At 63.9% G+C, this 54,814-nt stretch carries 54 protein-coding genes, 4 tRNA genes and 1 pseudogene (1 of these 59 cut by a window edge); 34 read left to right on the top strand and 25 right to left on the bottom strand.

From position 1 onward, the window contains the following. The first annotated feature begins 91 nt into the window (after positions 1–91). From AAHK20_RS21985 to icmH, 8 genes are all read left to right on the top strand, one after another. The gene (locus AAHK20_RS21985; protein ID WP_449183623.1) at positions 92–709 is read left to right on the top strand and encodes a DUF3304 domain-containing protein; all 618 of its coding nucleotides are present in this window, start codon (positions 92–94) and stop codon (positions 707–709) included. Further along, a complete protein-coding gene (locus tag AAHK20_RS21990; protein ID WP_449183624.1) occupies positions 706–1,332 on the top strand; it encodes a DUF3304 domain-containing protein in 627 nt (208 codons plus the stop codon). Before AAHK20_RS21985 ends, AAHK20_RS21990 begins: the two co-directional genes overlap by 4 nt. Next, positions 1,329–3,563, top strand: coding sequence for a T6SS phospholipase effector Tle1-like catalytic domain-containing protein (locus AAHK20_RS21995; RefSeq protein WP_449183625.1), 2,235 nt, complete (start codon positions 1,329–1,331; stop codon positions 3,561–3,563). Before AAHK20_RS21990 ends, AAHK20_RS21995 begins: the two co-directional genes overlap by 4 nt. Before the next feature lie 82 nt (positions 3,564–3,645). Next, positions 3,646–4,515 carry a DUF4123 domain-containing protein gene (locus tag AAHK20_RS22000; RefSeq protein ID WP_449183626.1) on the top strand — a complete coding sequence of 290 codons (870 nt, stop codon included), beginning with the start codon at positions 3,646–3,648 and terminating at the stop codon, positions 4,513–4,515. A 26-nt stretch (positions 4,516–4,541) separates the two neighbouring features. Next, on the top strand, positions 4,542–4,823 hold the full coding sequence (locus AAHK20_RS22005) for a PAAR domain-containing protein (protein ID WP_449183627.1): 282 nt from the start codon (positions 4,542–4,544) through the stop codon (positions 4,821–4,823). Positions 4,824–4,827: 4 nt separating this feature from the next. Then, the gene (gene tssL / locus AAHK20_RS22010; protein WP_449183628.1) at positions 4,828–6,147 is read left to right on the top strand and encodes a type VI secretion system protein TssL, long form; all 1,320 of its coding nucleotides are present in this window, start codon (positions 4,828–4,830) and stop codon (positions 6,145–6,147) included. Positions 6,148–6,172: 25 nt separating this feature from the next. Continuing rightward, the gene (tssM, locus tag AAHK20_RS22015; protein WP_449183629.1) at positions 6,173–10,261 is read left to right on the top strand and encodes a type VI secretion system membrane subunit TssM; all 4,089 of its coding nucleotides are present in this window, start codon (positions 6,173–6,175) and stop codon (positions 10,259–10,261) included. A 15-nt stretch (positions 10,262–10,276) separates the two neighbouring features. After that, the gene (icmH, locus tag AAHK20_RS22020; RefSeq protein WP_449183630.1) at positions 10,277–11,494 is read left to right on the top strand and encodes a type IVB secretion system protein IcmH/DotU; all 1,218 of its coding nucleotides are present in this window, start codon (positions 10,277–10,279) and stop codon (positions 11,492–11,494) included. A gap of 274 nt (positions 11,495–11,768) precedes the next feature. Here icmH and AAHK20_RS22025 read toward each other — a convergent pair whose 3' ends face one another. The 4 genes from AAHK20_RS22025 to AAHK20_RS22040 form a co-directional block, all read right to left on the bottom strand. Further along, complete coding sequence (locus AAHK20_RS22025; protein WP_449183631.1) at positions 11,769–12,017, bottom strand: hypothetical protein; 249 nt, start codon at positions 12,015–12,017, stop codon at positions 11,769–11,771. Between the two features lie 88 nt (positions 12,018–12,105). Further along, entirely contained in the window at positions 12,106–12,417 is a 312-nt protein-coding gene (locus tag AAHK20_RS22030) for an Arm DNA-binding domain-containing protein (RefSeq protein WP_449183632.1), read from the bottom strand. A 143-nt stretch (positions 12,418–12,560) separates the two neighbouring features. Further along, positions 12,561–12,645, bottom strand: a tRNA-Leu gene (locus AAHK20_RS22035). Positions 12,646–12,805: 160 nt separating this feature from the next. Further along, a tRNA-Leu gene (locus tag AAHK20_RS22040) sits at positions 12,806–12,890 on the bottom strand. Positions 12,891–13,029: 139 nt separating this feature from the next. Here AAHK20_RS22040 and rnr point away from each other — a divergent pair. The 4 genes from rnr to AAHK20_RS22060 all read left to right on the top strand — a co-directional run bounded on the left by rnr (position 13,030) and on the right by AAHK20_RS22060 (position 17,523). After that, the gene (gene rnr, locus AAHK20_RS22045) at positions 13,030–15,570 is read left to right on the top strand and encodes a ribonuclease R (RefSeq protein ID WP_449183633.1); all 2,541 of its coding nucleotides are present in this window, start codon (positions 13,030–13,032) and stop codon (positions 15,568–15,570) included. Between the two features lie 180 nt (positions 15,571–15,750). Next, the gene (rlmB, locus tag AAHK20_RS22050; RefSeq protein WP_449183634.1) at positions 15,751–16,509 is read left to right on the top strand and encodes a 23S rRNA (guanosine(2251)-2'-O)-methyltransferase RlmB; all 759 of its coding nucleotides are present in this window, start codon (positions 15,751–15,753) and stop codon (positions 16,507–16,509) included. Positions 16,510–16,572: 63 nt separating this feature from the next. After that, positions 16,573–17,268, top strand: a complete 696-nt coding sequence (rpiA, locus tag AAHK20_RS22055; protein WP_449183635.1) for a ribose-5-phosphate isomerase RpiA — start codon at positions 16,573–16,575, stop codon at positions 17,266–17,268. Positions 17,269–17,286: 18 nt separating this feature from the next. Further along, a complete protein-coding gene (locus tag AAHK20_RS22060) occupies positions 17,287–17,523 on the top strand; it encodes a hypothetical protein (protein WP_449183636.1) in 237 nt (78 codons plus the stop codon). Positions 17,524–17,571: 48 nt separating this feature from the next. Here the strand turns inward: AAHK20_RS22060 and AAHK20_RS22065 are convergent, their stop codons facing one another. Then, positions 17,572–18,306 carry a Crp/Fnr family transcriptional regulator gene (locus tag AAHK20_RS22065; RefSeq protein ID WP_449183637.1) on the bottom strand — a complete coding sequence of 245 codons (735 nt, stop codon included), beginning with the start codon at positions 18,304–18,306 and terminating at the stop codon, positions 17,572–17,574. A gap of 1,001 nt (positions 18,307–19,307) precedes the next feature. Between AAHK20_RS22065 and AAHK20_RS22070 the strand changes: the two genes are divergently transcribed. The 4 genes from AAHK20_RS22070 to lepB all read left to right on the top strand — a co-directional run bounded on the left by AAHK20_RS22070 (position 19,308) and on the right by lepB (position 23,081). Beyond that, positions 19,308–19,841 carry a GNAT family N-acetyltransferase gene (locus AAHK20_RS22070; RefSeq protein WP_449183638.1) on the top strand — a complete coding sequence of 178 codons (534 nt, stop codon included), beginning with the start codon at positions 19,308–19,310 and terminating at the stop codon, positions 19,839–19,841. Between the two features lie 370 nt (positions 19,842–20,211). After that, positions 20,212–20,928: a FadR/GntR family transcriptional regulator gene (locus AAHK20_RS22075; RefSeq protein WP_449183825.1), complete on the top strand. Its 717-nt coding sequence runs from the start codon at positions 20,212–20,214 to the stop codon at positions 20,926–20,928. 318 nt (positions 20,929–21,246) lie between these two features. Continuing rightward, positions 21,247–22,236, top strand: coding sequence for a Gfo/Idh/MocA family protein (locus tag AAHK20_RS22080; protein WP_449183639.1), 990 nt, complete (start codon positions 21,247–21,249; stop codon positions 22,234–22,236). 146 nt (positions 22,237–22,382) lie between these two features. After that, entirely contained in the window at positions 22,383–23,081 is a 699-nt protein-coding gene (gene lepB / locus AAHK20_RS22085; RefSeq protein ID WP_449183826.1) for a signal peptidase I, read from the top strand. Between the two features lie 19 nt (positions 23,082–23,100). On the opposite strand, the gene AAHK20_RS22090 is transcribed toward lepB, so the two are convergent. From AAHK20_RS22090 to AAHK20_RS22120, 7 genes are all read right to left on the bottom strand, one after another. Next, on the bottom strand, positions 23,101–23,760 hold the full coding sequence (locus AAHK20_RS22090) for an amino acid ABC transporter permease (protein ID WP_449183640.1): 660 nt from the start codon (positions 23,758–23,760) through the stop codon (positions 23,101–23,103). A 147-nt stretch (positions 23,761–23,907) separates the two neighbouring features. Next, positions 23,908–24,705: a transporter substrate-binding domain-containing protein gene (locus AAHK20_RS22095; protein WP_449183641.1), complete on the bottom strand. Its 798-nt coding sequence runs from the start codon at positions 24,703–24,705 to the stop codon at positions 23,908–23,910. A gap of 94 nt (positions 24,706–24,799) precedes the next feature. After that, positions 24,800–25,837, bottom strand: a complete 1,038-nt coding sequence (locus tag AAHK20_RS22100; RefSeq protein ID WP_449183642.1) for a quinone-dependent dihydroorotate dehydrogenase — start codon at positions 25,835–25,837, stop codon at positions 24,800–24,802. Positions 25,838–25,997: 160 nt separating this feature from the next. Further along, on the bottom strand, positions 25,998–26,828 hold the full coding sequence (locus AAHK20_RS22105; RefSeq protein ID WP_449183643.1) for an arginyltransferase: 831 nt from the start codon (positions 26,826–26,828) through the stop codon (positions 25,998–26,000). Positions 26,829–27,416: 588 nt separating this feature from the next. Then, positions 27,417–28,166, bottom strand: coding sequence for a leucyl/phenylalanyl-tRNA--protein transferase (gene aat, locus AAHK20_RS22110; RefSeq protein WP_449183644.1), 750 nt, complete (start codon positions 28,164–28,166; stop codon positions 27,417–27,419). A 25-nt stretch (positions 28,167–28,191) separates the two neighbouring features. Next, complete coding sequence (locus AAHK20_RS22115; RefSeq protein WP_449183645.1) at positions 28,192–28,737, bottom strand: NUDIX hydrolase; 546 nt, start codon at positions 28,735–28,737, stop codon at positions 28,192–28,194. 206 nt (positions 28,738–28,943) lie between these two features. Then, a tRNA-Met gene (locus tag AAHK20_RS22120) sits at positions 28,944–29,020 on the bottom strand. A 310-nt stretch (positions 29,021–29,330) separates the two neighbouring features. Between AAHK20_RS22120 and AAHK20_RS22125 the strand changes: the two genes are divergently transcribed. Beyond that, entirely contained in the window at positions 29,331–29,828 is a 498-nt protein-coding gene (locus AAHK20_RS22125) for a heme-degrading domain-containing protein (RefSeq protein ID WP_449183646.1), read from the top strand. Between the two features lie 4 nt (positions 29,829–29,832). Beyond that, complete coding sequence (locus AAHK20_RS22130; RefSeq protein ID WP_449183647.1) at positions 29,833–30,165, top strand: DMT family transporter; 333 nt, start codon at positions 29,833–29,835, stop codon at positions 30,163–30,165. A 48-nt stretch (positions 30,166–30,213) separates the two neighbouring features. Here AAHK20_RS22130 and AAHK20_RS22135 read toward each other — a convergent pair whose 3' ends face one another. Both AAHK20_RS22135 and AAHK20_RS22140 read right to left on the bottom strand, forming a co-directional pair. Further along, on the bottom strand, positions 30,214–30,414 hold the full coding sequence (locus tag AAHK20_RS22135) for a hypothetical protein (protein ID WP_449183648.1): 201 nt from the start codon (positions 30,412–30,414) through the stop codon (positions 30,214–30,216). A 131-nt stretch (positions 30,415–30,545) separates the two neighbouring features. Continuing rightward, positions 30,546–31,532, bottom strand: a complete 987-nt coding sequence (locus AAHK20_RS22140; RefSeq protein ID WP_449183649.1) for an NAD-dependent epimerase/dehydratase family protein — start codon at positions 31,530–31,532, stop codon at positions 30,546–30,548. A 139-nt stretch (positions 31,533–31,671) separates the two neighbouring features. Here AAHK20_RS22140 and AAHK20_RS22145 point away from each other — a divergent pair, with 139 nt between their 5' ends. Further along, positions 31,672–32,358 (top strand): TetR/AcrR family transcriptional regulator, encoded by a 687-nt coding sequence (locus AAHK20_RS22145; protein ID WP_449183650.1) that lies wholly within the window; start codon positions 31,672–31,674, stop codon positions 32,356–32,358. A 58-nt stretch (positions 32,359–32,416) separates the two neighbouring features. Continuing rightward, complete coding sequence (locus AAHK20_RS22150) at positions 32,417–33,553, top strand: enoyl-CoA hydratase/isomerase family protein (protein WP_449183651.1); 1,137 nt, start codon at positions 32,417–32,419, stop codon at positions 33,551–33,553. 7 nt (positions 33,554–33,560) lie between these two features. Here AAHK20_RS22150 and AAHK20_RS22155 read toward each other — a convergent pair whose 3' ends face one another. Continuing rightward, positions 33,561–33,986, bottom strand: coding sequence for a hypothetical protein (locus AAHK20_RS22155; protein ID WP_449183652.1), 426 nt, complete (start codon positions 33,984–33,986; stop codon positions 33,561–33,563). 271 nt (positions 33,987–34,257) lie between these two features. Here AAHK20_RS22155 and ssuD point away from each other — a divergent pair, with 271 nt between their 5' ends. The 6 genes from ssuD to AAHK20_RS22185 all read left to right on the top strand — a co-directional run bounded on the left by ssuD (position 34,258) and on the right by AAHK20_RS22185 (position 38,208). Further along, a complete protein-coding gene (gene ssuD / locus AAHK20_RS22160) occupies positions 34,258–35,415 on the top strand; it encodes an FMNH2-dependent alkanesulfonate monooxygenase (protein WP_449183653.1) in 1,158 nt (385 codons plus the stop codon). Positions 35,416–35,453: 38 nt separating this feature from the next. Further along, positions 35,454–36,332, top strand: a complete 879-nt coding sequence (ssuC, locus tag AAHK20_RS22165) for an aliphatic sulfonate ABC transporter permease SsuC (RefSeq protein ID WP_449183654.1) — start codon at positions 35,454–35,456, stop codon at positions 36,330–36,332. Next, entirely contained in the window at positions 36,329–37,357 is a 1,029-nt protein-coding gene (locus AAHK20_RS22170; protein ID WP_449183655.1) for an ATP-binding cassette domain-containing protein, read from the top strand. Before ssuC ends, AAHK20_RS22170 begins: the two co-directional genes overlap by 4 nt. Before the next feature lie 55 nt (positions 37,358–37,412). Continuing rightward, positions 37,413–37,628: a TOBE domain-containing protein gene (locus AAHK20_RS22175; protein WP_063496361.1), complete on the top strand. Its 216-nt coding sequence runs from the start codon at positions 37,413–37,415 to the stop codon at positions 37,626–37,628. A gap of 117 nt (positions 37,629–37,745) precedes the next feature. After that, positions 37,746–37,943 (top strand): hypothetical protein, encoded by a 198-nt coding sequence (locus AAHK20_RS22180; protein WP_449183656.1) that lies wholly within the window; start codon positions 37,746–37,748, stop codon positions 37,941–37,943. A gap of 22 nt (positions 37,944–37,965) precedes the next feature. Then, positions 37,966–38,208: a DUF6566 family protein gene (locus AAHK20_RS22185; protein ID WP_449183657.1), complete on the top strand. Its 243-nt coding sequence runs from the start codon at positions 37,966–37,968 to the stop codon at positions 38,206–38,208. A 116-nt stretch (positions 38,209–38,324) separates the two neighbouring features. On the opposite strand, the gene AAHK20_RS22190 is transcribed toward AAHK20_RS22185, so the two are convergent. Then, entirely contained in the window at positions 38,325–39,560 is a 1,236-nt protein-coding gene (locus AAHK20_RS22190; RefSeq protein WP_449183658.1) for an MFS transporter, read from the bottom strand. Positions 39,561–39,571: 11 nt separating this feature from the next. Further along, on the bottom strand, positions 39,572–40,612 hold the full coding sequence (locus AAHK20_RS22195; RefSeq protein WP_449183659.1) for a PRC-barrel domain containing protein: 1,041 nt from the start codon (positions 40,610–40,612) through the stop codon (positions 39,572–39,574). 260 nt (positions 40,613–40,872) lie between these two features. Between AAHK20_RS22195 and AAHK20_RS22200 the strand changes: the two genes are divergently transcribed. Beyond that, entirely contained in the window at positions 40,873–41,052 is a 180-nt protein-coding gene (locus AAHK20_RS22200; protein ID WP_449183660.1) for a CsbD family protein, read from the top strand. A gap of 322 nt (positions 41,053–41,374) precedes the next feature. On the opposite strand, the gene AAHK20_RS22205 is transcribed toward AAHK20_RS22200, so the two are convergent. From AAHK20_RS22205 to AAHK20_RS22215, 3 genes are all read right to left on the bottom strand, one after another. Next, positions 41,375–41,450, bottom strand: a tRNA-His gene (locus AAHK20_RS22205). A 92-nt stretch (positions 41,451–41,542) separates the two neighbouring features. After that, entirely contained in the window at positions 41,543–42,544 is a 1,002-nt protein-coding gene (gene dusA, locus AAHK20_RS22210; RefSeq protein ID WP_449183661.1) for a tRNA dihydrouridine(20/20a) synthase DusA, read from the bottom strand. 95 nt (positions 42,545–42,639) lie between these two features. Next, entirely contained in the window at positions 42,640–44,085 is a 1,446-nt protein-coding gene (locus AAHK20_RS22215) for a DHA2 family efflux MFS transporter permease subunit (protein WP_449183662.1), read from the bottom strand. A gap of 390 nt (positions 44,086–44,475) precedes the next feature. Between AAHK20_RS22215 and AAHK20_RS22220 the strand changes: the two genes are divergently transcribed. Next, entirely contained in the window at positions 44,476–44,898 is a 423-nt protein-coding gene (locus AAHK20_RS22220; protein ID WP_449183663.1) for a hypothetical protein, read from the top strand. 40 nt (positions 44,899–44,938) lie between these two features. On the opposite strand, the gene AAHK20_RS22225 is transcribed toward AAHK20_RS22220, so the two are convergent. Then, entirely contained in the window at positions 44,939–45,778 is an 840-nt protein-coding gene (locus AAHK20_RS22225; protein WP_449183664.1) for an ABC transporter permease, read from the bottom strand. 36 nt (positions 45,779–45,814) lie between these two features. Beyond that, positions 45,815–46,729 (bottom strand): nodulation factor ABC transporter ATP-binding protein NodI, encoded by a 915-nt coding sequence (gene nodI / locus AAHK20_RS22230; protein ID WP_449183665.1) that lies wholly within the window; start codon positions 46,727–46,729, stop codon positions 45,815–45,817. A 289-nt stretch (positions 46,730–47,018) separates the two neighbouring features. Between nodI and AAHK20_RS22235 the strand changes: the two genes are divergently transcribed. Next, the gene (locus AAHK20_RS22235; protein WP_449183666.1) at positions 47,019–47,507 is read left to right on the top strand and encodes a universal stress protein; all 489 of its coding nucleotides are present in this window, start codon (positions 47,019–47,021) and stop codon (positions 47,505–47,507) included. A gap of 109 nt (positions 47,508–47,616) precedes the next feature. Here AAHK20_RS22235 and AAHK20_RS22240 read toward each other — a convergent pair whose 3' ends face one another. The 3 genes and pseudogenes from AAHK20_RS22240 to lexA form a co-directional block, all read right to left on the bottom strand. After that, positions 47,617–48,264 carry a DUF2939 domain-containing protein gene (locus tag AAHK20_RS22240; RefSeq protein WP_449183667.1) on the bottom strand — a complete coding sequence of 216 codons (648 nt, stop codon included), beginning with the start codon at positions 48,262–48,264 and terminating at the stop codon, positions 47,617–47,619. Between the two features lie 109 nt (positions 48,265–48,373). Further along, a pseudogene (locus tag AAHK20_RS22245) lies at positions 48,374–48,574 on the bottom strand (hypothetical protein); the annotation flags it as partial. Between the two features lie 217 nt (positions 48,575–48,791). Next, positions 48,792–49,442: a transcriptional repressor LexA gene (gene lexA, locus AAHK20_RS22250; RefSeq protein ID WP_449183668.1), complete on the bottom strand. Its 651-nt coding sequence runs from the start codon at positions 49,440–49,442 to the stop codon at positions 48,792–48,794. Between the two features lie 277 nt (positions 49,443–49,719). Here lexA and AAHK20_RS22255 point away from each other — a divergent pair, with 277 nt between their 5' ends. The 5 genes from AAHK20_RS22255 to AAHK20_RS22275 form a co-directional block, all read left to right on the top strand. Continuing rightward, complete coding sequence (locus AAHK20_RS22255; RefSeq protein WP_449183669.1) at positions 49,720–50,775, top strand: sulfate ABC transporter substrate-binding protein; 1,056 nt, start codon at positions 49,720–49,722, stop codon at positions 50,773–50,775. A gap of 145 nt (positions 50,776–50,920) precedes the next feature. Continuing rightward, positions 50,921–51,829, top strand: a complete 909-nt coding sequence (gene cysT / locus AAHK20_RS22260; protein ID WP_449183670.1) for a sulfate ABC transporter permease subunit CysT — start codon at positions 50,921–50,923, stop codon at positions 51,827–51,829. Beyond that, entirely contained in the window at positions 51,826–52,725 is a 900-nt protein-coding gene (gene cysW / locus AAHK20_RS22265) for a sulfate ABC transporter permease subunit CysW (RefSeq protein ID WP_449183671.1), read from the top strand. The genes cysT and cysW overlap by 4 nt, the downstream gene beginning before the upstream one ends. A 15-nt stretch (positions 52,726–52,740) precedes the next feature. Then, complete coding sequence (locus tag AAHK20_RS22270) at positions 52,741–53,808, top strand: sulfate/molybdate ABC transporter ATP-binding protein (protein ID WP_449183672.1); 1,068 nt, start codon at positions 52,741–52,743, stop codon at positions 53,806–53,808. Between the two features lie 84 nt (positions 53,809–53,892). After that, on the top strand, positions 53,893–54,814 hold the 5' portion of the coding sequence (locus tag AAHK20_RS22275; RefSeq protein WP_449183673.1) for a CysB family HTH-type transcriptional regulator. It continues 5 nt past the right edge of the window; only the first 922 of its 927 coding nucleotides appear in the window; its start codon is at positions 53,893–53,895; its stop codon lies off the right edge, out of view.

Raw genomic sequence — 54,814 nt, forward strand, 5'->3', positions numbered from 1 at the left:
CACCCGATAACGATCCCTACATCGTGCAGGGTGTGCGCGATGACGAATGGAACCGACTGTTTCCCAACGGAGTGGCACAAGGAATCAAGCAATGAGTCCCGCTTCACGATACCTGCGCCGATGCGTTACTGCGGGCCTGCTGTCGGCCATCGCGCTGTCGCTTTCAGCGTGCGCCGAATCTCCGCCACCCGCGATCACGCATGTCGTGGTGCAACCTCAGGTTGAACTCATGAGCGGCGGAAGCAAATCGCTGAACTACACCCCCTGGTACATCCATACGTGGGAGCTGGCTGGTCCGGCCGGCACGCACATTGGAGGCGGAGGTCCGAACGTTATGCCAGCGCACGACGATGGCAGTCCTTCTGGTGGTGCGAAGGAAACCTGCTGCACCAGCATTCCACAAAACTGGCAACCGGACCTGCGCTTGACGGTGCGCTGGCTAGTGGACAAGAAACAGGATGGCAAGACACCGGGCTATTGGTACAAGGCCGAGAACGTGCAGATCGCAAAGTACAACGGCTATCAGGTCGGCAGCATATGGGCCATCTTCCTGCCGGGCGATCGTGTCCGGTTGATGGTTGCCGACGGCAACAGCTCTGGGGGAAACGATCTCAACCACCGTCCACCCGATAACGATCCCTACATCGTGCAGGGTGTGCGCGATGACGAATGGAACCGGTTGTATCGCGACGGAGGGGATGCGCAATGAATCTCCCTTCACGATACCTGCGCCGATGCGTTACTGCGGGCCTGCTGTCGACCATCGCGCTGTCGCTTTCAGCGTGCGCCGAATCTCCGCCACCCGTGACCACGCATGTGGTGGTGCAACCTCAGGTTGAACTCATGAGCGGCGGAAGCAAGTCCCTGAACTACACCCCCTGGTACATCCATACGTGGGAACTGGCTGGTCCGGCCGACACGCACATTGGAGGCGGAGGCCCGAACGTTATGCCAGCGCACGACGATGGCAGTCCTTCTGGAGGTGCGAAGGAAACCTGCTGCACCAGCATTCCACACAACTGGCAGCCGGAGCTGCGCCTGACGGTGCGCTGGCTGGTATTCAAGGATGTCAAGAAGCTCGGCGCGAAGGCGCCGGGCGACTGGTACAAGGCCGAGAGCGTGCAGATTGCGAAGTACGACGGCCATCAGGTCGGCAGCATATGGGCCATCTTCCTGCCGGGCGACCGGGTCCGGTTGATGGTTGCCGACGGCAACAGCTCTGGGGGAAACGATCTCAACCACCGTCCACCCGATAACGATCCCTACATCGTGCAGGGTGTGCGCGATGACGAATGGAACCGGTTGTATCGCGACGGAGGGGATGCGCAATGAGTCTTGAATGGCCTGAACAGATGCCGGCAAGCGGCCGTGTGACGAAAAAGGAAAGCGATGAGGCCTGGGCGACCGGTATCTGCCGTGTGACCGACCCGAACATGTCATGCCCGCAGACGCTGCACATCACGCTGTTCTTCGACGGCACCAACAACAATGATGCCAAGGACAACAAGATCTGGCGGGATTCGAAGAAGAAGGCCCACACGAATGTCGCACGGCTTTTCAACGCCGCCGTGGATGACAAGGACAAGGGTATCTTCCCGTACTACATTCCCGGCGTCGGCACGCCGTTCCCGCAGATCGGCGAGACCACCTACAGTCCGTTGGGCAAGGCAATGGGTGCCGGCTTTAGCGCACGCTGCGTGTGGGGTTATACGTGTCTACTGAATGCGGTGTATTCCGCGATTGGCACGGACAAGACACGGGAACTCATTTCTTTTGATGATGCGCATCGGCTTTCCATCGCCGGTGCAGACGGCCACATGGCCGGTTTCAAGCCATATCTCGACCGGCTTGGCGGCGCAATGAAAGATGCCGTCGACGACAGCGCATGGCCCCGTACGGTCAAACAGATCTGGATCAACGTGATCGGCTTTTCGCGCGGCGCAGCCGGTGCCCGGGCGTTCGTCCACAAGCTCATCAACGAGTGGGCTCCCGGCGGTAGGCTCGGCCACAAGACCGGTAAATATGCACTGCCCTATACGGTCAACTTCATGGGTCTGTTCGATACGGTCGTATCGGTCGGCCCGCCCGATTCCGCGCGTGTGCTAGCAAATGATAAGGATATTGCAGGGCATTACGAGTTTGCCGGCGGCGGCGCAATGGCCATTCCCCCTCAGGTCAGGGCGTGCGTGCATGCGTTTTCGATTCACGAACAGCGCATGAGCTTTCCGCTCGATTCGATCCGCAAGGACGCCAGCTATGTGGGCGACATACGGCACGAAATCGGCTATCCCGGCGTGCATTCGGATGTGGGCGGCGGCTATGGGCCTGGCGAGCAGGGCAAGGGTTGTGACGACAAGGGGCAGGGCGCCGATTCACGCAAGCTCAGCCAGATCCCGTTACACGACATGTACATCGCCGCGCTGAAATACGGCGTGCCGCTCATGCGGGCCGAGGACATACAGAATACTCCTAGGGTGGCCGGAGATTTTGCGCTGGACCCTTCAACGGTGGCAGCCTTCAACGCGTGGCTCGGGACCACGGCGTCGGTCAGCCGCATCGAAGATGCCATCAAATTCGGCATGGGCCAGTTGCTCAGCTGGCGCACGCTGCGCGCGCAGATCGGCACTGCCGACTACGTCACCGAACGGCCGTTTTTCCGGCGTGCAAAGGAAGATCCGAAGAACCCCGAGCAGGTTGCGCTGGGTGTGGGCGACGCGGTGAAGACCGATTCCCAGATTCAGGACCTGAATGCACAGTTGAAACGGGCCGAGCGGCAGCAATGGGAGGCCACGGGCGGTCTTGGTCAGCCGTATGATCCTTCCGGGGTGAGTGCAGCCAAGAGCCAGATTTCAGCCATCAAGGACGCGATTCAGACACGCACGGAAAAACTGTGCGGCCAGGTTGCCCATCCGGATGCGAAACCTGGCCCCAACGACCCACCGAACGCAGCACGTCCGGGCGAAACGGCCTACGACATTGGCACGAACGACAAGACAGACCTGCGGCAGGGAGCCGAAGAGATGCGGCTGCTCCTCGGCCGCCTACACCCCGATCAACGGAATCGCTGGCAGGTCCGTGCGACCGCGCAGCCCCGACCTCCCGCCGTTCGGGCCTATGCGCGCCCGCCTGCGCCCCCGCAACTCTCGGTGCAGCATGACGGAATCCGTGATGATCCGCCGGGGAGTACTTCGCCACAGGTGAGGCTGGTCGACGGTGTCAAGCTGGACACCGTGCGTACCTTGGGGGTGCGAAGCTACAACGTAGCTGACGATGTGGTGCTCGAGCCGGTCGAGAAGGCGCTCCCGTTCCTTCGCCAGCACGCCTCGCTGGAGGCGGCGAGGCAGTTGCCCGATGCTGCCATCAGACTGTTCGACGATTACGTGCATGACAGCCGTTGCTGGTTCCGCGTGCCGTATTTCCATGAATACGCGCCGGGCGGCTACTTTTGGGCGCGCATCGTTTTTATCGGGGATAACACCCGCGCCAGCGTGCTCGGTTTCGATCCGCTTCTGGTGGCACTGAACGACGCCACCGAGGCCACGCAGGAAACGGAGTTGGCATGACTCGCGATGCCAGGACAAACATGCGTGAACGATCCAGGCAACCTGTGCTTGCCATGACGCCCATTTACCCGATGGTGCGGGAATGACGTCGAGTCCCACCCGGGCGCGCACCCGCCTCCTGGGCCTGATCGATGCTGCGGCAAGCCCAGGTCTCATTTACCCCTTGCTGGAGAAGTCCGGTGCTGACTTCTGCTCCGTCTTCTCCGGCCTGCCCGAGGAAGAACTGGGGCCGGCCTCGCTGTTTCTGGCTCCGATCACGGATACCGAGGCTGACTGGGTGGTTGAACTCGACAGGATCGATCGGCACTCACCCTGCCTGTCGCTGGTCTGGAGCCGCGTAGATGCGCAGACGCTGATTGCACATCTGCAGGCATTCCTGTTCGCCGACATCGGCGATGGCATGACAGCCATGGTGCGCTATTTCGACCCGCGCATCACGGACGCCGTGTTCAAGGTATGGGGCGAGCAGATCGGCGGCATGTTCATGGGACCGATCGAGCGATGGATGTACCGGGGCCGTCACGAGCACTGGCAACGCATCGAGAACGACTCGCTGACGGGTGCCCGCATCTGCCGCTCAATCAGGATTGAGCTGGAGCAGTCCGATGTCGATACGCTTTGCGCCCATACCGAACCCGATGAAATGCTGGCGTCACTGATGGAATCCGGCCTGGTCGATCCAGGTGGCTCCTATCTGGAACGGTTCAACGGGTTTTTGCCCCGCTACCAGCGGGCCGTGCAATGGGGGTTTTCTGAGCCCGCCGAACGACTCGCATTCTGTCAGCACAGTTACCTCTACGGTTCTGACTTCGACCACCATCGCCGCATCCACGATGCGCTGGCAGGCAGGGCAAAGGGCAAGTCTTTTGGTGCAGTGATGGACAACATTCCGCGCCATGTCTGGGACGAACTCAGGCACAAACGCGACGTGGAAACTAGCGCCGCCCGATAGAAAAAGCGTTTGATGAAGGAATGAACATGGCAATGCAGATTATCGTGGTCGGCGACCTGACCTCACATGGGGGACGGGTCATCTCCGGCTCGGAAACGCACACGATCGGCGGTAAGCGGATTGCGCGGCTGTTTGACCTGGTCGACTGCCCGCAGAAGTACCCAGACGGACGACAGCACGGGATTAACAAGATTATCGAAGCCCACCCGACGTTCACGATCGGCGGCGTACGTGTGGCGCTGCATGGTCACCATACCGAATGCGGCTGCACGCTGATTGGCAGCACAACCACAGGCGTTGGAGACTGAGCGCATGGCAAAGATTAGTGGCTTGTCTGGCATCGAGTCGCCCGCAGGCTCCCCGCACGTATCGATCGAGACACCGTCCACCCGCGATGTCAACGCCGCGGCCACCAACGCCGAGGCTGGCGTGCAGATACCACTCAAGGCGGCACCACCGGAACCCTTTGACGAGCGTCTGGCCGGGGTACTTGCGGCAAGGAACCCGCTACTGGAGGCGGCGCGGGTACTGCTGCGTGCGCAGGCCGACATGCCGGAAAAGCTCTCGTCCAAGCCGGCCATTGCATCGCTGCGCGATTTGCTCCAGCAGGAAATGCGTACTTTTCATAAGTTGTGCGAACAGTCCAACATCCGGCGAGACCACATGATCGGCGCTCGCTATTGCCTGTGCACGTCGCTTGACGAGGCTGCCATGCAAACCGAGTGGGGCAAGGGCGGTGACACTGGCGTCGAATGGCTCACGAGTGGTCTGGCGACGACCTTCCATGAGGACCGTCAGGGCGGCGACAAGGTTTATCTGTTGATCGGCCGGCTGCTGGAAGACCCGCGCGAACACTACGATCTGCTCGAAGTCATCTACCGCATTCTCAGTCTCGGCTTCGAAGGACGCTACCGGCACGAGGCCAATGGCAAACGCAAGCACGACGCGATCCGCCAGCGCCTCTACAACGAAATCACGGCGCAGCGTGGCGCGCCGCCGATGTCGCTCTCACCTCACTGGCAATCCGATGTGAAAGGCAAGCGTCTGTCTTTCTACGATTTCCCTGTGTGGATCACGGTGACCGTTTTATCGGTGATCCTGCTCGGTCTGTTCGGCTGGTTCAAATACGAACTGATGAGCCGCAGCACGGACGTCCAGAAGCAGATCGCCGACATCGGCCGTATGACGCCGCCACCCGCGCCGCCGCAATTGCATTTGAAACAGCTGCTCAAGAATGAGATTGCAGCCGGGACCGTGAGCGTCGACGAGGACGCGCGTCATAGCGCGGTCACCTTCCGCGGCGACGCGATGTTCCAACCCGGTGGCGCATCGGTTAAGGCGACGATGGGACCGCTGATCGCGAAGATCGCGGGCGAGATCGCGAGGGTGCCCGGCAAGGTGACCGTGCTCGGCTATACGGACAACGTGCCGATCCGCAGCCGCCAGTTCGCATCGAATCAGGCGTTGTCGGAAGAGCGGGCGACCCAAGTCGTGCAGATGCTGCAGTCGGCCGGCGTGCCGGCGCACCGTCTCGAGGCCGTCGGCAAGGGCGACGCCGATCCGGTCGGCGACAACCGCATCGCCCAGGGACGCGCGCAGAACCGGCGCGTCGAGATCGTCGTCGCGCAATGAGCCAGACCTGCTTCCGGAATAGAACATGAAGAAGTTCCTTTCGTTTCTCGCATCGCGCCAGTTTCTTGCGTTCGTCGCGCTGATCGTCGTCGCGCTGGTGATCTGGTTTGTCGGACCGTTCTTCGCGTTCGGCGGACTCAAGCCTCTTGCCGCGGTCGACATGCGTGTCCTGCTGATTGCCCTGCTGCTCGCCGGCGTGCTGCTCTGGCTCGCGGGCTGGTCGACGGGCATCGTATTCGTCGCGCTGCTGTGCCTGCTGATCTGGTATGCGGCGCCGCTTCTCTCCTTTGGTCATGCTGCGCCATTCGAACCCGTTTCGGCCCGGTTGGTTGCCATCGGTCTGGTGCTGACGATCTTCGTCATCTACTGCATGTTCCGCCTCTGGCAGAAGATGCGCGACGACGAACAGTTCCTGAAGAAGATGCTGCAGTTCGGCGGCCAGAAGGAAGAATCGCCCGCTGCGCCGCGGCTGCAAAAGGTCAACGCGATCGTCACGAGTGCGCTGGCGCGGCTGAAGTCGATGCGCACGGGCGCGCGTGGTCCCGGCAGGCTGTTTCAGGGCAAGCGCTACCTGTACGAGTTGCCCTGGTACATCACGCTCGGCTCGCAAGGCTCGGGCAAGACGAGTGCATTGCTTAACGGTGGCTTGTCGTTCCCCGTCGCGGAACAGATGCAGCGTGCGGCCGGGGCGCTGGAGGGCCATGCCGCCGCAGTGGACTGGTGGCTGACCAACGATGCGGTGCTGATCGACACGGCGGGCTATTACACGCGCCACGGCACTTCGACGGCGAGGGCGGACGAACAGCCGGCCCAGCAGCCGGATGAGCTCGCAACCAGCACGTCTGGCGCGCACGGAGCGGCTCAACCAGCGGCGGAAGGGGCCTCGGGCAGCGGTAAGGATGAAGCGTCGTCCGAATCCCGTACAGCCGCAGTCACGAAATCCAGCGTGAATGTCGTTCCGATCCGCGCCGACGGGGGCGACCGGCGACAGGAGCTGGATCGGGCGGAATGGCTGGGTTTTCTCGGCATGCTGCGCCGGCATCGGCCTCGCGCACCCATCAACGGCGCGCTGCTGTCGGTCGATCTTGCCACGCTCGCCAGGGCTGACGAACAGGCGCGGATCGCCGAGGCGGCCGTGCTACGCGCGCGACTCGCCGAACTGCGGCGCGAACTGGGTATCCGCTTCCCCGTCTACCTGCTCGTCACGAAGATGGACCGCCTGACGGGATTTGCGGAGTACTTCGGTGGGCTGACGGCCGAAAGCCGCGCACAGGCGTGGGGTTTCACCCTTCCGTACGGGAAGGAAACGGTCGCGAAGGAAGGGCTGCGGCCGCGCTGCCACGATGAGCTTCGCCAGCTTGCGGGACGAATTGCAGACACAGTCGATACACGCCTGCAGGATGAATACGATTCGCGCAAACGGCGGCGGCTCGCCGCGCTTCCCGAGGAATTTTCGGCGCTGGTCGGACCGCTGGTCGATCTGATCGACCGCGTGTTTCTCGATTCGCGGTACGACGACACCCAGCTGCATTCGACGCTGCGGGGTGTGTATTTCACCAGTGCGCAGCAACGCGATAGTGTGGTTGCCGCCGATCGGCGCACGGTGGTGCAGCGTCTTGTGTCGACGGCAGAGAGCCCGGCCGTCGACGCTGCGAAGCCCGAGGGTAAGCAGAGCTTCTTCCTCCACGATCTTCTGACGCGCGTGGTGTTTCCGGAAGCGCATCTCGTCAGCCCCAACCTGCGCTGGGAATACCGCTACCGGCTGCTGCGCCTGATCGGTCATGCGCTCGCCTTGCTGCTGTTCGTCTGGCTCGCGATTGGCCTGCGCGTGAGCTTCGGCAACAACAGCGACTATCTGGATGCGATCGGCCGCAAGGTGCAGGCGCTCGCAACGCGCGTCACCCAGCTCTACAAGGAGCCCAAGCCGGAAGCCGTGCCCGATACGCTGACCGAGGCGCGCTACCTGCCGACCTTCCCGAATCTCGACCTGTCCGATCCCGACAGCACATGGCGCTATGGTCTCTATGCGCCGCCGGACATCGCGACGGAGAGCGGCGACACCTACGATGCGCTGGAGGGAAACCTCCTGCTACCGCAGATCGTGCACCGGATGGAGGACGTGATCTCCGGGGCTGTCGCCAACAAGGATTCGAAGACGGCCTACGACGCGCTGCGGGTATACCTGATGCTCTACGACAAGGCGAAATTCAATGCCGCCGACGTCGAGGCGTGGGTGCTCGACGACTGGGCGAAAAACGATAGCGCGGCGATTTTCGGCGGACGGGCATCGATGATCGACCACGTCCGGCAGCTTTTCTCCGGCGAGCGCGTCGTGCAGTCGCCGCTTATCCGCAACGATGCGCTGATCCAGCAGGCCCGGGCGTTCCTCGACGGCAGCAACGCCACTGACCGTCTCTATCAGCGTGCGAAGGCCGCGATGCTGAAGGAAGCGCCGGACGAGTTCACGCTGCTGCGCGCGGTCGGTCCGCAGGCAGGGACGGTGTTCACGCGGGCGAGCGGGGAGCCCCTCTCGCGCGGCGTGCCGGGTCTCTTTACTTTCGACGGCTACCGGAACCTGTTCGACAAGCGGCTACCCGAGTTCGTGCAGATCGCACGCGACGACGACGCGTGGGTCATGGGGCGCTCATATCTTGGCGAGGCTCAAAAAAAAACTGCTGAGATCGTGAGTACGGCAACGAGCGTGGACGACGCACTGACCGACGCAGTCCGCCGCACGTACCTGATGGAGTACGCGCAGCAGTGGGACGCGTTTCTCAACGACATCCGGACCGTGAGCGGCACGAGCCTTGCGTTCGATCTCCAGGTGCTGCGCAGCTTCGCGGCGCCGGATTCGCCGCTCGCGCGTCTTGCTCGTGCCGCCGTGCACGAAACGACGCTCACGCAGCCAGTTGCCGGTTCGGATAGCTCGTTTCTGCAGAAAGCAGCCGACCAGCTCAACCAGAAGGCCGACAAGGCACTCGGCATCCGCGCGTCCGAGCGCGTCGAGCAGGAACTGGTCGACAACCATTTCGCCGCGCTGCGCGAGGTCGTGACCGGTAATGCCGACGCTCAGACCGGTCCACAAGCGGCCGCCGCGCAGGCCGGCAAGACCGGCCTCAATGGCGTCACCAACCTGCTGAACGATTACTACACCGCGCTGACTGTCGCCGATAACGCAATCTCGAACAACAGTATGCCGCCCGCGAGCGACACGGCGGCGAAGCTCAAGATGACCGCCGACACGATGCCGGCGCCATTCCGGGCGGTGCTGCTGCAGCTTGCGGTCGACGGTTCGCACGAAGTCAACCAGGGCATCGGCCAACTGCTGTCGCGCCAGATGCAGGCGGTGGTCGGCGACATGTGCCGGCTCGACATCGAGGGCAACTATCCGTTCTCGCCCGACAGTAGCCGCGACGTCAGCATCGACGACTTCACGCGCGTGTTCGCGCAGGGTGGTGTGATCGACGATTTCTTTACGAAGACGCTGGCGCCGTTCGTGGACACCTCCGCGAAGCCGTGGCGTTACCGAACGCTGCCCGGCGCGACAGAACCGGTGCAAGGGCCGGATCTGGAGCCGTTCGAACATGCGAAGGCGATCCGTGACGTCTTCTTCAGTGATCCGACCCACAAGCAACTGGCCTGGAAGGCCGACATCCGGATTCCAGAGCTTGATCCGTCGATCACGAGCCTATCGCTCGACATCGACGGTCAGAACTCGCTGTATCAGCACGGTCCGGTCGTGCCTTTCACGGTGTCGTGGCCGGGGCCGCGCGGCGGTGTTCACACGGAGATCACAGCCAGCCCCAGCATCCGCCCGGACACGTCGACGATCACGACCGATGGCCCGTGGGCGTTGATGCGCCTTCTCCAGAAGGGCCATATGGTCGAAACGGCTACGCCGGGCCGCACGCGTGTCGCATTGGATTTCGACGGTCGAAAGGCGGTACTCGATATTGCGAGCGCCGGGAGCGTCGCGAATCCGCTGACGAGCGACGTGCTGAAGACGTTCCGCTGCCCGACCTCGATGCCGATGTTCAATCTGTCCGATAGCGGTCCGCCGCCTGGATTGCCGCGCGGCACGTTGCCGTCGAGTCCGGGAAGCGTTTCCCGATGAACCGGGGGGAGCATGATGACTATTTCTACCGCCGATCTGCGCAATGACGCCGGTGTACTGGCGTCACCGCCCATCGCCGCGCGGCTCAAGGCGGCAGAGCAAGCGGTCAATCCGTTACTTGAAGCGGCGCGCGTCTTGCTATACGCGCTGGTTGATACACCCGAAGCGCTCGATGCCGATGCCGTTGTGCGACGACGCCGATGGCTGGAACACGAGCTCCGCCTGTTCACGCGCGTTTGCAGTGAACTAAGGCTTCGGCCTGAGCACGTCAGGAGTGCGAGCTATTGCCTGTGCGCCGCGCTCGATGAAGCCGCCATGCAGACGAGCTGGGGAAAGGGCGAGACGACCGGTGCCGAATGGCAGACGACCGGTCTGGCGATGGCGTTCGGCCACGATCGACAGGGCGGTGATCGCGTTTTCCATCTGATCGACGAGGCAATGCGCAGTCCGCGCGAGCATCTCGATCTGATTGAGTTGTTCCAGAACGTCCTCGATCTCGGCTTTCGGGGGCGATACCGCTTTGAGAACGGTGGTCAGAAGCGCCTGCTGGACATTCGCGAACGCGTACACGACGTGGCGGTAATGGGCGGGCTCAGCGGGGCCCGCGTCGACGAGCCTGGCCTGTGGTCGAGACAGACGTTGGATCGGTGGGCGCATCCCGCGCCAGCGCGTCGGTCGAGCCTGCGGATCATCAGCGGTCTTGCCGTTGCGCTGATGCTGGGGGCGGGGGGCTACGCCGCAGTGGACCATTGGGTTCGCGCGAAGCAACCAGCGGCCACATCGTCATATCTTGATTCGTTGGCGCAAGGACTGGAAGAGCGACTACGCGATGAGATCGTCGCTGGGAATGTTGAACTGAACCGGGATGCGATGAAGAACACGTTGACGCTCAGATTCAATGGGATGTATGCGTCCGGCGACGTGACGGTAGCCCCTTGGTGGGCTTCCGTGGTGGCTTCGGTCGGCCGGGAAATCGCAACGTCGCCGGTGAATGCGAATGTGCGAGTTGCCGGGTATGCAGACAGCATGGCAGCGAGTACGACACACCAGGGTTCGAATCAGGCGCTCTCGGAAGCGCGCGCCCGACAGGTTGCGCAAATTCTCGTTGCAGCTGGCGTGCCGATGCAACGCGTCGACGTGACCGGACAGAGCGATGCCGACCCTCTGGCCGACAACGGCACGAGCCAGGGACGGGCGAGAAATCGCCGTGTCGAAGTAATCGTATCGAATTGATGCACGGGACCGAATCACTTAGTGCCTGAAACGGAGCTGCATATGCAGGATGTGCAAGGTCGCGACATGGTTCATCCGCGCAGCCGCAAGGGTTGACAATTGCGCAGGCCGTGAAGGTGAGCATCCGCATCGCGACGGACAGGAATAACGGCGCAGAGTACGTGGCGTTTGCGACTACTGCGGTGGTTTGCGTCGCTGCTTTTTCTTTCGGCAGGAAATCCCGACTACAGCGTTACCGCGTCCATCGCTTCAACAGCGTTGACCCGCAGAGGAGTCAACTCTTGCAGTCGACCAGCCAAACCGCGCCATCCGATTGTTTCGCAGTCCACACGCAGAGTATTGATTTTCCCGTTGCCGTATTGATGGCTTCCGCAAGCGGGGCGATTTCGGTGGGCTCCGTGATCGCAGGGATGTGTCCTTTCTTGTGTCTCGGGATGACACCGCGCAGCGATAAGGGAATGCCGTCCTCCCTCAGGCTCTGGTGGATCGCGTAAGTGACGATGCCGCCCACGTATTGCCGCACCACGAATTCCGCTTTGCGGTAGGTCTCGTCGGCCCACTCCTTCCGTTTGAAGGCGAGCCAGTTCTCGGCGACGAGGTGGAACGCGCCCTCAGCAGCACGGTTGCGTGCGGCAGATTTGGCATCTGCGATGCTCGATCGGATCGGTACCCTCTCGAACCAGGCTGCTGGCGATCGCGGCAGACTTGCGCGCCTCGACGAGCGCGACCTCAGGGTAGGGCCCAAGGCTGAGAACGTTTTCCTTTCCGGTGCCCGGTCGGCGATAGCGAAGCAGCCACGTTTTGCTTCCGCCCGGCCAGACGCGCAGGGCGAGTCCGTTCCCATCGGTGATCAGGTATGGACGCTCGCGCGGTTTGGCGACACGAAACACCACTTCGGACTTCGGTTCAACGCGCGTGGGCATGGCTTGGCACCTCGACTCCGCGCATACGCAAAAATCTTCGATACCACAGGTATGTGGCAGTCGTCCGCGGAAACAAAAAACCCCGTAAGACTTTGATCTTACGGGGTTTCTCGGACTACTTCGGCTTGCGCCGGAACTGCTTGTGGTGCCCAGGAGAGGACTCGAACCTCCACGGAGTTACCCGCTAGTACCTGAAACTAGTGCGTCTACCAATTCCGCCACCTGGGCTTGCTTCAAGCTAGAGCGCTATTGTAACGAGATGGCGGATAGTGTCAATTGGAAAGTGAATCATTGACGAGGAGGGCGTCAGGCTCGCACAAAGTGCGTAGACACGTCGCTTTCTCGACTGGAAATGAAAAAGGCCAGCGAATGCTGGCCTTTTCGAATCTGGTGCCCAAGAGAGGACTCGAACCTCCACGGAGTTACCCGCTAGTACCTGAAACTAGTGCGTCTACCAATTCCGCCACCTGGGCAGGTGCGTGTGCTGCAAAGACCGTAATTATAGCGGGCCTCGAGAGGCTGTCAAGCATTTTGATTGGCTTCGATGGGCCGCCGCCGCACTGCCGCGCGGCGCTTGCTGCGGGGCTGGTCGGCCGCACGGCGGGTGATAGAATGGCCCGCACTGCCCGCCAGCCCGCTCAAGTCAACGACCAGCGACCCGCGATCCGACCGAGACGAGTACAAATCATCGACAAGCCCTTGAGCAAATATCCCTATCCGATCCCGAGCCGGGAAGAAATTCTCGGCGTGCTGCGCACCAGCGAATCGCCGCTAGCCGCAAACGACATCGCCGAAACGCTGTCGATCAAACGCCAGGAACGCGAAGGATTTTTCAAGCGTCTGGCTGCCATGGAACGCGATGGCCAGATCCGCCTCGACAAGCGCGGCTACTATCAGTTGACCCATCCCTCGAACTTTGTCGCAGGCCGCGTGCAGGGCCACCGCGACGGCTTCGGCTTCGTCATCCGCGATGACGGCCAGGACGACTTGTTCCTGCCCAACACCGAGATGCAGAAGGTCATGCACAACGACCGCGTGCTCGCGCGCATCGTCGGCTATGACCGGCGCGGGCGGCCGGAAGGGCACGTCGTCGAGGTCACCGATCGCGCGAACAAGCGCGTCATCGGCCGGCTCTTGAACGAGAACGGCGCGCTGATCGTCGCGCCCGAGGACAAGCGCATCGGTCACGACATCCTGATCACGCAGAACACGAAGAAGGCGAAGGTTGGGCAGGTCGTCGTCGTCGATCTGACCGATTTCCCGAGCCGCCATTCGCAGCCGCTCGGGCGCGTGGCCGAAGTGCTCGGCGACATCGACGACCCCGGCATGGAAATCGAAATCGCGGTGCGCAAGTACGGCGTGCCGCACGAGTTCAGCGATGCCGCGCTTCAGCAGGCGGCGAAGCTGCCCGACGAGGTGCGCCCGGTCGACATTCGTCATCGCGTCGATTTGCGCGACGTGCCGCTCGTCACGATCGACGGCGAAGACGCTCGCGATTTCGACGATGCCGTCTATTGCGAACCGATCAAGGTCGGCCGCGGCGATGGCTTCCGCCTGATCGTCGCGATCGCCGATGTCTCCTACTACGTACAGCCGGACAACGGTCTCGATGTCGACGCGCTCGAGCGCAGCACGTCGGTCTATTTCCCGCGCCGTGTGATTCCGATGCTGCCGGAGAAGCTGTCGAACGGGCTGTGCTCGCTCAATCCGCAGGTCGACCGTTGCGTGCTCGTGTGCGACATGGTCATCACCACGCGCGGCGAGATCAAGGCGTACCAGTTCTACCCGGGCGTGATGCATTCGGCGGCGCGTCTCACGTATACCGAAGTCGCGGCGGTGCTGGCGAACACGAAGGGTCCGGAGGCGGTGCGTCGCGCGGCGCTTCTGCCGCAATTGCAAAACCTTTACGGCGTCTACAAGTCGTTGTTCGCCGCGCGCCAGAAGCGCGGCGCGATCGACTTCGACACGACCGAGACCTACATCGTCTGCAACGCGCAGGGCAAGATCGAGCAGATCGTGCCGCGCCAGCGCAACGACGCGCACAAGCTGATCGAAGAATGCATGTTGGCCGCGAACGTCTGCGCAGCCGACTTCATGAAGCGCAACAAGCACCCGGGCCTCTACCGCGTGCACGCGGGGCCGACGGCGGAAAAGCTCGAAAACCTCCGCACGTTCCTCCGCGGCATGGGCTTGACGCTTGGTGGCGGCGACACGCCGCACGCGAGCGACTACGCCGCCTTGATGGCGCAGATTCGCGACCGGCCCGACGCGCAGATGCTGCAGACGATGCTGCTGCGCTCGATGCAACAGGCGGTCTACAGCCCGGACAACATCGGCCACTTCGGTCTCGCTTACGACGCCTACGCGCACTTCACGAGCCCGATCCGCCGCTACCCCGACCTGCTCACGCACCGCGCGATCTACGCGATCCTGTCGGGCCGCAAATACCAGCCGGCCACGCCGCACGGCGTCGCGCTCAACACGGCGATTTCCCCGCGCGCGCGTGCGATGCAGCAGGCCGACGACGAATCGCGCGGCCGCGCGCGTTCGAACACGGCGATCTGGGAAGAGCTCGGCCTCCATTGCTCGGCGAACGAGCGGCGCGCCGATGAAGCGTCGCGCGACGTCGAAGCGTGGCTCAAGTGCTACTTCATGCGCGACAAGCTCGGCGAAGAGTACGGCGGCATGGTGAGCGGCGTGACGTCGTTCGGCATCTTCGTGCAGCTCGATGCGCTCTTTATCGAGGGCCTCGTGCACGTGACCGAGCTCGGCTCGGACTACTTCCAGTACGACGAGGTCAAGAACGAATTGCGCGGCGAGCGCACCGGCATCCGCTACCGGCTGTCGGACCGCGTGCGCGTGCAGGTGAGCCGCGTCGATCTCGACGCGCGCAAGATCGACTTCCGCCTCGTGCGCGATACGCCGATCAAGGCGCCCGGCAGCCGTCCGGCGCTCGCCGACAAATCGATGCTCGATGGCGAAGCGGGGCCGCGCGTTCGCTCGCTGCCCGCAGTGGACGGCGCGCACCGCAAGAAGGCCGCGCCCGCGAAGTCGGTGGCCGTGAAGGAAGCGCGGGCTTCGCGCGGCGGAGCGCCGAAGAAACGCGCGGCGTCGAAATCGGCGTCGAAAACCCGCTCGCGCAAGAAGTATTGATGCAACGCGTGCCGCGCGCCGCTTGATGGCGCGCGGTACGCGGCGCCCCATCGCGCCGCATGGCGGGCCATCTGGTCTCGCTGTGCGGCGCCTTTCATTGTGTTACGCGCGATGGTCGTGCAGCCTGGCTCCGGCCCGTTCATCATCGTCGCGCTCGTTCAAGCAAAGGTTGTTTCAGTCATGGCACGTCACAAGGTTCTATACGGTTTTCACGCAGTGACCGCGCGTATGCGGCACGACGCGTCGACGGTCGAGGAGGTGTTTTACGACGCGACGCGGCGCGATCGCCGCATGCAGGACTTCCTGCAGACGGCCAAGGAGGCGGGCGTGCGGCTGATCGCAGCCGATGAGACGCGCCTGTGGGGTCTCGCGCGGACCGAGCGCCACCAGGGCGTCGTCGCGCTCGCGGGCGACGTGCCGCTCGCGCAGAACCTCGCTGAACTGCTCGACGGTATCAACGGCCCGGCGCTCCTGCTGGTGCTCGATGGCGTCACCGATCCGCACAACCTGGGCGCTTGCCTGCGGGTTGCCGATGCGGCGGGCGCGCACGCAGTGATCGCGCCGCGCGACCGTTCGGCGGGCTTGAACGCGACGGCCGCGAAGGTGGCAAGCGGCGCGGCCGACACGGTGCCGTACATCACCGTCACGAATCTGGCGCGCGCGCTGCGCGAATTGAAGGACGCGGGCGTGTGGGTGGTCGGGACGGCAGGCGAGGCGACCGCGAGCCTCTACGAGACCAAGCTCGACGGCCCGGTGGCGCTCGTGATGGGTGCGGAAGGCGAGGGCATGCGCCGTCTCACGCGCGATACTTGCGACGAGGTCATGCATATTCCGATGGCGGGGACGGTGGAAAGCCTCAACGTATCGGTGGCGAGCGGGGTGTGTTTGTTCGAAGCGGTGAGACAGCGCGGCGCGGTCAAGGCCGGCGCCAAGGCGTAGTCATTTCCGTCGTCCCGACTCCGGTAAACTTCCGCTTTTCTGCAAGCCTCTCTTCCTCAAGCCATGACTCAAGACGAACTCAAGCAACTGGTCGGCCAGGCCGCCGCTGACTACGTGAACGCCCATGTCCCCGAAGGCGCCATCATCGGCGTCGGCACGGGATCGACGGCGAACTGCTTCATCGACGCGCTCTCCGCCGTCAAGGGCCGCTACCGCGGCGCGGTGTCGAGCTCGGTCGCGACGACCGCGCGTCTCGAGAAGCACGGCATCAAGGTGTTCGATCTGAACGACATCGAATCGCTGCCGGTGTACGTCGACGGCGCCGACGAAATCGATCATGGCGGCGCGATGATCAAAGGCGGCGGCGGGGCGCTCACGCGCGAGAAGATCGTGGCGTCGGTGTCGGATGTGTTCGTCTGCATCGCGGACGCGACGAAGCGCGTCGACGTGCTGGGCAACTTCCCGCTGCCGATCGAAGTGGTGCCGATGGCGCGCACGGCGATCGGCCGGCGCGTGACGGCAGCGGGCGGTGTGCCGGTGCTGCGCGTGAAGCAGGACGGCTCGCCCTACGTCACCGACAACGGCAACGAGATCATCGACGTCAAAGGCTTGCAAATCGCCGATCCGTGCGCGTTCGAAGCGGTCGTGAACGCGTGGCCCGGCGTGGTGACGGTGGGCCTCTTCGCCGCCCGCGGCGCGGACCTCTGCCTGCTCGGCACCGAAACGGGTGTCGAAACGATCGACTACGCGAAGCGCTGAGCCCGAGGACACAACACTATGCAAGCCGAACTGCGCCACGCGCTCGACACCGCGTATGAAGGGATGAAGCGCAGCGATCCTTCACCCACGGCGTTTGCGAGCAACTACGCGCTTTGCCTCGGCATCATCATCGGCGGTCAGGCGTGCGACGGCATGAGCGATGAAGAAGCCGCGAGCGAGCGCGCTCACCTTGCGATGCTCGCCGCGCTCTACGAGATCGGCGAGCGCGTGCGCAGCGATATCAGCGAGCAATAAGCAGCAAGCCAACGAAGCGTGCGCCCGTGAGCGCGCGCTTCGTGAAGATCAGCTCACCGTATCCGTTTGATGCAGGGCCGGCAGCAGCCGGTCGAATTCGCGCTTCACGAGGCCATAACATTCGCACGCGCGGGTTTCGAGGCCCTTGCGGTCGAGCACCTTGATGTGGCCGCGGCTGTGATGAATCAAGCCAAGATCATGCAGCTTGCCAGCCGCTTCCGTAATGCCTTCGCGGCGCACGCCGAGCATGTCGGCGATGAGCTGCTGCGTCACGGCCAGCTCGTTGGTGGCGGCGCGATCGACCTCGATCAGGAGCCAGCGGCAAAGCTGCTTGGACAGCGAGTGATGGCGGTTGCATGCCGCGGTTTGCGCGACTTGCGTGAGCAGCGCCTGCATGTAAAGCAGCATCAGACGGCGCAGGAAGTCCGAGCGCGCGAATTCCTGCCGCAAGCGTTGCGCGCTCATCCGGTAGGCGAAGCCCGCGCATTGCACTTGCACGCGGCTCGGCATCGTTTCTCCCCCCGTCAGCACCTGGACGCCGGTCATGCCTTCGCGTCCCACGGCTGCGAGCTCGACGGAGCCCCCGTCTTCCATCATCGCCAGGATCGAGATGATGGCGGTCGTCGGAAAGTAGACGTGGTGAATCTTGTGGCCGCAGTCGCACAGCAATTGCTCGGTGCGAAGGTGAACCAGTTCGAGATGGGGCGTCAAAGCCTGCCACTCGTTCGATGGCAACGCCCCAAGCAAATGGTTGCCATGCAGGTCGGATTGTAGGGTCAACATATTCGGTCCTCGGTGGAAGCTGTGCTGTACACGCCTCGTGTTTCTGGTCCGTTCGCGGCATCTGTCAATCATCAGACTTGCAAGCATTTCGACAGGATTGCCGCGCTTTCTTGTGGCCTCGCGCTCTCTCGCGGTGGCGACCGTCTGTGCGGTTGCGCTCTGTGCGCCATCCTTCAGCGAGGATCGTGCCAAGCCCCCGAAAGGCCCGTTCAGATGGGACGTTGCTGTTGTTGCGACGCGGCTCGGGCACCAGTCGGTCCGTTTTTGTTTCAAATCTGCAAAATGCGGCGGTGCGCTGGCGCGCGCGGCGGGGTGGTCGTGTTTGAATGCGCCGCGTCCAGATAGGACGGGGCTTTAGGCGGTACGCGCCAAGCATCCGGCCAGCGACGCCAGCCCGACGATTCGGCCGCGTCGGCGGCGGATGGCGACCCGGGCCGGTATGCCGAAATTGATTCAGATGTGTTGCATCGAGGGTGGACTTTGCTGCACTGCACCGTATGGTCTGCGCAATTGCAATGCCTGACGGGACAAGGGCGCGCGCCGAAATGGTTGCAAATTCGAACGATGAATAGAAGCAGCCGCAACTCTGAAACAGAGGACACCGACGAGTCCGAAAATGTCACGGGCGTTGTAAGAAGTTAAGCGTGCCGCGAATGAATCATTGTTGAGACATGGCCAATGTCTGCGTAATACAGTTGTTATGGTCATATCAGTGCCTCAATCCTATGAGCGATAGCGAGCAGTGTCGTGGCCGCGCCAACATTCGTAAGGCCTCGTGCCGGTTTGGGCCGAACATCGTGGGCGTCGCCGCCGTACAAAAGCGCCTGGCGTGAATTGATAAGCACTGGCAATTAATCAGCTAAAGCCCGATTGCGTAAGATAGCCCTGGATTCGTAGGCTGAAATCGGTAAATTGGGTGCGATTGCGCACGGTGAGCACGGGTTTCGGGACGTACCGTGCAACCATGAAAATTCGTCTTACTTTCCTGGTGGACGCCGGCGATGAACTGGGCAACGCTGACATTCGAGCAACTGAGCGCGCGCGAACTGTATTTGATCTTGCGCGCACGCAGTGCCGTTTTCGTGGTCGAGGCGTCGCGCGTGCATCTCGATGCGGACGGCTATGACGAGGCGGCGTTGCATGTTTTCGCGCACGAAGACATGACCCGTCCGATGCCGATTCTCGCCTATGCGCGCATTCGCCCGGGCGAGCTCGAACATCAGGAAGTGTGGATCGACAAGATTCTGACGTGCCCGTCGCTTCGCGGTGACCGAGCCGCCTACGCGCTGATCGATCACGTGATGCGCGTGGTCGATGCACGTTGGCCGCGGCACACGGTGAGGGCGTTCGCGCCGGCGGCGCAGCGGCCGCTCTATGAAAGATTCGGGTTTCGCAGGACGCTGGAGACGGGCGCCGACTGCGGCAGGTCAGTCGCCGCGTTCGTACGCGGCGGGCCGTGCGGCTTCGTGGAGCCGATCGAGGTGCGCGACCGCCGCGCGGAGTATTACACGGCAGGGCCATTCGGAATGCGCTGAATCTCGCTGTCGAGAAAGCTGGCGCTATATAGAGAAAGCAGTAACGGGGGTAATAAGGGGTACGCGTTCGACGCACCGTCCTCATTGGCTTGAGCGGTGCGCCGATGAGCCGCGATGTGTGCGGTCGCGTACGTTTGGGCGTCGCTCATTTTCTACAATGTCCTATGGTACTCACCGGTTTAGAGGTACGGGCCGCCACGGCTTTTTGCAGTGCAACCACGTTCGGCTGCGCTTTTGTCAGACGGAAAAACCCTGACAGGTTTTTCCCATCTGGCATATTCAATTTGGCCGCCGCACCGTATCGGATCGACAACAGGGCACGCGAGGGCGCGAAATGAATCGGGCGTCGGACGGCGCATCGGGGGGTGTCATGGAGCAGGGCAAGGACCGCTCATTGGTCAGCAAGGTGATGGACGGGCTCGTCACGGGCATTGTCGAAGAAAAATACGGGGCGATTCTTCCGCCGCAGGACGTGCTGTCGAAGGAATTCGACGTGAGCCGCACGGTGATGCGCGAGGCGCTGTCGATGCTGCTCGCGCGGCACATGCTGGACGTGCGGCCAAAAGTCGGCACCCGTATCCGCTCGATGCGCGACTGGCGCATGATCGATGAGGATGTCGTGAACTGGCGCTTTCGCGCGAAGCCCGATCCGGTCTTCATGCGCGACGTGATCGAGTTCCGCATGCTGATCGAGCCGCGCGCGGCGGCGCAGGCGGCGGCGCGCGCGAGCGTGTCGGAAGTGGCCGGCATCCGCGAGGCGTTCGACGTGTTCAAGACGATTGCGCCCGGCGAACCCGGTTATGAAGCGGCTGACGAATTGCTGCACACGCGCATCGTGCATGCGAGCGGCAACCAGTTCTTCCAGCAGATGGCGGCGATCATTCGCGGCGCGCTGACCACGGTGAACCCGATGGTCAACCAGAAGCCGGGCGTCTGGGAGATCTCCGTGCGCACGCATGCGCGCATGGTCGAGGCGATCGAGCGGCGCGATCCGAAAGAGGCCGAAGCGGCGGCGCTGGCGTTGATCGACTTCACCGCGGACGAAATCGGCCGCGAGTTCTCGATCGAGATGCCCGGCCGCAAGTAAGCCGCGCGTGCCTGTCTGGCGCCTGCCGACGCAGGGCGCCACCCGAGCGTGTCCTGCGGTCGGGTTTTTCGTCTTCCCTCGGTTTCACTCGCCGCTTGCGCAAACGTTTGCGCGTTGTTGATTGCGCATGGATTGCCTGCCATTGGCCGATGGCGTTTCCCGCTCTTCCGAAAGTTCGCCCCAGCAAGCCACGCCGTCCGCGCGTGCCGATGGCGAGCCGCTTATCATTACGGCCATTCCCACGCTTCTCATGCTTCTCACGCGCCGGCGCTTGCGCCGCGCGACTCTTGAAACCGACCTCGACCACCCCGTTCTTCGATGAATCACGACACAACTAGCAGTGAAACCGTCCGCTGGGGCGTTTTAGGCGCGGGCAATATCGCGCGCCGCTTCGGGCTTGGGCTCGCGCACGTGCCGAATGCGCAGATGACGCATGTCTGGTCGCGCCGCGCGTCGACGACCGACGCCTACGCGCAGCAATTTAACGCCAGCGCCTGCCCGAGCCTCGATGCGCTGCTCGCGAGCGACGTCGATGCGATCTACATCGCCACGCTGCACGACAGCCATGCCGACTATGCGCTTGCCGCGCTCGCCGCAGGCAAGCATGTGCTGTGCGAAAAGCCGGCGACGATCAACGCGCGGCAGCTCGAACGCGTGCTCGCCGCGGCGCGCGACGCGAAGCGCCTGTTCATGGAAGCGATGAAGCCGCCGTTCTATCCGCTCTACCGCAAGCTGCGCGAGCACTTGGCGAGCGACCCGGTCGGCGAGATCGGCCTCGTGCGCGCCGGTTGCGCGATGGCGAACGTGCCCGCGGACCATCCCGCGTTTTCGTTCGAACACACGGGCGGCGCGCTGCTCGATATCGGCATCTACGAGGCGTTTCTTGCCATCGACTGGCTCGGCGCGCCGCTCGATGTGCAGACGATCGGCCGCCTGGGCTCGACGGGCGTCGATACGTTCGCGAGCCTCAATTGCCGGCACGAACGCGGCATCGCCCAGCTTTTTTGCGGACTGGACCTGCAAGGCAAGGGCGATGCGCTGTTGGCCGGGACGCTCGGCTGCGTGACGATCCACGAGAACTGGTGGAACCCGGTGCGCGCGACGGTTCGCTACATCGACGGCCGCGTCGTCGAACTCGAGGCGCCGTTCGAAGGCGGCGGTCTCAACTATGAGACGGCGCACTTTTGCGACCTGATCCGCGCGGGTGCGCTCGAGAGCCCGGTGATGACGCACGCGAAGTCGCTGCAGATGATCTCGATGATGGACTCGGCGCGCGCGACGCTCGGGCTCAAATACGCTGGAGAGTAAGGACGCATCGGCACGCCCAGTCGTCGCTGCTGGCGCGATAGGCCCGGTGCTATGATGGCCGCCTCATATGCTGCGTCCAGGGCTCGATGGGTTACTGGGTCTTGAGCGTGGCAAGCTTTCGAATGACTTCCAATGGAGCCGCAGCAATGCGCATGGTGGGCAAACTCTGGCGCGACAACAAGAGCCTGATCGCGTTTATCTTTTTGATGGTGTTGTTTCGCAGCGCGATCGCCGATTGGAACGTCGTGCCGAGCGGCTCGATGCTGCCGACGATACGCGAGGGCGACCGCATCCTCGTCGACAAGATGGCCTACGATCTGCGCGTGCCGTTTACGCACGTGGCGCTGGCCCATCTCGGCGATCCGCAGCGCGGCGATATCGTGACGATCGATTCGTCGGCCGCGCATGAGCTGCTCGTGAAGCGCGTGATCGGCGTGCCGGGAGATCGCATCGCGCTGCGTGAGAACGTGCTTTACGTGAACGGCGTGCGCGCCAACTACCAGCCGCTCGCGTCGGCGCCGATGGCCGATGAGCCGGCCGCGCCCGCCGACTATCTGACGGAGCGTTTCGACGGCGTCGCGCACGTCGTTCGTCTTTCGGAGATCGCTCCGAGCCCGCGCAGCACGTTCGGCCCCGTGGTTGTGCCGCCCGGCGAGTACCTGATGCTCGGCGACAATCGCGACGACAGTGCCGATTCGCGCTACTTCGGCTTCTTCCCGCGCAGCGAAGTGATGGGACGCACGCGCCGCGTCGCGTACTCGCTCGATCCGGATCGCGATTACCTGCCGCGTATGAATCGCTTCGGTAGGCTCCTCGATACGCCGGCGCCGCTGGCGGCGCGCTGAGAGTCTGATCGTCTGAAATTCAATGCCGCGACGGCAACGCAAGCCGTCGCTCATACCAGCGCTGGCCCCACTCGAGCACCTGGCACAGCACCCAATAAACAGCCGCCGCCGCGAGATAAAGCGGCAACGGCTGATAGGTCGTCGCGATGATTTCCTGCGCGCTGCGCAGCAGTTCGGTCACGGTGATGACTGACACCAGTGACGTGTCCTTGATCAAGCTGATCAGACTGTTCGACAGGCTCGGCACCGCGATACGCAAGGCTTGCGGGCCGATCACGAAGCGCAGCGTCTGACGACGCGACAAGCCCAGGCTATAAGCCGCGAGCCACTGTCCGCGATGGATGCCGTTGATCGCGCCGCGCATGCTCTCCGACAGATAAGCGGCGACGTTCGCCGAGAGCGCGAGGACGCCCGCCGGCGTCGGATCGAGCGAGATCCCGAGGCTCGGCAAGCCGTAGTAAATGACGAAGATCTGCACGAGCAGCGGCGTGCCGCGCATCAGGCTCACGTAGAGGCGCGCGATCCAATTGAGCGGCTTGCTGTGGCTGATGCCCATCAGCGCCAGCACAACAGCTGCGACGAGCCCGAAGACCATCGACAGCACCGCGAACTTGACGGTCAGGACGGCACCCTGCGCGAGCACCGGCATCGATTGGACGAGCAGGGAAGTGGTGGACATGTTTTACGAATTTCTAACGCGCTGAAGAGACGAAGGAAACGAATCGAGCGCACATCATAAACCGACGAAGAAAAAGCGAAGGGCGGCATCGAGAAGATGCCGCCCTTCGTTGTCTCTAGCCCAAGTGGGCCATTAAAGATTTTCGGCTTACTTCGTGATCGGCTTCGTCACGTCGATGCCGAACCACTTGTCGGAGATCTTCGAGAACGTGCCGTCCGCTTCGAGCTGGGTCATCGCGTCGTCGATCGCCTTCGCGAACTTCGGATTGCCCTTCTTGAACGGAATCGCCGACGGGTTGCCCGCGCCGACCGTCGCGCCCGTGCGCAGCGGCAGCTGCGAGTTCTTGAGCAGATACGCGAGCATCAGGCGGTCGTTGAGCGCGGCGTCGATGCGGCCGGCCGCGAGGTCGCGCAGATATTCGGGCGCGCCCGGATAAGTCACGACATCGATGCCCGCCACCGACTTCGCCATGTCCATGTAGTTCGTACCGAGACCGACGCCGAGCTTATGGCCCTTCAGGTCTTCGAGCGAACCGAACTGACGCGTGTCGTCCTTGCGCTGAATCAGCTGCGCGGCCGAGTACGTGTAGGCGGGGGAGAAGTCGAGCGTCTGCTTGCGCGCGTCGGTGACGCCCACTTGATTCACGATCACGTCGAACTTGCCGGCTTGGAGACCCGCGATGATGCCGCTCCATTCGGTCGTGACGAACTCGGGCTTCACGCCGAGCTTCGCGGCGACGGCCTTGGCGATGTCCACGTCGTAGCCGACCAGCTCACCGTTTGCCGCCTTCGAATTGAACGGCGGGAACGTGCCTTCGAGACCGATGCGCAGCGTGCCGCGCTGCTTGACCTGATCGAGCAGGTCATCCGCGTGCGCGGTGACGGCGGTGAAGGCGGCGCCGATCACGCCGGCGACGAAGAGCTTTTTCAGCAGACCGAGTTTCATCGTGTTCCTTTCCTTGCCCGCTTCGGGCGTTGTTGTGGGCGCAATGATAGCGAAAGAGCAATCGCTCTTTAAATATCGTTTGTTTATTTCTATATTACGCGGAACGGCTACGGGCGGCGGCTTCCGCGCATTCGGCGATCAGCGCCGGACCGCGGTAGATGAAGCCTGTGTAGAGCTGCACCAGCGACGCGCCCGCCGCGAGTTTCGCACGCGCGTCGTCGCCGGAGAAGATGCCGCCAACCCCAATGATCGGCACGGTATCGCCGACTTCGGCTTTCAGTTTGCGGATCACTTCGTTCGACGCGTCGAACACCGGCTTGCCCGACAGGCCGCCGGCCTCGTCCGCGTGCTGCAGCCCAGCGACGGCGGTACGCGAGAGCGTCGTGTTGGTCGCGATCACGCCTTCGATCTGATGGCGCAACAGCGTGTCGGAGATGGCCTTGATCTGCTCATCGTCGAGATCGGGGGCGATCTTCAACGCGAGCGGCACGAGTTTGCCGTGCATGTCGGCGAGACGCTGCTGCTTATCCTTGAGCGCGGCCAGGAGCGCGTCGAGCTCGCCCGCTCCCTGCAACTGCCGCAGGTTCTTCGTGTTCGGCGACGAGATGTTGATCGTCACGTAACTCGCGAACGGATACACGCGTTCGAGGCAGTACAGATAGTCTTCGGCGGCGCGCTCGATCGGCGTGTCGGCGTTCTTGCCGATGTTCAGGCCCAGCACGCCGCGATAGCGCGCCGCCTGCACGTTCTGCACGAATTGGTCGACCCCCTGGTTGTTGAACCCCATCCGGTTGATGATCGCGCCGGCCGGCGGCAAGCGGAACATGCGTGGACGCGGGTTGCCCGGCTGCGCGCGCGGCGTGACCGTGCCGACTTCGATGAAGCCGAAGCCGAGCTGGGCAAAGCCGTCGATGCAGGCGCCATCCTTGTCGAGCCCGGCCGCGAGTCCAACAGGATTGCGGAACGTGAGGCCCATCACCGTGCGCGGCGCGTCGGGCACGCGTGCGCCGAAGACGCGAGCAAGCCCGGTGCGGCCCGCGGCGCCGAGTGCGGCGAGCGTCAGATGGTGGGCGTTTTCCGGATCGATGCGAAAGAGTGAGGCGCGGACAAGCGGATAGAGGGAGGTGAACACGGGAAGGGGCCGGCTGCGCGGCTGAATTTTGATAACCCGCCATTTTAGCGGGTTTGAAGTGCATTCCCGCCGTTGCATGCGACCGATACGGACATCGGCGCGCAATTCGAAGCGAGTCCTTTGGTGAGTGCTTTACGGTCTGACCGGCGCAAGCATCGTCTCAGCGCTCGCCCGTGGGCAACGCCGCGTCGACCGGCGGCAGATCGACGCCTTCCGGGTCCAGCACGCTCCAGCGGCCATCGAAGAGACCTTCGAGCGGACGGAAGTTCGCCTTGTACGCCATCTTCGTGCTTTCGCGGATCCAATAGCCGAGATAGACGTGCGGCAGCCGCAGGCTTTTTGCCTGCTCGATCTGCCAGAGGATGTTGTAGGTGCCGTAGCTCGCGTGCGGCTCGTCCGGTTCGAAGAACGTGTAGACCGACGAGAGGCCGTCGCCGAGGATGTCGATCATGCTCACCATGCGCAGCGTGCCTTGTTCGGCGGCCGTGCGGTGCATGAGGTCGTGCGCTTCCACGGGCGCTTCGCGGAATTCCACCAGACGCGAGTTGATCCGGCTTTGCAGCAGGAACTGCTCGTATTGATCGCGGCTGTCGCGGTCCATGCCGCCGCCCGCGTGGCGCGCGGCCTGGTAGCGCATATAGAGCGCGTAGTGCTCCTCGTCGTAGTGCAGCGGCGCAACCGTCGCGATCAGCCCGCCATGTTTCTTCCACACGCGGCGCTGCGTGCGGTTCGGCTTGAACGCATCGACCGGCACGCGCACCGGCACGCATGCGCGGCAGCCGTCGCAATAGGGGCGGTACGTGAAGACGCCCGAGCGCCGGAAGCCGCTCTTGACGAGTTCGGTGTAGACGTCGGAATTGATCAGATGGCTGGGCGTGGCGACCTGCGATCGTGCGATGCGCCCATCCAGGTAGCTGCACGGGTAGGGGGCGGTTGCATAGAACTGCAACGCGGAAAGCGGTGAAAGCGGCAGCTCATTCGGGTGAGTCATCGGCGGCTCTCAATGCGTCGTCTTTTGGTATTGCAAGCCTCTTGGACAGCCACGGCAAGGCTATCGGACGGGCTCGGTCGTCTGGGCCGGCAGTGCACGATTCATGCATTGCCTATGCGTTAGTGACAAGTATATTGCGATGGCGCGAGTTTGTTTCGTCTCGTGTGCCATGGCGCGCATATCGCGCTGATACGGCATGACGGTGCTCTCGGCCGAGTCGGCGAAAAAAAGCGGGCTCCGGTGAACGGGCCCGCGAACTAGGGGAGGTTGGTGATGCTCGGGGTGTCGTGGCCGCCTGAAACGAGGGACGGGGCCGCCGACGGTGGACGGGGTCAGCCGAAGAAAAGCTCGATGGCGCTGATGATCGCGGTGTAGGCGCCGATGCAGGCGCCAAGTGTGAGCGAGGATTTGGCGAAGTCGGTCAAGCGGGTCTCCGTTGTGTCGAGGTCGAGCGCTAATTGGACTGCATACAAAATAAAAATGAAAGCTAATTTTAAGAAAAATGAATGATTCGGATGCGCTCACCTGACCGCCTTGCCGCCTGATGGCCGCGTCGAGCGTCGTTCGGCGTGCGCTGAGTCAGGAGGATCAGGACGTTGAGGCGAACGATGGCGCGACCAGGTCCGCCAGAACCGTCTTGTCGAAACGCCACGGGATCGGCGAAGCGGCGACCGCGCTCTTCACGTGCGTAATGAATGCCTTGCGCGCGATCTCGCGGCCGCCGAGCGATGCGAGGTGCGCGGTGTTCTGCTGGCAATCGATCAGCTCGACTTCATGCCGGCGCAAGTGTCCGACGAGTGCGGCGAGTGCGATCTTCGAGGCGTCGGTGACTTCGGCGAACATCGATTCGCCGAAGAACATCTTGCCGAACGACACGCCATAAAGGCCGCCGACGCGTTTGCCGTCGAGCCACGTTTCGATGCTGTGCGCGTCGCCGACTCGGTGCAGCGACGAGTACGCATCGATGATTTCCGCCGTGATCCACGTGCCGCGCTGTCCGCGCCTCGGCGATTGGGCGCATGAGCGCATCACGGCCGCGAATTCAAAGTCGATGCGCACTTCCCAGCGGTCCTCGCGCAGCACGCGCTTGAGCGTCTTCCTGAGCGACGGCGACACCTTGAATTCGCTGGGTGCGAGGATCATGCGCGGATCGGGGCTCCACCAGAGCACCGGCTGGCCGTCGGAGTACCACGGGAAGATGCCGCGCCGGTACGCGTCGATGAGGCGCGAGGGCAGGAGATCAGCGCTGGCCGCAAGCAGTCCCGGCGCGCCGCTCGTTGCGCCGAGCGCGCGCTCGACTGGGGGAAACGGATCGTCGGGGCCGAGCCAGGGGACCATGCGTCGTCGTGAATGCGCAGGGGGCTCAGCCGTCGCGCAGCGAGCGGAAGATGTCGCCGGTATGCAAACCGAAGCTGCCGGCCGCGCGGTCGGCGAAGAAGAAACGCAGGGTTTGGCCGACAGTCGGGAACGCGATGTCGTCCCACGGGATGTCGCGCTCGTCGAAGAGCTTGATTTCGAGGCTCTCTTCGCCGGGTTCGATGTCGAGATCGAGCATGCGCGCGAGATAGAAGAGATGCACTTGATGCACGTGCGGCACGTTCAAGAGCGAGAACAGATGCTGCACTTCGACGCGTGCGCCGGCTTCCTCGAGCGTTTCGCGCGCTGCCGCTTCGGAAGTCGTTTCGCCCATTTCCATGAAGCCCGCGGGGAGTGTCCAGTAGCCGTAGCGCGGTTCGATCGCGCGGCGGCACAGCAGCACCTTGTCGTCCCAAACGGGAACGGTGCCGACGACATTGCGGGGATTCTGGTAGTGCACGGTGCCGCAGTCTTCGCAGACGAAGCGCTCGCGGTTGTCGCCGGCCGGTATGCGCAAGGTCACCGTGTGGCCGCAGGCTGAACAGAATTTCATGGGAGGCGGACGGAAAAGTGTGATGGGAGTTTATCACCGGCAGGTGCGTTTCTCGTGTCTCACGCTTGATGCCCGCGATCGCAATCTTGCGAGGCACGGACAGCACGTTTTTCGGAAAAGTGCGCCGCTAAAGATGATGTGCAAAAGCAAAAAGCCCGATCGCGATGATCGGGCTTTTTGCTGAAAATCTTGCGGACTTTGCTGCTTGGTTGCGGGGGTAGGATTTGAACCTACGACCTTCGGGTTATGAGCCCGACGAGCTGCCAGACTGCTCCACCCCGCGTCCGTCGAAGAATTGAATTATAGGGGAAACGAAAACCTCGTGCAACACTTTTCGAAGAATCGACATTGAGATCGATGTCACGTCAGCGGCGCACGATGGATCGAAGCAGCGATAAAGCGGGGCGGACAGAGCGTGCAGGTGTGTCGCCGATTGGCCGAACGATGACGTCTTGCACGCGTTTGCGCTCGAATGCCGTGCGCTAGAATCGGGGCGAATTCAATCCGCATCGCTTCTTTTCATTGCGTGACGCACGACGCGGCACGCGGCGATGCGAGTCCTCTCGCATTTCATTTCGACTTCGGCTGATCTCATGGATATCGCTCACGACATGCAGGCGATTGCTGCACAAGAGCATGCGCTTGTCTTCCCTCGCTTCGACGCCGCCCGTGCTTGGCAACTCGGCGCCTATTTGCACGAAGTCGCGGTCGCGCGCGGTCTTGCGATCGCGATCGACGTGCGCACGTTCGGTCAACCGCTTTTCTTCTGCGCGCTCGACGGCACCACGCCCGACAACGTCGATTGGGTCCGCCGCAAGAGCAATGTCGTCGCGCACTTCAGGCGCAGTTCGTACGCGATCGGCTTGAAGATGCAGCAGGCGGGCACCACGCTCGCCGACAAAAACGGTCTGCCGCTCACCGAGTATGCGGCGTATGGCGGTGCGTTTCCGCTCGCCGTGGCAGGCGTCGGCGTGATCGGTTCGGTAACGGTGTCGGGCTTGCCGCAGCGTTCCGATCATGAGCTCGTCGTCGAGGCGCTATGTGCGGAACTGGGGCAGGACTACAGCAAGCTCGCGCTTGCAAAGGCGTGACGCGATGCCGGGATATGTGTGGCTTGCCATCGCGATCGTCGCCGAAGTGATCGGGACTTCGGCGCTGCGCGCATCCGAGGGATTCTCCCGCCTCTTGCCGTCGCTCGTGGTCGTGGCGGGCTATGGCGTGGCCTTTTATTGCCTGTCGATGACGTTGAAGTCGATGCCGGTGGGCATCGTTTATGCGATCTGGTCCGGGGTCGGGATCGTGCTCATCACGCTGGTCGCGATCGTGCTGTATCGGCAGGTGCCGGATCTCGCCGCGGTCGCGGGGCTGGGCCTCATCGTCGCGGGCGTCGTCGTGCTCAATCTGTTTTCGAAGATGCAGGCGCATTGACGCTGCGTACCGACGGGCCATGACGCCTGCGCCCCACGACGAGCAGGCTTACTTCTTCGTGCTGAACTCGATGCGGATGCCGGCTTCGCCTACGGCGAGCCGGCTCTGGTTGCCTTCGATCGTGGCGGCATCTTCCCAGATGTCGATCGCGCGCGAAATTTCGATTCCGCTGCTCGCCGCGTGCGTAAACCATGCCGATGCCGCATCGGTTTCCGGCACCTCGCGGCCTTCCAAAAAGTACTGGCTCATTGCGCGCTCCATCGTTTTCAACGGAGTCGCATTTTACGTGCGCGCTATGGCCGGAGTTTGAACGCCGGCGATAGACATTGCGCATCGCCGCGCGCTCGTGCGCGGCCGATGCTTCGCCATCGCTTCGTTTCTCAGGCCGTAACCGGCTGCGCCGCCGCTGCATTGCGCGCGGCTTCCAGCGACAACCGGATGCCTTCCTCGTAGGGCGTCTTCTTGATCGGACCGATCAGCGCGTGCAGGGCGCTGTCGTCGAGGACGACGGGGTCGGTCTGCAGATAGTGCATTTCCACCAGCTCCCGCAGCATCGGATTGAAGAGGCCGAAGAGGCGCAACATCGGCTTGCTCGCCACCATCAGCTTTGGCGTGCGTCCAGCGAGGCGATATGCCGTCTCGGCTATCTCGCGCTGCGTGATCGTGCCGGCGCCGGCGAGATGCAGCACGCGCCCGTAGGCCTCCGGCGTGCGCGTGAGCTTTTCGATGACCGGGCCGACATCCGGCATGAACACGAATTCGTGCGGCACGTCGATCGGGCCGATCATCTGCGCGCGCGTGCCGTGTGCGGCGCCTTCGAACGCGCCGTGCAGGAAGCTGCGTTCGACGCCGGGGCCGTAGAAATCGGGCAGCCGCAGCACCAGGGTTTGCAGGCCGTCCTTGCCGTGTGCGTCGAGGACGAGGTTTTCCTGCGCAAGACGCATGCGGCCCTTGAACGTGTGCGGCTCGCGCGGATGCGTTTCGGTGACGGGATTCGTTTGCGTGCGCCCATACGGGTAGACGGTGCCGATCAGGATCAGGCGCTCGACGCCGGCGGTGCGCATGCCGTCGAGCGCTTTTTGTATCAGCTGCGGATGCAGCGCGAACTGGTCGTAGGGCACGCCGACCAGATAGATAGCCGTTTTCAAACCGCGCGCAGCGGCGGCGACGGACGCCGGGTCGTCCATATCCCAGGTTGCGATTTCCGCGTGCGGATCGCCGCCGAATTGTGCTTCGAGCGGCTCGCGGTGACGGCCGATGACGCGGTAATGGCGGCCCGCCGCTGCGAGTGCGGCTGCAATGCTGCGGCCCGCGGCGCCGGCCGCTCCGAACAACCCGACTTTCCCTGCAAGCGCGACGTTTTCCATGACGGCTCCTTGTGTCCCATGCATCGCTTGAGGCCGCGACGCCCAGTTAAATGACTATCGAACGGAAACTAAACAGTGTTCAGTGAACGGTGTTCAGTTTAATTTGACTTTTCAGTTTGTCAACCGGAAAATGCACGACATGGGAATCGCCGAACGAAAAAACCGCCAGAAGCAGGCACTGCGGGAACGCATCCTTGAAGCGTCGCGAGAGATCGTGATGCGCGAGGGCTTCGCCGCGCTGTCCATGCGCAAGATCGCCGACGCGATCGAATATTCGCCCGCCACGCTCTATCTGCACTTCGAAAGCCGCGACGACATCGCCCGCGCGCTGTGCGCCGAGGGCTACGACCAACTGCTCGCGAGCATGGCGCCGCACGCGCAGATCGCCGAGCCGCAAGCGCGTCTGCGGGCGATCGCGCACGCGTACGTCGCGTTCGGGCTCGCGAATCGCGAGACTTACCGGCTGATCTTCATGGAAGATCCCAGCTACACCGATGCGGCGCTGGGCGGCTCGTCGGATGGGGGCGCGTCGAGCGAAGAGGGGCAGTTAGCGGCTGTGGCCGCCGAGGGCGCGAACCCCGACGCGGGCGCCGCCGCGTTTCGTCTGCTGATCGACTCGATCGAGGAGCTGAAAGCGGCAGGACGCGTGAGCGCGTCGGCCGACAGCCAGGCGTGGGTCGAGGCGCTGTGGGCGACGCTGCACGGCATCGTCGCGCTGACGCTGACGTGTCCGGTCTATCCGCAGTCGCCGGTGGAAAAGCTGGTCGATGCGGCGATCGACGCGTGGTTCGGCGCGCCGGAGGCGAAGCGTTCGCGGCGCGCCTAACGTGTTACCGTTGTGCCCGTCCTTCACTGCCCGGCAGCCGCATTCGGCCCTATCGCTCATGTCCACGCCTGAACCGCTTTCCGCCACAGAGAACGAAGAGGTTCGCGCCTACGTCGCGAATCGCATCGGTCATATCGAGCTGAATCGTCCTAAAGCGTTGAATGCGCTGTCGACATCGATGATCCGCGCGATGCACGCGGCGCTCGACGCGTGGCGCAACGACGCCGGCGTGCTCGCGGTGGTCGTGCACAGCCCGCATCCGCGTGCGTTCTGCGCGGGCGGCGACGTGCGCTTTTTCCACGAAGCCTATACGCGCGGCGACCAAGCGGCCGTCGATAACTTCTTCATCGAGGAGTACGCGCTCGACCATGCCGTCTTCGCCTACCCGAAGCCCTACATCGCGCTGATGAACGGCATCGTGATGGGCGGGGGCATGGGGATCTCGCTGCCCGCGCATCGCACGGGCGGCCTGCGTGTCGTGATGGGCTCCACCAGGATGGCGATGCCGGAAACGCGCATCGGGCTCTTTCCCGATGTCGGCGCGGGCTGGTTTCTCGCGCGCACGCCGGGCGCGATCGGCCGCTACCTGGCGGTGACCGGCACGACCATCGAAGCCGCCGACGCGCTCTATTCGGGCTTGGCGGACGTCTACATCGACGATTCGGTGGTGCCTGCGCTCCTCGATACGCTGGCGCAGGAGCCGTTCGGAAGCGGTGCGGAAGTCGTCGACTGCGTGCGGCGCGCGGCGTCGCTTTGCAAGGTCGTGCCGACGCCCGATACGTCGAGGCTCGCGACGACCCGCGCCTGGATCGACCGGCACTTCGCGCAGCCGGACGTCGCGCGGATTCTGGCCTCGCTCGCGAGCGAAAGCGATTGCGCCGCAAGCGAATGGGCCGAGGAGACCGAAGGCGCGATGCGCGAGCGCTCGCCGCTATCGATGGCGGTGTCGCTCGAAGTCGTGGTGCGGGCGGAAAGCTCGATGGCGGACCGCCTGCGCAGCGATCTCGATCTGACGCGCTCGACGTTCGCTCGCGGCGACGTGATCGAAGGCGTGCGGGCGCGCATCGTCGACAAGGACAATCGGCCCGTATGGCGCATCGCGCGTATCGAAGACGTGACGCGTGAAGACGTGGAGCGGATGTTCGAGAGCCCGTGGCCTGCAGCGGAACATCCGCTGCGCTATTTGGTGGGCTGAAAGAGGCTCAATCCTCTTCCTGTCCCGCCATGAACGCGCGCATGAACACCAGCGCGCCCCAGCCCCACATCGCATTGGCCGCGAACCCGACCGCGAGGCGCGGCAGCATGTTGCCGCTCGGCCAGATGCCGCGCACGGGATCGACGACGAAGGTGCTCGCCGCCGTCAGCACGATCCCGCCGAACACGAACGCTTGAATCCACGGCGCGACGCGTTCAGGCGACACGCGCAAGAGCCACGCCATCAGCACCGCCCAGACAGCGCTCCAGATCGCATTCGCGATGAATTCGGGGATGCCGAGCGGCTGGAACGGCGTGGTCGAAAAACCGTTTGCGTCGATGAAGCCGGCCGCGTGCAAGAGCGCGAGCGTGGCCTCGTGGAAGAACAGGGCGGCGAGAAAGCCGGACACGAACGGCAGAATGATTTTTTGCATGGAGTGGTGCACCGCGAGGGGCGCGTCCGATGCTGTTCCTGCAAGCCGCGCCGTTATTCAGAACGAGCGTCATTATAGAGGGCGGCCGCTTTCGCATGGCTTCCTGCGCAGGCACAAGCGCGAGCGAACGCTTATGCAAAACCGATCGCTAAAGCGTCGCGCTAATCACAGAAGCGGAAAACCTAAGCTCAAATAATTCGTTCAAAACGCCAAAGGGCCTCCATAGACTGTCTGCTCCGACATCAACGACAAGCACCCGCAGGAGCAGCAGATGAATGTGTTCTGGTTCATTCCGACCCACGGCGACAGCCGTTATCTCGGCACGTCCGAGGGCGCGCGCGCAGCGGACTACGACTACTTCCGCCAGATCGCCGTCGCCGCCGATACGCTCGGCTACGAGGGCGTGCTGTTGCCGACGGGCCGTTCGTGCGAAGACGCCTGGGTGGTCGCGTCGAGCCTGATCCCTGCGACCAAGCGCTTGAAGTTCCTCGTCGCGATCCGGCCGGGCATTGCGTCGCCGGGGCTCTCCGCGCGCATGGCGTCGACGTTCGACCGGCTCTCTGGCGGGCGTTTGCTGATCAACGTCGTGACCGGAGGCGATTCGGCCGAGCTCGAAGGCGACGGCCTGTTCGCCGATCACGACACGCGCTACGAGATCACCGACGAATTTCTGCACATCTGGCGCGACCTGCTTGCCGCCTCGCACACGAACGAAGGGATCGAATTTACAGGCAAGCATCTGAGCTCGAAGGGCGGCAAGGTGCTGTATCCGCCGGTGCAGCATCCGCATCCGCCGCTGTGGTTCGGCGGCTCGTCGCCGGCCGCGCATGCGATCGCGGCGGACCATATCGATACCTATCTCACCTGGGGCGAGCCGCCCGCGGCGGTCGAGAAGAAGATCGCCGATATCCGCGCGCGGGCGGCGGAAAAAGGCCGCAAGATCAAATTCGGCATTCGCCTGCACGTGATCGTGCGCGAGACCGAAGACGAAGCGTGGGCCGCCGCGGACCGCCTCATCAGCCGTCTCGACGACGACACGATCGCCCGCGCGCAAGCGTCGTTCTCGAAGATGGACTCGGAAGGGCAGCGCCGGATGGCGGCATTGCACGGCGGCAAGCGCGGCAGCCGCCAGGAGCTCGAGGTCTACCCGAACCTGTGGGCCGGCGTCGGGCTCGTGCGCGGCGGCGCGGGCACGGCGCTCGTCGGGAATCCTCAGCAAATCGCGACCCGCATGCGTGAGTACGCTGATCTCGGGATCGAGACGTTCATCCTTTCCGGCTATCCGCATCTCGAAGAGTCGTATCGCTTCGCCGAACTCGTGTTCCCGCTCTTGCCGGGACGCGAGCGGCAACGCGCGAACGGGCCGCTGTCGGGACCGTTCGGCGAGATCGTCGGCAATAGCTATTTGCCGAAGGCGAGCCAGAGCTGAGCGGCTTGCCGCGTGCAATTCCATTAGCAGGGACATCCATGGCTCAAATCTCCTTTAGCGCGGGCAGCGCACGCCCGGCTTCGGCGGGCGCGACTGATGCAACGGCTCAGGCGGCGACATCGCGCCTCGCCGCCGCCTTCACACGCCACACGCTTGCGCGCCTGGCTCCGTGGCTCGTGCCGATCGCGATCCTCATCGCGTGGGAGCTGGCCGCCAAGAGCGGGACGCTGTCGGCGCGCATCCTTCCAGAGCCGCTTGCAGTCGTCAAGGCGGCGTGGGCGCTGATCCAGTCCGGCGAGATGTGGACCGACGTCAAGGTGAGCACGTGGCGCGCGGTGTCGGGCTTTGCGGTCGGCGGCGGGATCGGGCTCGCGCTCGGACTCGCGACGGGCCTCTTCAAGCCGGCCGAAACCGCGCTCGATACGACGATCCAGATGATCCGCAACATCCCGGCGCTCGCGATGATCCCGCTCGTGATCCTCTGGTTCGGCATCGACGAGAAAGCGAAGCTCTTCCTCGTCGCGCTCGGGGTGTTTTTCCCGGTCTACGTGAACACGTTCCATGGCATCCGCTCGGTCGACGCGAACCTGATCGAGATGGCGAAAAGCTATGGGCTCAAGGGCTTCGCGCTGTATCGGCACGTGATTCTGCCGGGGGCGCTGCCGTCGATTCTCGTCGGCGTGAGATTCGCGTTCGGGCTCATGTGGGTGACGCTGATCGTCGCCGAAACGATCTCGGCGCAATCGGGCATCGGCTACATGACGATGAATGCGCGCGAGTTCCTGCAAACGGACGTGGTGGTGGTCGGCATCCTGCTCTACGCGGCGCTCGGCAAGATCGCCGACCTGCTGGCGAAGGGACTCGAGCGCGTGACGTTGCGCTGGCACCCGGCTTATCAACGAGGAGCGAAAGCATGACGGCGACGACACTCGCGACCACCTTCGGCGGCATCGCCGGCACCGACCTCGAGGCCGAGCTGGCTCACGCGCGCCTGCGCGATCACGACCGCGACGAGGCGTCGGCGGCCGAGCGCGATGACGCGTTTCATGATGCGCGGCGCGCGGCGGCGAACGACGTGGCGCGCGTTGCGGATGCGGCGAGCGTGCCGCTGCTACGCACCGACCGCGCGGAGACGCACCGTCAACCCGGCGACGCCGCAGTCGAACTGCGAGGCGTCGGCAAGCGTTATGGCGAACGCGCGGTGTTGTCCGAATTCGACTTGTCGATCGAGCGCGGCAGTTTCGTCGCAATCGTCGGGCGCAGCGGCTGCGGGAAGTCGACGTTGCTGCGCCTCATCGCCGGACTCGAAAGCGCGGATGCGGGCGTTCTCGCCAAGACGGGCGTCGCGGGCGCGGCGTTGGAGACGCGCATCATGTTTCAGGACGCGCGTCTCCTGCCGTGGAAGACGGTCTTGCAGAACGTGACGCTCGGATTGGGCCGCGGCGCACGCGACGACGCTCGCGCAGTGCTCGACGAGGTCGGCTTGCTGGAACGCGCGAACGATTGGCCTGCGCAGCTTTCGGGCGGTCAGCGGCAGCGCGTGGCGCTCGCCCGGGCCCTTGTGCACCGGCCGCAACTGCTGCTGCTCGACGAGCCGCTTGGCGCGCTCGACGCGCTCACTCGCATCGAGATGCACGCGCTGATCGAGCGGCTATGGCGCGAACACGGCTTCACCGCGCTGCTCGTCACGCACGACGTGCAGGAAGCGGTCGCGCTTGCCGACCGGATCCTGCTGATCGAAGACGGACACATCGCGCTGGACCAAACCGTGCCGCTGGCGCGGCCGCGTGCGCGAGCCTCGGCCGCGTTCGCCGCGCTCGAAGACGACGTGCTGCAGCGCGTGCTCGCGAGCACACCGCGTGGCCATGCGTCGGCGCCGCTTCATGAAATCCCGGAGCGCGAACGCAATTTGCGCCCGAGCGACGTGCGCTGGGCTATCTGAACCGCTTTATTTCATCGATCTCGATTTCGACCGATCCTAACTGGAGCTGACACACATGGGCATTTCCGCAATCAACGTACGCAATCAATTCAAAGGCAAGGTCAAGGAGATCATCCGCGGACCGGTGGTGTCCGAAGTCGACGTCGACACGCCATTCGGCATCGTCACGTCGGTCATCACGACGCGCTCGGTCGACGAACTCGATTTGAAAGTCGGCTCGGAGGTGGTCGCGCTCGTGAAGTCGACCGAGGTTTCGATCGCACGTCTCTGATCGCTTCGATCGGTTCCCCGCGCGCGCTTTTCGGTGTGCGCGGGCGCTCGCTCGCCGCCCGGCGAATCGCATGGAAAGTGCTACGATGAATCGGGAACCTTGCGCGAGGAGCTGGCCATGTCCAAATCCCTGAGTGCCGATGCGGTCGAAGCGCTGCGACGCCTGAACGAGGTCGGCGTCGGACAAATGCCGCCGCAGCTGTCGAGCGCCGTTGCCGCCGAGCTGCTGCACGCCGGCCTCGCCGGCGAAACCGGCGAAGGCGCGATCGAAATCACCTGTGACGGCCGGAAGTACCTATCCGGCGACTGCGATTGAATCGATCGGCGGGGAGGCCACGGTGGAAGCGAAAGGCGTCGACATGGGCGACTATCAGGAAGCCTACAAGGGCTATGACCTGGAAGTCTGCGTAGAACAAGTGATGACCGGCGTGAAGTCCCACTTTCGGGTGCTGAAAGGCGACGAGGTGGTGGTCGCCTGGCGCCTCGTGCATATCGACGGCTACTGGCCGACCGAGCACAAGGCGGCTGTGGCCGCGCTCGAAGCGGCGCGCGAAGCGGTCGATCGCGAGCTGCAGTCTTGAGGCATGGCCTGCAGCCGTTGCCCGCTGACGGGTGCGGCGCGATCTGACTGACGGATATTGAAGGATAGGAAGGACCGCTGCGGCCGGCGCACGTCAAGTCGTGCGCCGGCCGTTTTCTATTGTCCGGTCGCGGAAGACGGCTGGCCGTCGCCGGCCGGCTCTCCCTCGGACGCCGGTGCCGGATCGCGCGTCTCGGGCAGCGCGATCCATACGAGCAGCACCGCCAGCGCGCCGGCGGCCGCCAGCACCATGAAGCTGACCGCGTTGCCGAAGTGATCGGAGATAAATCCGGCGACGAGCGTGCTGAGCGTGGCGCCGATCCCCGCCGTCAGGCCGAAGAGGCCGATACACAAGTTGTAGTGGCCCTTGTCGCCCGCGACGTCGGCGGCGATCAGCGGCAGCATCACGCCGAACACCGCGGCGCTGATGCCGTCGAACATTTGCACCGGCACGAGCAGGTACGGACTGCTGACACCCGCGAACAGCAGCGCCCGCACCGGCAACGCGGAAAAGCCGAACAGCAGGATCGGCCGCCGGCCCCAGCGCTCCGCCGAGCGCCCGACCCACGGCGACAATGCCGCCACGACCATCTGCGGCACGATGATGCACGCCGCGATCACGAGCTGGACGTTATCGCTCATGCGCGTCGTGACTTCGCCGGCGGCGAGGTTGAGCATCGCCGCGTTCGACAAGTGAAAGAGCGCGATACAGGCCGCGAAGATCAGCATGCGCTTGTCGCGCAGCAGCACGGACATGCTTTCGCGTTCCTCGGGCGGCGGCGGGGCGCCGTAGGGCGCGGCCCCGGTGTTCTCGATCATCGAGAGCGCGACGAGCGCGGGCACCGTGAGCGCGGCGGTGAGCCAGAACACCGCGCGCGCCGAGTAGTACTCGCCGAAGAGCCCCATCAGCCCGGCGGCGACCGCGCTGCCGATCGACGCCCAGCGCGCGTTGCGCCCCAGCCGGTCGCCGAGCGCGTGGCGACCGACGAGCGCGATCGAAATCGCCGCGATCGCCGGCGTCAGCATGCAGCTTGCGAAGCCGTGGAAGACTTCGGCGGCGAGCACCGGCAAGAGCGTCGGGCTTGCCGCGAGCAGGAGCGCGCACGCGGCGATCGCGACGATCGCCGCGGCGCCGGCGAAGCGCTTGTTGCGCATCGTGTCGATGAGCGCGCCCGCCGGAACCTGGCTGATCATCGCGGTCGCCGTGCCGACCGAGAGCGCCACGCCGATCTCGCCCTGCGTCCATTTGTTCGACGTCAGATAGGAGGCGATGAACGGACCGAAGCCGGTCTGCACATTCGCGAGGAAGAAGTTGAGCCAGTCGAGCGCGCGAAGGCTACGGACGAGTGCCATGTGCGGTTTCGTCACCGTTGGGGGCGCGTCGCCGAAGCGAGACCCGGTGACGAGCCGCCCGGCGTGGCCGATGCGGCGGCGCGAGGCGCAGCGGCAGGTGCGGCGGGCGCGGGCGATACGGCGTGCACGGGCTTGTCGGCGTCGTAGGGCGGCGCGGCGTCGATTTGCGCGTCCGACAGATCCATCTGCAGTTCGAGTTCGTCGTCTTTCGGGACGAAGCGCAGCGCCGACCAGTCGGCGGCAATGGTGCGGCGGTCATGGCCGATGAGGCTGCCGACGTCGAGCACGGCCGCCTGCGGCTGCGCGTTCGCGTCGATCAGGACGTCGATCACGCGGCCCACGCGATCACCGTTGCGGCGCTCGACCGTCGCGTCGATCACGGGCAGCGTCAGCGGCTCGCGCGCGGCGCCCGGTTTGCTTGCGGCGGTGCGCGCGTCTTTTGTGCGGGACCGCGATTCCTCGGCGCCGGGCGCCTGGTTCGGCCCGATATCGAGCGTGATCGGGGTTTTCTTCGGCGTCGGACCGAAGCGGAATGCACTCCACGGAAAGCGCACCTTACGGTCGCCGACGCCCAGGAAGCCCGTTAGGTTGACGAGCATGCTCGTCGGCTTGCCGCTCGCGTCGGTGGACATGTCGATCGCGCGGCCGATGATCTTGCCGTCGGGACGCTGCACCTTGGCGTCGAGCAGGCCGTGCGTCTGCTCCTGCGACAACAGACGCGTCGTGATGAGCGGCGGCGGTGCGGGCGGCGCAGGAGGCGCGGGCGGTGCAACGGGCTCGCGCGGGCGTTGCGTCGGTCGGTAGATGGGCTTCTTTGGCGGCGGACGTTTCGCTTCGGTGACTTCGTGCTTCGGCTCGACAACTGGCGCCGATGCGACTTCAGGCGCCGAGGCGGGCGCCTCCGGCTCGGATGCCGGTTCGGGCGGCGCCGGCTGCTCGGTTTCGGGCGCCGGCTTAGGACCGAATAGCGCGCTGCAGCCCGCGAGCGTCGACAGCAGTACGAGGACCGGAATACGCCGGGTTACGTATTGACGGGAAAAACCGCCGCTCATCAATGAAGCTCCTGATAGGTGAGTGCGTGCCGATGGCGAGCGAGGTTGCCGAGTGCCGGTGCTGTCGAACCGATGCGGCTGCGCCCTCGGACTTTGCGCGCGCTCCATTCTAACTGCGGGCTAGTGGTTGCGGCGTTTAGGGCCGGATGACGGTGCTGATCGGCTGAAACTCGACGCAAGCCGCTCGGAAGGCACGCAGTCTGCTGCCTACAACAGACTGGCGCATATCGGCGCCAGCAACATGGGAGAGGAGAGCGGATATGAACAAGACTCAGTTGAAGGGCGTCGCTCAAAAGGTGAGGGGCAAAGTCAACCAGTCCATCGGACACGCAACGGGAAATCCGGCACAGGAGCTCAAGGGAATTGTTCAGAAGGGAATCGGCGGCATACAGAAAGCCGTCGGCGACGAAAAGGAGCGGATGAAAAGGCGGGGACGGTAAGCCAGTCGAGCGGGCACGCCGCTTGCCTGTCATGATCCGCCAAAATGCAGAGGGAACCGCAAGAACTTGCGTGCCGTGCTAGGTTGGCTGGGGAGATAGTCCTACAGTGCACATGCGCGATCCTCGCGCATGCGATCGTGTTTGGGCCGCCAAGTTGATTCGGCGGCCTTTTTGTTTGTGCGGGGATCTGGATTGCGATTCCTGTCGTCGTCGGGTCTGAGGCGCGGACGACGCGCTCGAACGACAAAAGCCGACAACCTTGCTAAGCCACTTGGCTTGCCGGAGACTTTCGAAAACGAGGGGGAAAGCGAGAGATGTAGAGTGGGGTGGCTGATGGGACTCGAACCCACGACGACAGGAATCACAATCCTGGACTCTACCAACTGAGCTACAGCCACCACTGACACTTGCTGCTTGGCTTGCCAGAACTGGCTTGCCGATCAATCAAGAAGCGAGATTATACGAACATAGATCGGGCTTGCCAAGCCCCTTAATCGATAAATTCGATCGGCTCGCGCAAATAATTGCGTGCCTCGTCGAAGATCGCCAGATCGCGGGCAGCGAGCTTCTTGTTGTCCGACAGCACGCGGCGCCAGCCGCGCGCGCCCGCCACGCCGCGATAGAGGCCGAGCGCATGGCGCGTGATCGCGCCGAGGAACGTGCCGCCGGCAAGCTCGTCGGCGCAGTATCGGATCAGGTCCGCTTCAATCTGCTCGCGCGTGCGGGGCGGTTCGGTCGCGCCGTAGAAACGCGAGTCGACTTCGGCCAGCACGTACGGATTGTGGTACGCCTCGCGCCCGAGCATCACGCCGTCGACATGCTGCAAATGCGCGTCGACTTCGTCGAGCGTCTTGATGCCGCCGTTGATGAGGATCTCGAGTGCCGGGAAATCGCGCTTCAGGCGATACGCGTATTCGTACTTGAGCGGCGGAATCTCGCGGTTTTCCTTCGGCGACAAGCCCTTCAGGATCGCGTTGCGCGCATGCACGATGAAGACTTCGCAACCCGCCTCGGCAATCGTGCCCACGAAATCGCGCACGAATTCGTATTCTTCGACGGCGTCGACGCCGATCCGATGCTTGACCGTCACCGGAATCGACACGGCATCGCGCATCGCCTTCACGCAATCGGCGACGAGCTGCGGCTCGTTCATCAGGCACGCGCCGAATGCGCCGCGCTGCACGCGCTCGGACGGGCAGCCGCAATTCAGGTTGATCTCGTCGTAGCCCCATTGCTCGCCTAGTTTCGCCGAGCGCGCGAGGTCATCGGGCTCACTGCCGCCGAGTTGCAGCGCGACCGGCGCTTCTTCGGCTGAAAACGCGAGGTGGCGCGCGACGTCGCCGTAAAGCAAAGCGCCAGTTGTGACCATTTCCGTGTACAGCCACGTATGACGCGAGATCATCCGGTGCAGCGAACGGCAGTGACGGTCCGTCCAATCCATCATGGGCGCTACCGATACACGGCGAGGACTGGAACGAGGCAATGACGTCATGGGAAAAATCGGCGGTGAAAGGCGGGGGGCAAGCAGGCGCGTCCGCAAAACAATCGGGAATCGATCGGACGAGTGCGCCAATTCAGGCCGCAATTTTACCGCAATGGCGCCGTTTCCCGCCTGACGTGCCCGCTCACATGCGCACCCGCGTCTCGATCGAGCCCGAACACGTCGAAGATCCCCGCGAACCCGAGCGCCGCGACGAACAGGAATGCGAGCGCGAAATCGGCCGGCGTGCTCGGTTGCGCCGAATGACCGTGCAGCCAGGTCGCGGCGCGTAGCGCGATCGCGCCGAACGCGACCCCCATGCCCATCGTCATCTGGTTCAACGTGCTCGCGAGCGTCGAGGCGCCGCTCATTTGCGGCTTGGGCACGTCGGCGAAGCTCAGCGTGTTCAGCGCGGTGAACTGCAGCGAGCGCGACAGGCCGCTGACGAACAGCACGGCGATGACCCAGAAATAAGGCGTCGAGGGCGTGAGCAGACTCATTGCCGCGAGCGTCGCCGCAGCAAACGCGCCGTTTGCGAGCAGGACCGAGCGAAAGCCGAAGCGCTTCATGACGGGCATCGTGACGAGCTTCATCGACAGGTTGCCCGCGAACACCGCGAGCGTCAGCAGCCCCGAACGGAACGCGTTCATGCCGAACCCGACCTGGAACATCAGCGGCAGCAGGAACGGCACGACGCTGATCGAGATGCGAAAGAGCGATCCGCCCGTCATCGAGACGGCGAAGGTCTTCACGCGGAACGCCGACAAATCGACGAGAGGACTGCGGGCGCGGCCTAAATGCCCAAGCGCAACGGCGCCCGCCACGACGCCCGCGGCGAGGAAGACGAGCGCTTCATGCCACGGCGCGTCGCTCCTGCCGATCAGTTCGGTCGCGTACAGGAGCGTGGTGCACGCGAATCCGCACAACGCGAAACCGAGCGTGTCGAACGGGCGCTTCGCGTCTTCGCGCGCATTGCCGATAAAGCGCCACGCGAGCGCGATGCCGATCAGGCCGAGCGGCAGGTTCAGGTAGAAGATCCAGCGCCACGACGAATAGGTCGTGATGAAGCCGCCGAGCGGCGGACCGATCACAGGCGCGACAAGTCCGGGCCACGTGATGATCGCAATCGCGCGCATCAGATCTTCCTTGCGCGTCGCCCGCAGCACCGCGAGCCGGCCGACCGGGACCATCATCGCGCCGCCGATGCCTTGCACGACGCGCGCCGCCGTAAACTCTGCAAGCCCCTGCGTCATGCCGCAGACCACCGATGCCGCCGTGAACACCGCAATCGCAGTCGTGAACACGGTGCGCACGCCGAAGCGATCCGCGGCCCAGCCGCTCACCGGGATGAAGACCGCGAGCGTGAGCAGGTACGACGTGATGCCGATGCTCAAGTCGACCGGATGCACGCCGAACGAGCGGGCCATCTGCGGGAGCGCGGTGGCGATGATGGTGCCGTCGAGGTTTTCCATGAAGAACGCGGCCGCGACGAGCATGACGATCAGCGACGCGTCGTTCGCGGGCGCAGTGGCTGGCGGTGCGGAACCGGACATCGGCGGGAATCTCCTCTGGGCGGCGCGTTGGGTGCCGTTTGGTGCTGCGGGCACAGCCGCTGTGGTCCGTCATTCTAGCGGGCGTTCTCGCGTTGCGCCGGCGCGCCCGGAGCGCGACGACGCGACCGTCCGGCGCTTTACAGGGCGGCAGGACCAAACCATGCGGTGAGCGCGGTAGAACCTTTCCGCTCAAATCTGACGATTCGCACGCGAAAGCGAACTACACTTTTTTGAGGGCGGCGTTTGGCAACGCGGACGTTCCCTCGGCGGTCGGGCTGGAAACGTTGCCTGGCCGGTGGCGAAATTGCGCTTCGATGGTAGGATTCGGCCGGCAAAATTCACCGGTCGCGAAGGCAGCCGGGTAGCAACTCTTTGGACTCAGGAAATCGAATGGCGCAACAGAAAACCAATCCCAAACTCGAGCAAGCGCTGACCCGCGGCGATCTTGCGATGCGGCAGGCGAATTCCGCACGCGCGACCGCGCTGTTGCGCGCGCTCGGCAAGATGATCGTCGAGTCGTCGGCGACGATCGGCGTCGAGGCCTTCACGTCGATTCCCGATGGCGATCGCATTTACGATCCGGCTGGCGGTCTGTGGCCGCAAAAGTTGCTGGTGTCGCTCGACGGGCCGGTCGAGGACGCCGACCCGGACGAATTGCGCACCATCTGGCTGCTCGCCGACACGCCGAACACCGTGTTTCGCGTCGAATGGCAGCGGGCGGACGGCAAGGTCGGCCGCCAGGAAGGGCGGCCGCTTGCGACTGTCGGGTTCATCACCGACGTCGAGATTCCGTGGAGCGACGACGAGGACTGAGCGCTGTATCGAACGCAGCGGGCGCGCCGCCCGCTCGCACTCAGCGCATCATGCGGCGCCGGAATAGCACCGCGCAGACGAAGAACGACACCAGTGCGTAGCCGGCCAGCACGTAGATGTGCAGCGCCGCATCCTGCATCGGCCGGCCAAGCATGGCCGGGCGAATCAGCTCCACCGCGTTGAAGAGCGGCAACGCTTGCGCTGCGCGCTGCGCCAATCCCGGCAACTGCGTGATCGGAAAGAACACGCCGGAGAGCAGCAGCATCGGCGTGAGCACGAGCGTCTGATAGAACATGAAGAAGTCGTACGACGGCGCGAGCGCCGTCACGATCATCGCGAGGCTCGCGAAGGCCAGGCCCGCGAGCACGATGGCCGGCAGCGCCAGCAGCATCGACGGAAAGCTCGCGTAGCCGAGCAAGCTCGCCACGAGCATGATCGCGACACCGGAAAGCACCGCCTTGCTGGCGCCCCAGACGATCTCGCCGAGCACGATATCGCCGAGTGTGAGCGGCGTATGCATGATCGCTTCCCACGTGCGCTGCACGTGCATCCGCGAGAAACCCGAATACATCGACTCGAAGCTCGCCGACATCATCACGCTCGAGGCCACTGTCCCGGCCGCGAGAAACGCGATGTAGGAGACGCCCTCGACGCGTCCCACCATGAGCCCGAGCCCCAGGCCGAGACCGAACAGGTAGATCATCGGGTCGGCGAGATTGCCGATCATCGACGCCAGCGCGAGCTTCTTCCACACCAGATAGTTGCGGCGCCACACCGCGGTCCAATGCGTCGCGTTCGCGGGCAGCGCGCTGCGCCAGCGCGAGGTGGTCGTTTGCGACGTGTCGGGGGTGTTGGGCGTGTCGTAGCGGCGAGCGTCCATGTCGTTGGGTCCTGGCGCGTTTTCTTGTGCGAGTGGTCAGTCCTGCATTTCGCGGCCGGTCAGGCGCAGGAACACGTCCTCGAGATTGGCCGGGCGATGCAGATAGCGCAGGCCGGCGCGGCCGTCCAGGCGCGCATGCACCGGCTGCGGATCGCGCACGTAGCAAAAAAGCGTCTCGCCGCTGATATCCGTGCGCACGGCAAACGGCGCTAGCTCGTCGCGCAGCGCGGCGGGGTCGGCGCCGTAGATCTCGATGACCTCGCAGCCGATCTCCGCTTCGATCAACTCCTTTGGTGCGCCCTCGGCGATCTTCTGTCCTTCTTCGATCACGCACAGGCGATGGCAGAGCCGCTCGGCTTCCTCCATGAAGTGCGTCGTGAGCAGGATCGTCTTGCCGCGCGCGAGCAGTGAGCGCAGGCGCTCCCAGATCAAATGCCGCGCTTGCGGATCGAGACCGGTCGTGGGCTCGTCCATGATCAGCACGTCCGGGTCGTTGATGAGCGCGCGCGCCAGCGTGAGGCGCCGCTTCATGCCGCCCGACAGTTCGCCGACGCGTGCATCGGCCTTGTTTTCGAGCCTCGCGAATTCGAGCAGCGTCGGCACCATCGCGCGCGTTTGCGCCGACGAGAGCCCGAAGTAGCGCCCGAACACGAGCAGATTCTCGCGGACGGTGAAGTCGGGATCGAGATTGTCGAACTGCGGCACGACGCCGACGCGCTGACGCGCAAAGCGCGCGCGAGCGGGAATCGGCTCGCCGCAGAGCCGGATCATGCCGGCGTCGGGTTCGCTCATGCCGAGCAGCATCTTGATCGAAGTTGTCTTGCCGGCGCCATTCGGTCCGAGCAGACCGAAGCATTCGCCGATGCGCACATGAAACGACAGGCCGTTCACGACGGCTTTGTCGCCGAAATGCTTTTCGACTTCTTGAAACTCGATGGCAACGTCGGACATGGGCGCGTAGGTTCCAATAGGAGTGCGTGAGAGGCTTGGGCCATTTTAGTGCATCGGCCAACGCGGCTCTGTGCACGCCTTGCGCTGAGTTTGTGCGGTGCAGCGGGACTTGCACCGCGCGCGGAGATCGTCCCGTCCTTTCATGTGGCCCTCGTCCGATTTGGCGCACGAATCGGCCGATCTACTAAGCGTTTTCCATCCCTTGCAAGCGGAATTGCGGCGCACCATGATTAGGGCAAAGGCGCGTACAAGCGTCGAAGACGCGCACAAGCGCATATGGGAGGTCATGATGGCAAGCTACAAAAAAATTCTGTTGTGCTATGACGGCACGCGTGAAGGCCGCAAGGCGTTGCGCTGCGGCGCTGACCTCGCACTCGACTTGAAGGCGGAGACGCATCTGCTGTCGGTCGTCGACATGCGGACGAGCATCGCCCAGAGCGCCGGGCTCTTGACCGATGTGGCGTGCGGCCGCTTCGAAGATGCCGCTCGCGAGATTCTTCAGGAGGGCGTCACCTGGCTAACCGAACGGGGCGTGCAGGCGCACGGTCATTTCGCGTTCGGCCACCCGATCGACGAGATCGCCAATCTCGCCAATGAACTCCAGGCCGATCTGGTCGTGGTCGGCCACCGTTGCCGCAGCGGCCTGTCGCGCTGGTGGATGGGTTCGGGAAACACGCAACTGCTCGACCGCGTGTCGTGCAGCATTCTCGTTGCGTGTTCGTCGCCACAAGAGCAACGAAAGGAAGCGGAAACCGAAGCTGCGATGAGCGTGCGTTAAGTTCAGTCTCTGGTGCGGCCAGTTGCCCATGCTGGCCGCACGTCACCGTGGTCACGCGTGTTTGAGCGGGCTAAATGAGCGCGCTTAACCGATCTAAGCGCCTAGCGATCTAACCGTTTAGCTCGACGGCCACCAGCTTCCACGAAAACAACCCTTCGCGATGCAGAATCGCCGAATACGGCGCGTTGCCCGCATTGCGCTGGTAGGTGACGGCGAACTCGTTGACGCCGCGATAGCCCGCGGTGGTTTTCGCCGGCACCGGTGCCGAGGCCGACTGGCTCTGGGACGGCGCCGGCGCCGGTTGCGCCGGTTGTGAGGGGGCCTCCTTCGAAGCCGTGTCTTCCGAGGCCTCGCCCGGTTCAGGCGGATGCTCGCCGGGCGTACCGCGCGGCGGCATGCCGTCGAGAATCGCGGCCACGCCGTCAGGTGTCGCATAGGCGTCGACGAGCGGTCCGACCAACGCCATTCCGATCATTGCCCCAATAGCGGCGAACGGATTGTGGAGCTTTTGCTCGTCGATACGCCGTGTCAGCACTTGCGTGACTTGATCCTTGAGGCTCTGGCGCAAAGCCGGATAGTCGACGTACTGATTGAGCGTCTGCGCATCGCGTGCGTCAGCTGCGCGCTTCAAGCGATCGAGAGCAACGTACGGCGACGCGTAGGCATAGCCCAATACCGCGACCACAGCGATTGCGATAACAGCCTTTATCGCAAGAGCAACCGGATTGCGTTGCGTTGAGCGAACGGGATCGGACATGAGGGAAAGGTCTCCGCAAAAAAATAACGATGAACGGTGGACCGTCAAGCCAAGAAAATGATCCCTTCAGAATTGTTAGCTATTGCAACTGAGTGCGCCGCCGAGCCCATCAATCGAAAAGCCCTTGCTGCGCGCCCGAGCCTTCGGCGGCAATGCAACGATCGATCATCCGGCAGACCGCGTCGATGGTGCCGACCATGATCAGGCGCGACGCGCTGTGATAAACGCGCACCGGCCCGCGCCGCGTGGGTTCCGAGTTCAAGCCGCTATTCAACGACACCCGCGCGAACGCCGGCAGCGCCGACGGCAGTGCCGGCTCCCATCTCCCCGCTTGCGATTCGAACTGCAATCCGGGCTGATCGAAGCGTGTTTCTGCGACTCGCGCGGTGCGAGTCAGCGTGTCGATGGCTTCGAGCGGTGCGCAAGGCACGACGCCGCGCAAATGGCGCAGGCGGCCGAATTGACGGAAAGGCAAGAGGCGGGCAAGGCGGTCCATGGCATTTCTCCAGTCAGAGTCCGGGCAGCGTTCAGAATTCGGTCGGGCGAATCAGCCCCACCGCAATACCTTCGAGTGCGAATTCCGCGCTCCCGGCCTGAACAAAGATGTTGTCGTAATCGGGGTTCTCGGCGATCAGTTCGATGCCGTCCTTGCGACGCTTGAGGCGCTTGACGGTGACGTCGTCGCCGAGCCGCGCGACGATGATCTGGCCGTCTTTCGCTTCGCTGCGCTTTTGCACCGCGAGCAGATCGCCATCGAGGATGCCGGCGTCGCGCATCGACAGCCCGCGCACTTTCAACAGGTAGTCGGGCTTGCTCGAGAAGAGCGCCGGATCGCATGCGTAGTGCTGCGAGATGTGCTCTTGCGCGAGGATCGGACTGCCCGCCGCGACGCGCCCGACGAGCGGCAGCGAAAGCTGCATCAGGCCCGCGTGCGGCAGCGTGAACTGATGCGGCGCGTCGTCCACGCCCATCAGCAGGCGGATGCCGCGCGAGGCGCCGGCGGCGAGTTCGATCACCCCTTTGCGCGCAAGCGCCCGCAGGTGTTCTTCGGCCGAATTGGCCGAGCTGAAGCCGAGTTCGGCGGCGATCTCGGCCCGCGTGGGCGGAAACCCGCTTCTTTCGATCGTCTGGCGGATCAAGTCAAAAACCTGCTGCTGCCTTGCGGTGAGTTTGGTCATGGCACTGTATGGATAGACAGGTGACTGTATTTTTATACAGTATTCGTCACATTTCAAGCGTTACTTTAAGTGTTGCTATCCGAGCCAGCCGTGACGCTTGATCGAGGTCATCCGCGACGCCGGAGCACCCAAACGGCTGGCATAGCACCGATTCCCGCTGTCGCTATCCACTTTTTGTCATTAAAGAATGAAGATTTATTATTTTTGAGTATGTAGGCCCTTCGCTAGACTGGCCCGACGTAATAAGGCGGCAGTCTTGAAAACGGAGAACAAACGAATGGCCGAAAGGAATACGGGGAAGGCGGGCAAGGCTCGCCGGTGGGTTGCGACGCTGGCTTTGAGCGCGCTGTCGACGGTGGCCGGCGTGCTGACGCTTACCGCGAGCGCGCCCGTGCACGCCGATACGACGCTGTTGAACGTGTCCTACGACCCGACGCGCGAGCTGTACCAGGACATCAACCAGGCATTCGGCAAGGAGTGGAAAGCGAAGACCGGCGAAACGGTGACCTTCAAGCAGTCGCACGGCGGCTCGGGCGCGCAGGCGCGCTCAGTGCTGGACGGCTTGCAGGCCGATGTCGTGACGCTCGCGCTCGCCTACGACATCGACGCGCTCGCGAACAAGGGGCTCATCGACAAGAACTGGCAGAAGCGTTTGCCCGACAACGCGTCGCCGTACACGTCGACGATCGTGTTCCTCGTGCGCAAGGGCAATCCGAAGCACATCAAGGATTGGGACGACCTCGTGAAACCGGGCGTGTCGATCGTCACGCCGAACCCGAAAACCTCGGGCGGCGCGCGCTGGAACTACCTCGCGGCCTGGGCGTACGCGGTGCACCAGCCGGGCGGCAACGACCAGACGGCGAAGGCGTTCATCACCAAGCTCTACAAGAACGCCGGCGTGCTCGATTCGGGCGCGCGGGGCGCGACGACGAGCTTCGTGCAGCGCGGCATCGGCGACGTGCTGATCGCGTGGGAAAACGAGGCGTTCCTGTCGCAGAAGGAGTTCGGCGCGGACAAGTTCGAGATCGTCGTGCCGTCGGTGAGCATCCTTGCCGAGCCGCCGGTGGCGGTGGTCGACAAGGTCGTCGACAAGCACGGCACGCGCAAGCTCGCCGAGGCGTATCTGAACTTCCTCTATAGCGACGAAGGGCAGGAGATCGCCGCGAAGAATTTCTATCGTCCGCGTTCGAGCAAGGTGCCGGCCGCGCTGACGGACAAGTTTCCGAAGCTGAAGCTGTACACGGTCGACGACACGTTCGGCGGCTGGACCAACGCGCAGAAGACGCATTTCGCCGACGGTGGCGTGTTCGATTCGATTTATCAGCCTCAGTAACACAAGCAGTCACGCAGAAAGAGAGTCAACTGCCAGTTTCGGCTGGCTATAACAACGACGACGAGCGGCCCAGCGCGTCACACGACGACGCACCAGCCGCTCGCGAACGGCTCCTTTCGGAGCCGCACCCAAGAAGAGCATCCGCATGACGACGTTCACCTTCCGCAAGCCGAGCGCGCTGCCCGGTTTTGGCGTGACGCTCGGTATCACGGTGGCGTATTTGAGCCTCGTGGTGCTGATCCCGCTTGCCGCGACGTTCCTGAAGACGGCCACGCTCGAGTGGGATCAATTCGTGCGCGCGGTCGCGTCGCCGCGCGTGCTGGCGTCTTATCGGCTCACGTTTTCGGCGGCGCTCGGCGGGGCGCTCATCAACGCCGTGTTCGGTTTTCTCGTGGCGTGGGTGCTCGTGCGCTACACGTTTCCCGGCAAGCGCATCGTCGATGCGGTCGTCGATTTGCCGTTTGCGCTGCCGACTTCGGTCGCGGGCATTTCGCTTGCCGCCGTCTATTCGGGCAACGGCTGGATCGGGCAGTTTCTCGCGCCGCTCGGCATCAAGATCGCGTTCACGCCGTTGGGCGTGCTGGTCGCGCTGACCTTTATCGGTCTGCCGTTCGTCGTGCGCACCGTGCAGCCCGTGCTAGAAGACTTCGAGCGCGAGCAGGAGGAGGCCGCGGCGTGCCTCGGCGCGTCGCGCTGGCTGACCTTTCGCCGCGTCGTGCTGCCCGCCGTGACGCCCGCGCTGCTCACCGGTTTCGCGCTCGCGTTCGCCCGCGCGCTCGGCGAATACGGATCGGTAATCTTCATCGCCGGCAATGTGCCGATGAAGTCCGAGATCACGTCGCTCTTGATCATCACGAAGCTCGAGCAGTACGACTATGCGGGCGCGACGGCGCTGGCCGTCGTGATGCTCGTCGTGTCGTTCGTGATGTTGCTGTTGATCAATACGCTGCAGTGGTATTTGCAGCGGCGCACGAGCCGCGGGGCGAGCGGTCCGGTAGGTGGCGCAGCAGCGGCGTCTGAGATTGCGCCCGCGATTGAAGGAGCCGCGCGATGAGCCACGATTCCGCCGTCCTCCAGCGAGCGCCGAGCGCGCGCGCTGCAAGTGAATCAAACCCAGTTACGGAGCCGCGCTTGGTGCGCTGGGCGCTGACCGGCATCGCGCTCGTGTTCCTCACGCTCTTTCTCGCCGTGCCGCTCGCGGCGGTGTTTTACGAGGCGTTCAGAAAAGGCGTCGGCTATTACTTCGACTCGCTCGCCGATCCCGACGCCTGGTCCGCGATCAAGCTCACGCTGCTGGTCGCGGCCATTGCCGTGCCGCTGAACCTCGCGTTCGGACTCGCGGCGTCGTGGGCGATCGCGAAGTTCGAATTCAAGGGCAAGGCGCTGCTCACCACGCTGATCGATCTGCCGTTTTCGGTGTCGCCCGTGATCTCGGGGCTCATCTACGTGCTGATGTTCGGCGCGCAAGGCTGGTTCGGCCCGTGGCTCGCCGATCACGACGTGCAGATCATCTTCGCTGTGCCCGGCATCGTGCTCGCAACGGTCTTCGTCACGTTTCCTTTCGTCGCGCGCGAGCTGATTCCGCTGATGCAGGCCCAGGGCAACGATGAGGAAGAAGCCGCGCACGTGCTCGGCGCGTCGGGCTGGCAGATCTTCCGCCGCGTCACGCTGCCGAACGTCAAGTGGGGCCTGCTCTACGGCGTGATTCTCTGCAATGCGCGCGCGATGGGCGAGTTCGGAGCGGTGTCGGTGGTGTCTGGTCACATTCGCGGGCAGACCGATACGATGCCGCTCCACGTCGAGATTCTCTACAACGAGTACAACTTTTCGGCCGCGTTCGCGGTGGCGTCGCTGCTCGCATTGCTCGCGCTCGTGACGCTCGGCCTGAAGCTCATCGCCGAACGCGGAATGGCCGCGGCGCGGCCGGGCGCAACCCAGTCGGACCAGTAAAGAGGCGTATCACGCATGGGCATCAACGTTCGCAATCTGCAAAAACGTTTCGGCGATTTCACGGCGCTCGACAACGTATCGCTCGACTTCCCTCCGGGCGAGCTCGTCGCGCTGCTCGGGCCGTCCGGCTGCGGCAAGACCACGCTCTTGCGCGTCATCGCCGGACTCGAACACGCGGACGCCGGACAGGTCGTGCTGCAAGGGCAGGACGTCGGCGGCGTCGGCGCGCGCGAGCGGCAAGTGGGCTTCGTGTTCCAGCATTACGCGCTGTTCAGGCACATGACGGTGTTCGAGAACGTCGCGTTCGGGCTGCGCGTGAAGCCGCGCCGCGAGCGCCCGTCGGAGGCCGTGATCCGCGAGAAGGTGCACGAGCTGCTCAAGCTCGTGCAGCTCGACTGGCTGGCGCAACGGTATCCGTCGGAACTGTCGGGCGGTCAGCGTCAGCGGATCGCGCTCGCACGCGCGCTCGCCGTGGAGCCGAAGGTGCTCCTGCTCGACGAGCCGTTCGGCGCACTCGACGCGAAAGTCCGCAAGGAATTGCGCAGCTGGCTGCGGCGGCTGCACGACGATTTGCACATCTCGACGATCTTCGTCACGCACGACCAGGAAGAAGCGCTCGAAGTGGCCGACCGGATCGTCGTGCTGAATCACGGACGCGTCGAGCAAGTCGGCAATCCGCAGGACGTCTACGATCATCCGCAAACGTCGTTCGTCTACGAGTTCCTGGGCGCGGCGAACCGCTTGAGCGGCAGCGTCGGAGCGGGCGGCTTCGTAGCGGAGGGCGCCGCACGGCCGATCGCGGTCGCGGCGGGGTTCACGGGGCCGGCGCTGGCGTATGTGCGGCCGCACGACTTGGCGCTGTATCCGCGCGCAAACGCCGACGAGAAGACGCAAGGGGGTATTGTCGTCGACGTGCGGCGCGTCGTGACGCTGGGCGGTTCGGTGCGCGTCGAGCTCGAAGGGCGTGGCGGCAACGTGCTCGAAGCGGAGCTCGACCGCGATACGTGGCGTCAGCTGCGGCTCGACGTCGGCGACGGCGTGACCGCGGTGCCGCGCTCGCTGCGCGTGTTTCCCGCGCGCTGAGGGCGCGAGCGGCGCGGCTCAAGCAAGCGATTCAACACATCGATAACAAGACAACAACGACAACATCTGTCCGGAGAAGCACACATGAACTTCCAGCAACTGCGCTTCGTACGCGAAGCCGTGCGTCAGAACATGAATCTGACCGAGGTCGCCAACGTCCTCTACACGTCGCAATCGGGCGTGTCCAAGCAGATCAAGGATCTCGAGGACGAGCTCGGCGTCGATATCTTCATCCGGCGCGGCAAGCGGCTCACGGGCCTGACCGAGCCGGGCAAGGCGGTGCATCAGCTGATCGAGCGGATGCTGCTCGATGCGGAGAACCTGCGCCGCGTCGCGCGCCAGTTCGCGGACCAGGACAGCGGCCACCTCGTTGTCGCCACGACCCACACGCAAGCGCGCTACGCCTTGCCGAAGGTGATCCGCCAGTTCACCGAGGTGTTCCCGAAGGTGCATCTCGCGTTGCGCCAGGGCAGCCCGCAGCAGATTGCGCAGATGATCATCAACGGCGAGGCCGACATCGGCATTTCGACCGAGGCGCTCGACCGCTTTCCCGACATCGTGACGTTCCCGTGCTACTCGTGGCATCACGTCGTCGTCGTGCCGAAGAACCATCCGCTCGTCGGCCGCGAGAACCTGACGCTCGAGGAGATCGCCGAGTATCCGATCGTCACCTACGACCAGGACTTCACGGGCCGCTCGCATGTCGACCAGGCGTTCGCGCAGGCCGGCGCGCTGCCCGACGTCGTGCTGACGGCGATCGATGCGGACGTCATCAAGACCTACGTCGAACTGGGCATGGGGATCGGCGTGGTGGCCGCGATGGCGTTCGATCCGAAGCGCGATACGGAGCTTGTCGCGCTCGATACGCAGCATCTGTTCGAGGCGAGCACGACGCGCGTGGGGTTGCGCAAGGGGGCGTTCTTGCGTGCGTACGCTTACAAGCTGATCGAGATGTTCGCGCCGCATCTGTCCGAGGCGGAGATTGCGGTGCAGTTGCGGGAAGTGG

The organism is Trinickia camelliae, from assembly GCF_053525655.1.

What these genes read in the sequence shown, in the direction of transcription:
- AAHK20_RS21985 (WP_449183623.1), top strand. Translation starts at nt 92, where the DNA reads ATGAGTCCCGCTTCACGATACCTGCGCCGATGCGTTACTGCGGGCCTG.
- AAHK20_RS21990 (WP_449183624.1), top strand. Translation starts at nt 706, where the DNA reads ATGAATCTCCCTTCACGATACCTGCGCCGATGCGTTACTGCGGGCCTG.
- AAHK20_RS21995 (WP_449183625.1), top strand. Translation starts at nt 1,329, where the DNA reads ATGAGTCTTGAATGGCCTGAACAGATGCCGGCAAGCGGCCGTGTGACG.
- AAHK20_RS22000 (WP_449183626.1), top strand. Translation starts at nt 3,646, where the DNA reads ATGACGTCGAGTCCCACCCGGGCGCGCACCCGCCTCCTGGGCCTGATC.
- AAHK20_RS22005 (WP_449183627.1), top strand. Translation starts at nt 4,542, where the DNA reads ATGGCAATGCAGATTATCGTGGTCGGCGACCTGACCTCACATGGGGGA.
- tssL (WP_449183628.1), top strand. Translation starts at nt 4,828, where the DNA reads ATGGCAAAGATTAGTGGCTTGTCTGGCATCGAGTCGCCCGCAGGCTCC.
- tssM (WP_449183629.1), top strand. Translation starts at nt 6,173, where the DNA reads ATGAAGAAGTTCCTTTCGTTTCTCGCATCGCGCCAGTTTCTTGCGTTC.
- icmH (WP_449183630.1), top strand. Translation starts at nt 10,277, where the DNA reads ATGACTATTTCTACCGCCGATCTGCGCAATGACGCCGGTGTACTGGCG.
- AAHK20_RS22030 (WP_449183632.1), bottom strand. Translation starts at nt 12,417, where the DNA reads ATGCCCACGCGCGTTGAACCGAAGTCCGAAGTGGTGTTTCGTGTCGCC.
- rnr (WP_449183633.1), top strand. Translation starts at nt 13,030, where the DNA reads ATGGCCCGCACTGCCCGCCAGCCCGCTCAAGTCAACGACCAGCGACCC.
- rlmB (WP_449183634.1), top strand. Translation starts at nt 15,751, where the DNA reads ATGGCACGTCACAAGGTTCTATACGGTTTTCACGCAGTGACCGCGCGT.
- rpiA (WP_449183635.1), top strand. Translation starts at nt 16,573, where the DNA reads ATGACTCAAGACGAACTCAAGCAACTGGTCGGCCAGGCCGCCGCTGAC.
- AAHK20_RS22060 (WP_449183636.1), top strand. Translation starts at nt 17,287, where the DNA reads ATGCAAGCCGAACTGCGCCACGCGCTCGACACCGCGTATGAAGGGATG.
- AAHK20_RS22065 (WP_449183637.1), bottom strand. Translation starts at nt 18,306, where the DNA reads ATGTTGACCCTACAATCCGACCTGCATGGCAACCATTTGCTTGGGGCG.
- AAHK20_RS22070 (WP_449183638.1), top strand. Translation starts at nt 19,308, where the DNA reads ATGAACTGGGCAACGCTGACATTCGAGCAACTGAGCGCGCGCGAACTG.
- AAHK20_RS22075 (WP_449183825.1), top strand. Translation starts at nt 20,212, where the DNA reads ATGGAGCAGGGCAAGGACCGCTCATTGGTCAGCAAGGTGATGGACGGG.
- AAHK20_RS22080 (WP_449183639.1), top strand. Translation starts at nt 21,247, where the DNA reads ATGAATCACGACACAACTAGCAGTGAAACCGTCCGCTGGGGCGTTTTA.
- lepB (WP_449183826.1), top strand. Translation starts at nt 22,383, where the DNA reads ATGCGCATGGTGGGCAAACTCTGGCGCGACAACAAGAGCCTGATCGCG.
- AAHK20_RS22090 (WP_449183640.1), bottom strand. Translation starts at nt 23,760, where the DNA reads ATGTCCACCACTTCCCTGCTCGTCCAATCGATGCCGGTGCTCGCGCAG.
- AAHK20_RS22095 (WP_449183641.1), bottom strand. Translation starts at nt 24,705, where the DNA reads ATGAAACTCGGTCTGCTGAAAAAGCTCTTCGTCGCCGGCGTGATCGGC.
- AAHK20_RS22105 (WP_449183643.1), bottom strand. Translation starts at nt 26,828, where the DNA reads ATGACTCACCCGAATGAGCTGCCGCTTTCACCGCTTTCCGCGTTGCAG.
- aat (WP_449183644.1), bottom strand. Translation starts at nt 28,166, where the DNA reads ATGGTCCCCTGGCTCGGCCCCGACGATCCGTTTCCCCCAGTCGAGCGC.
- AAHK20_RS22115 (WP_449183645.1), bottom strand. Translation starts at nt 28,737, where the DNA reads ATGAAATTCTGTTCAGCCTGCGGCCACACGGTGACCTTGCGCATACCG.
- AAHK20_RS22125 (WP_449183646.1), top strand. Translation starts at nt 29,331, where the DNA reads ATGGATATCGCTCACGACATGCAGGCGATTGCTGCACAAGAGCATGCG.
- AAHK20_RS22130 (WP_449183647.1), top strand. Translation starts at nt 29,833, where the DNA reads ATGCCGGGATATGTGTGGCTTGCCATCGCGATCGTCGCCGAAGTGATC.
- AAHK20_RS22135 (WP_449183648.1), bottom strand. Translation starts at nt 30,414, where the DNA reads ATGAGCCAGTACTTTTTGGAAGGCCGCGAGGTGCCGGAAACCGATGCG.
- AAHK20_RS22140 (WP_449183649.1), bottom strand. Translation starts at nt 31,532, where the DNA reads ATGGAAAACGTCGCGCTTGCAGGGAAAGTCGGGTTGTTCGGAGCGGCC.
- AAHK20_RS22145 (WP_449183650.1), top strand. Translation starts at nt 31,672, where the DNA reads ATGGGAATCGCCGAACGAAAAAACCGCCAGAAGCAGGCACTGCGGGAA.
- AAHK20_RS22150 (WP_449183651.1), top strand. Translation starts at nt 32,417, where the DNA reads ATGTCCACGCCTGAACCGCTTTCCGCCACAGAGAACGAAGAGGTTCGC.
- AAHK20_RS22155 (WP_449183652.1), bottom strand. Translation starts at nt 33,986, where the DNA reads ATGCAAAAAATCATTCTGCCGTTCGTGTCCGGCTTTCTCGCCGCCCTG.
- ssuD (WP_449183653.1), top strand. Translation starts at nt 34,258, where the DNA reads ATGAATGTGTTCTGGTTCATTCCGACCCACGGCGACAGCCGTTATCTC.
- ssuC (WP_449183654.1), top strand. Translation starts at nt 35,454, where the DNA reads ATGGCTCAAATCTCCTTTAGCGCGGGCAGCGCACGCCCGGCTTCGGCG.
- AAHK20_RS22170 (WP_449183655.1), top strand. Translation starts at nt 36,329, where the DNA reads ATGACGGCGACGACACTCGCGACCACCTTCGGCGGCATCGCCGGCACC.
- AAHK20_RS22175 (WP_063496361.1), top strand. Translation starts at nt 37,413, where the DNA reads ATGGGCATTTCCGCAATCAACGTACGCAATCAATTCAAAGGCAAGGTC.
- AAHK20_RS22180 (WP_449183656.1), top strand. Translation starts at nt 37,746, where the DNA reads ATGTCCAAATCCCTGAGTGCCGATGCGGTCGAAGCGCTGCGACGCCTG.
- AAHK20_RS22190 (WP_449183658.1), bottom strand. Translation starts at nt 39,560, where the DNA reads ATGGCACTCGTCCGTAGCCTTCGCGCGCTCGACTGGCTCAACTTCTTC.
- AAHK20_RS22195 (WP_449183659.1), bottom strand. Translation starts at nt 40,612, where the DNA reads ATGAGCGGCGGTTTTTCCCGTCAATACGTAACCCGGCGTATTCCGGTC.
- AAHK20_RS22200 (WP_449183660.1), top strand. Translation starts at nt 40,873, where the DNA reads ATGAACAAGACTCAGTTGAAGGGCGTCGCTCAAAAGGTGAGGGGCAAA.
- dusA (WP_449183661.1), bottom strand. Translation starts at nt 42,544, where the DNA reads ATGACGTCATTGCCTCGTTCCAGTCCTCGCCGTGTATCGGTAGCGCCC.
- AAHK20_RS22215 (WP_449183662.1), bottom strand. Translation starts at nt 44,085, where the DNA reads ATGTCCGGTTCCGCACCGCCAGCCACTGCGCCCGCGAACGACGCGTCG.
- AAHK20_RS22220 (WP_449183663.1), top strand. Translation starts at nt 44,476, where the DNA reads ATGGCGCAACAGAAAACCAATCCCAAACTCGAGCAAGCGCTGACCCGC.
- AAHK20_RS22225 (WP_449183664.1), bottom strand. Translation starts at nt 45,778, where the DNA reads ATGGACGCTCGCCGCTACGACACGCCCAACACCCCCGACACGTCGCAA.
- nodI (WP_449183665.1), bottom strand. Translation starts at nt 46,729, where the DNA reads ATGTCCGACGTTGCCATCGAGTTTCAAGAAGTCGAAAAGCATTTCGGC.
- AAHK20_RS22235 (WP_449183666.1), top strand. Translation starts at nt 47,019, where the DNA reads ATGGCAAGCTACAAAAAAATTCTGTTGTGCTATGACGGCACGCGTGAA.
- AAHK20_RS22240 (WP_449183667.1), bottom strand. Translation starts at nt 48,264, where the DNA reads ATGTCCGATCCCGTTCGCTCAACGCAACGCAATCCGGTTGCTCTTGCG.
- lexA (WP_449183668.1), bottom strand. Translation starts at nt 49,442, where the DNA reads ATGACCAAACTCACCGCAAGGCAGCAGCAGGTTTTTGACTTGATCCGC.
- AAHK20_RS22255 (WP_449183669.1), top strand. Translation starts at nt 49,720, where the DNA reads ATGGCCGAAAGGAATACGGGGAAGGCGGGCAAGGCTCGCCGGTGGGTT.
- cysT (WP_449183670.1), top strand. Translation starts at nt 50,921, where the DNA reads ATGACGACGTTCACCTTCCGCAAGCCGAGCGCGCTGCCCGGTTTTGGC.
- cysW (WP_449183671.1), top strand. Translation starts at nt 51,826, where the DNA reads ATGAGCCACGATTCCGCCGTCCTCCAGCGAGCGCCGAGCGCGCGCGCT.
- AAHK20_RS22270 (WP_449183672.1), top strand. Translation starts at nt 52,741, where the DNA reads ATGGGCATCAACGTTCGCAATCTGCAAAAACGTTTCGGCGATTTCACG.